Source organism: Caldanaerobacter subterraneus subsp. tengcongensis MB4 (genome assembly GCF_000007085.1).
Classification (GTDB): Bacteria; Bacillota; Thermoanaerobacteria; order Thermoanaerobacterales; family Thermoanaerobacteraceae; genus Thermoanaerobacter; species Thermoanaerobacter subterraneus.
In genome coordinates this window covers 375,857-433,527 of the sequence record NC_003869.1, presented here as the reverse complement: position 1 = coordinate 433,527, position 57,671 = coordinate 375,857, and the positions used below count along the sequence as shown (strand labels likewise).

Here is a 57,671-nt window from a genome sequence, read left to right as displayed (position 1 = left end):
GTGAAGTTATTAAAATTAAAGAAATAGTCCATGATTTAATATTCTTTTTCAATTTTGAGTCCCCCTTTACATTTAACTATTATTACTTTAATTTCTATTTATTTCTATCACATTTCATTTTCATTAAGTATCAAATTTTATTCATCTATTGACAATATATCTTTACTTCGGCATTTTCTAAAAGTAAATATTCTTCTCCATCCCTCCACTTAATTATGAGTTTTATAGGCTTTTTAATGGCTTCCAAAATTTTTTCCCTATCTTTCACATCAATTTGATTTATATTTGGCAACCAGGTAAACCGACTAATTTCTGTCATATAATCCATCTTCTCATTATTTTTCACATTTAAATCTATCTTCTGCTGATTTAGAGTACCGAAATATAATATCCCGGACATTATGTAAGGCTGCAATCCTTCGTCAACAAATGCTTGTGCTTTAAAGTCTTTTATAACTTTATCACTAATATTTTCTATTATGATTCTATACTGTAAAGAAGTATATTTATTAGACTCTTGAGCTTCTTTTGCATTTTTAGCCCATTCAGAAGTTTCATTGCCAGAAAATTGATATTTCTTTCCTACCTCAATTAGAGTATAAATTTTAAAATTCTTACTTTGTGTAGAATAATTCAAATCAGGAGCTTTATTAGTATTGTATAAAAATACATTCCTTCTATTGTAATTATAATAATCATAACCCACAAAAGCCACTAATATCACAGCAATCAATAGTACATAAAATATTATTCGTTTGATGTTTATACTATCACCTTCCTCCCTCATCTTTTATTTACGGAGAACGTTTTATAAACATTTTCACCTCCCACTTTTTTATTTCCCCCTCCCTCTATTATCTTTTATTTTCTCTTAATATCTTAGTTTTTCTTTAATTTTCTCATCACAACAAGAGCATCTCATGGCTTATATTACCATTTCTTACTTATCTAACCATTAAATGGGTAAGCTTAATAAACCTCATATCCTATTTCCATATTATGGCGGGATAGCTCCACTTATCTCATGGGGTTTACCCTCCCATGTCTCACTGGATCTTAGTCCTTAATTCCTTCGTTCTACCTGCCATGAGGTGGATGTCATTTCTGCTCCATTGCAGGGTCTTTGCCCGTATGGTGATTATTTTTATGACAATTCCCGCTCTTGTTGTCAATATCCCATCTCTTGATTGGTTGTTTTTGTCTTATTCCTTCTTTTACCTTTTATGTCACATCGTTCACACTTTCGCTTTTCATAAAAATCAATTTCTTCTTAAGGGTCAGCTCTTTAGATGTGACTAAGTTAAAGCTGAAGAGAAGATGATTAACCCTTAATTGATTTGATAGTATGTTGGCACTTTTTATGCAGCTTCCTGTAAGCCTGGCCTCTTTATGTCCTTCATCATCTTGATTGGGTCATATTTTACTCCTTTCTTTAATATGACATAAAATATCCTTATCAGTTTGTTGCACAATACTATTAGTGATTGCTTCTTTTTTAGCGGGTTTTGCGCTCTGGTGGTGTAATATTTGTGTAGTTCACGAAATTCTTCGTTTTTTGCGACCAAGGCCATTACTGCATTAAATAGCACACTCCTCAATCGCTTCCTCCCTCTTTTACTTATTGTCGTTTCTCCTTTATGCTTACCAGAGCTATTTTCTATTAGGTTTAATCCCCCTAGTTTTTGTATCTGTTTTGGATGTTCATATTTTTCAATATCTCCTACTTCTGCAATAAAACCTGCTACTGTGTTTACTCCTATCCCTTTGATTTCTAGTAGTTCTTTAACCCCTGGTATCTCAACTATTAATTCTTCCATCTTCTTCTCTATTTCTTCAATTTGTTTTTTTAAAAATTCGTATTGTTCAATGAGAGTCTTTATCTCGTATTCCGCCATCTTTATGCCCTGCTTCTTCCCTATGCTCTCCTTAGCAGTTTCTATCAGCTTTATAGCCCTTTTTTCTCCTACCCCTCTTTGTACTTCTTTCTTCCATATCGATATTATTTCTTCAGCACTCTTTTTTGCTATCTTCTCAGGCGTTGGAAATTCTCTTAATGTGATAAGTGCTGCTTTCCCTTCCCAGTCTGAAAATACGGTGTTAAACTCTGGAAAGTATATGTCCAACCATCTTGTTATTTGATTTTTTGTCATCCCTATTTGTTTGTTCAACCTGTCTTTTATGCCCATCGCTACCCTTAATTCTGCATATACTCCTTCAGGTATTATCGGCTCTACATATCTCCCGTCTTTTACTAGCATTGCTATTGTTTTTGGGTCTTTCTTATCGCTTTTTGTGGGAGAATTGTCATCTAATTCTTTGCTCATCTTTACATGAAATGGATTAACCAATACTACCTTTATGTTATTGTCTTTAAGGTATTGGGCAAAACACAGCCAATATTGCCCTGTCGGTTCTATCCCTACTATTAGTTTGTTTTTCTTATGTCTCTCCATCAAGTCTTTTGCCCAGTTAAGAAATTTTGTCATACCTTCTCTATTGTTTTCAAATCTCAGGTATTTCCCATATTCTACTCCTCTGTAGTCAAATGCTCTGGCATAATGGCTTTCTTTTGCTATGTCTACTCCCGCAATTAATGTGTCTCCCGTTACTTGCAAAATCTTTTCATTTTGTTTATACTTCATTTTAGGTACCTCCTGTTTATTTTGATAATTCGAGGTAAGTTCTTAAACTTACACTCTGTATTTTATCAGGAGGTACTTATTTTTTCAAAGTCCATTCTCCCTTATTTTTTATTCATTACAGGAATGCTCTATCTATATAAAAGCTAAAATTTCTAAAAAATATTCCATGATCTAAAATTTTATTTTCATTTTATCTCAAATTTTTTTACTGCCTTTATTATAATCTCTACTATGTCCTGCCTTAATTCTTCTTCTATTTCTTCATCTACACCTTTTACACTATCCATTATCAAGGGCTCAAAGCGCTTTATTATTTCCTCTATAGCTTCTTTATCCCCCTGTTTTGCTTTCAAAATAACTGCAAAAAGCCTTTCACATTCTTCCATAGTTTCAAACTTCCTTTATGAATTCTTCCAATTTTCTAAGAGCCCTTTTCTTCATTTTACTTATACAGGACTGCGTTTTGTTGAACATTGCTGCAATTTCTTTTTGAGGTATTCCTTCTATAATGTTTAGCAGTAGTATTTTAAATTCCTCTGGTTCAAGTAATTCTTTATATTTTGAAAGCATACATTTATCTATTACCTTATCCTCAAATGAGATATAACTGTATGTTATGCTATCAATTACCTCTTCTTTACTCTCGCTTTCTTCATTATTTCTTGGTGTATCCAATATTAAAAGTTCCCTATATTTTACTTCTTGATATTTCTTTTTAAGCTTTACAGATTATAACTTAACAAATTTAGCTACATACCCAATAAAAGCTAATTCCACCTCATTTTCTTTCATCTCTTTACCCTCCTTGCATCTCCCTTTTTCCCATTATACCTCTTTAAATGTTAAAATTTATTAAAAAATCCTTAAATTTTGGTTACAAAATGGTTACAATTTAAAACATAAAAGACGGTTCACTTCATATGAAAAAACAGATGAAGTAAACCGTCCCCAGTGTTTGTTTCACTTACATTTGCTAATTTATAAAAGTTTTTACACCCTAAATAATGCCCATTCCTGTTTAAACATTAGTGCTGCTATATATATACTAATAGCCACGTATATCATTGATGAAAATACAAATATACCTATGTGTGTCATATTAATAATTCCATAAAGCAATTCTTTAAATATTGAAATAGTCCCAAATACAGGTATTGCAAAATAAGATATAGGTATTTCATTTGGCATTTTATACATAACCAAATATGCCGGAATTATTGCGATAAACATTAAAGGTGAAATATATGTCTGCCCTTCTTTAAAAGATTTTGCATATGCACTTAAAGCAAGCTCCAGTGCAGCAAAAATTGACGCTGTAAAAAAGGCAGCTATGAACATGACAATTATTGCTATTGTACTCATTTTAAAATCGGCATTTAAAGATGCCATGTTTCTATTCAAAGAAAAAGATGCAAAAAGTCCCAAAAGTGAAGCAACAGCACTGAGAAGCGCCATGGCTGTTACAGCTAAGTATTTGCCTGCCATTATAGAAAGCCTTGATGCAGAAGTCGTAAGTAAAGGTTCTAACGTACCTCTTTCTTTCTCACCTGCTGCCAAATCAACAGCTGCTCCCATACCTCCTGTTGCTGTCCATAAAGTCAAAAGCATTGGTACAATGAATGCTAAAAAAGAACCTGCCATTTTACTTTGTGAAGCTATGTTTTCAGTTTTTACCTCAATTGGATCTAATATTTTAGGATCTATCCCTTTTGCTATAAGTCTTTCTTTTACAATATTATTCGCATATTCTTTTATAAGACTTCTTATCATATTCTCTGCATTTGAAGATTTCATATTTGCCATATCTACCTGAATTATTAAATCAGCGTTCTTGCCCTCTTCTATATTTTTACCAAAGTCAGAGGGTATAATAAGAATTGCCCTTATATCGCCTTTTTCAAGACTTTCTTTGGGATTTTGCAAATCCGTTATTATACTTATTCCCGTCGATTTTAAATAATTTACAAATTTTTGATTATTTCCTTCATCTATAATTGCTATTTTTGTATCGCTTATTTTTTGTTCTGATATGCTTTCTGCTCCACCTATAACTATGTACATCATTATAGGAATAAACAAGGCAGGAAGTAAAATTGTGACAATCCATGTCTTTTTATCTCTAAAAATGTCCTTTAATTCTTTTTTCAAAACTATGTATACATGCTTAAACTTCAATTTTCTCACCTACCAATTCCATAAATAATTCTTCAAGATTGTCTGTTTTGTATTTCTCTTTTAAACCTTCTATAGTCCCTTCCTCTATAAGTTTCCCTTTATGTATTATACCTATCTTGTCACAAAGTTTTTCTACTTCTGACATGCTGTGGCTTGAGAAAATGATTGTCTTTCCTTCTTCTTTACAAAACCTTATAAAGTCGTGCACTTCTCTTACTGAACCTACATCCAGGCCTGACGTTGGCTCATCAAAAAGCATCACCTTAGGGTCATGTATTATTGACCTTAAAATTGCTACTTTTTGCTTCATTCCTTTTGAAAGCTTCGCTGCTAGTCTATCAATAAATTCCATCATGTCAAATTTACGAGCTAATATATCAATTTTTTTATTAGCCTCTTTTTTATCCATATCATGAAGCTCTGCAAAATAAAGTATATTTTCCCTTGCAGTAAGCCTGTCATATAAACCGCTTTCTCCTCCAAAAAGTATCCCAACTTCTTTTCTTATCTCTTCTGGTTCTTTTATTAAGTCTCTTCCATTTATAATGGCTGTCCCATTCGTAGGCTTTAACATTGTAGCAAGCATTCTTAAAGTTGTGGTTTTACCAGCACCATTTTCACCCAAAAGCCCATATATTTCTCCTTCTTCTACTCTAAAACTTAAATTGTCTACTGCTCTTATGTTTTTAAACACTTTAGTAAGTCCATCTACTTCTACCAAAACCAATCCCTCACCTTCAATTTTTATCATTTTCTAGGTCTAGTACCAATTTAGATAATGCTTCTTGAATCGCTTGACTGACTTCTTCAAGAAAATCTTTTGAAATTTTCTCTGATTTAATTTCCGGTTCTGGAATAGGTTCAAACCAAGTAAGAAAGAGTTTTTCCATAAATTCTTTAGCAAAATTCTCCGTCACAATGCGGTCATCAAAATCTGAAACTGATAGAAGTTTTCTTCCATCCCTAAAAAGTATAAAATCCCAAAGCCTTATTCTTCTGGTTTCTATAATTTGTAAGAATAATTTTCTTGCCTCTTTTGTCATCTCCCCTTTTACAGCAATAGCTCCCTTCATACCACTCCATGGCTCCACAGAAATTTTAGGTAGCCCAAGAAATTCTTCTCTTCCTTCAGAAAGTGTCATTGTCGGATCATCAGGAAATCGAACTTCAAAATGAGATGCTGAAAGTACACCATATTTAAGCATAATTTCCCATATATCAGTATCTCTTCTCTTTCCTATGTAATAATATTCTCTTTTTTTTGACATAGCTCTCACTCCCATCAAATCCTTAAAGTAGTACTTTTACACGCACCATTTGGACCTATAAGCCCTACAACTTCACCTGGATACATATTGAAAGAAATTTCATCAACTGCTTTTACCTTGCCATAATACTTTTTTAGATTTTTTACAGAAAGTATACTATCCATTTTCATCCTCCGTTTATGTAAAATTTATACAAATTATAGTCCCTCAAACTACAATAAAAAAACAACCGATGGAATACAATACTATAAATTCTACAAAATTCCCTAAAATCCTTCTTCTATTTCCAATCTACAGTAAAATTTAACTTACACTTAACATAATTATACCTTATTACCCTTTTATATTTCTAACACTTAAAGCGTAATCAAAATCATAAAAATATTGCAGCAGGTAGTGGAGTAATTTCTTTTCATCTCCCATAGGTTAATTATGTACCAATTGACAATTCTGTTATAGAATGATAAAACAGAGGTCTGAGTTTTATTTTTGATTATTTCCTGTGTATTTATAAAGTAAGTACGAATCTATAATAAAAACTAAAGCAAAAATAATGCAAAATGTAGCTTTAAAAATCTCATAACTTACGTTGAATATCAGCATTATTAACATGAATGATAAGAAAAAACTAGTCACAACAAAACTGATCGAATGAGCTTCTGCCATTTTGTTTTGAAGTTGTTTATCCTGTAAAATGTTAATATATCGACTAGTAAAAAAGTTAGAGAAAAAAGCAAAAAATGCAAAATACATATAAGATTTAAAAAATCCTAAAAAGCCAATAAAACCAAGAAAACCTAACAACCAATAGAATTTTTTCATACAATTCCTCCTAACATTGCATAATTATAACCTTATGTTAAAATTATACCAAATTACTAATGTTTTTCGCAATAAGAAAGGTGGAAGGATAATATAAATTTGAAAGAATTAAAAGAAAAGTTGATAAAAGAAAATATACTGCAAATACATTGGGACATACTATGACAATTTTCTTGCTGGTTCTGTTTTTTGGCTAAACCAAAATGAAAAGGGAAATAGAAAACAATAGAAACTTTTAAATCAGAAGAAGATGTTTGTGACTTTTTCTATAAGTATGTAAAAGAGAGGTTTGAAAAAGCAAAAACATATCGACTATCAAAATGATAAGGAAGAGTGAGGATATAATATTAAAATTCTGCCAGAAAGTTACGCCTGTGATATCCTACTTTGTTTTCTACATTTCCTTTCTCATGCCCGGCATTTGGATTGCAAAATGTAACTTCAAAACCGTAATGCTATTTTCCGGTCAACTTTAAATTTCCTTGCTATTTCACTGATATTTAACCCTTTAAAAAAGAACGAATTTTTGATATCATCTATTTGGGTCATTGTGAGCATCCTCCAATCCTCCCTTGTAGTTAAGTTTCCCTAACTACAAGGATAATGGTTTTTATAGATGCCTGCAATGACCCTTTGCAAATCTGAGGATCTTTGAGTTGCAAAAGTGGGGATTTTTCTTTGCAACTTCGTCCATTTTTATTTTACAATAAACAACTTAGTCATCTCTAAAACTTTCTTTAATACTGTGTCATATTTCACCATATTTAAAATATTATTTTCATCAATATTTTTTCTGTCCCTAAGATAGTTTACGAAATCATCATAAGATTCTTCTACATAAATATCAGGCTGTGTGCCTACTTCTTCATTTGCCGTACCATCAGGGTTTAATGCCATGTTATTAGGATATCTCACCATAAGCCCGCTATTGGGAAGTATGAGATGGTCTGGATTGAAACCAAGTCCACCTGAGGTAGGCGTGCCAACGACAGTTGCCCACTTAGTAGCTTTAGCAAATGAAGCAAAGCTTTCTGCGGCAGAATAAACCCCTGCATCAGTGAGCAAATATATCTTGCCTTTAAATCCCACGTAATTTTTTGGAGTCACTGTATATGAAATTTCAGCGAAATATCCAAAATCATCTTTCACCTCAGGAGGATAGTTTTTACCTTTGGGCAATTTATCAAGCGTTTTTGTATACTTAATATCATAATTTTTTACCACCGTATACGCTTTATAAGGAATTTTTTTATCTATTAGAGGCTGTACTACATTTTCCACCCAGTACGCTAAGTTGCCTCCGCCATTTCCTCTTATGTCAATTATTAAATAAGGGTAGTTTTTAATTTCTTTAAAAAAGCTATATATTTCTTTTCCATCTTTCTCAATATCTTTCTGTGATATTTTCATCGCTGGTATCTTTAAATATGCTACCTTGTCTTTTACCAATATACTTTTTACCAATGGCATTTTATCAAGTGCACTCTGATTTATGACTAGTTCAACGGGTTTTAAAGTTTTTTCTATTGCCTCCCCTTTAGGGCTTAAAAAAGTAAGTTTTATTGTATCTCCTAAGGTATCAGCAAATACGTAAAGTTTATACTTTACTATTTTATTTCTTTTGAAATCATAGTTTAAAAAGGTTTTATCCATCAAAGATTTTACGTATTCATCAGATGTTAGTTCATTCACTTTTAAAAGAATTGAACCTTCAGGTATACCATATCCCTCTAATGATTCATTCTTATTATATGGTATAGCAACGTACTTTCCTTCGATATATGAAAAAGCTATTGGCAAAATATACGTTGTTTCTTTAATATTTTGCTTCCAGTATTCATAATCTTTTATAATTATAGGATTTTGAAAAGGATCTAATTCTTTCATTTTTCCATCGGTAATAGGCATATCAAGAGCTTTCTTAAACATTTCAAAAAGCTCTGGGCTTACTAAACGAGCATGAGCAACTTGTAAAAGCGTTACCATTCTTTTTATCTCATTGTAAAATTCAATATTATTTTTTGTTTCTCTAATTCTCTTTTCAAACTCTTCTTTACGAGACAGCCAGTCAAACCCCGTTTTTCTTTTCCCTACCTCAAAGAATGGATAATTTTTCTGTAATGTATTATATAGATATTCAAAATCTTCCAATTTTTGCTCAGTAGTCAATCCTTTGGCTAAATCGATATCTTTTAAGTTTTTGTAATATTTATTGTATACCTCTGAGTATGAATATGATGGATTGTAAAATATCATATAGCTGAGAAAAAAAGCAGCTCCTATGACCATTATTACTGCTAATACAATTTTTATAATTCTTTTTTTAGACATAAACACTGCCTCCTATATATTTTTAACCCAATTTTAATAGTGGAATCTTAAATATCAATATGAAGAAAAGGAAAGATAGTACCAATATTAAATCAGAAATAAATCCGTCAACGGAAGCGTTAATAAACTGCAAATTTTCACTGGCGTATTTCCTAAGAGGATAATACACAACACCTGCAAAAACAGGAAAAGATAAAATCGCAAGCAGTATTCCATACACAAAATTATATTCCATCTTCAAAGTATTAAACCCTACTGCCAGAAGACACACTAACCCTCCCTCGGCGATGAGAAAATAGATCGTTTTTAACGTTCTTTTTATGTCTCTCTTATTTTCACTTTCTATCACTTCATTCTCTTTCTTGTTAACATTTAAATTTTCCATAATATACCTCCTTCCTTTTATACTAAATTTTTCCTACTACCATTATAATATCCAAATTTATACTCTGTCTACTATATTTTAGTATAGTCTTTTTTACATTTCCAGTTAAGGTCTACATAAATAAGCAAAAAAATTATACTAAAGTATAGTCTCAAATTTTAATCCAAATCTACCAATCCCAACTTAATTGCTTTTATTACTGCCCCTTTGATATTCTTTACCCCAAGTTTCTCTACTATTTTTCTTTTGTGATATTTCACAGTCACAACCCCTATTCCAAGAGCTTCTGCTATGTCTAATTCTCTATATCCTTTTGCCTCTAATGCCAGCATTTTTATCTGGCTGTCATTTAATTTTATCTTTATCTCATTTAGCTCTTTTTCTTTTACTATCTTTTCATACTCAGTTGCTATTTTCTCAGCTAGCAGTTTTATTACCATTGATACTTCATCCGCAATTTTTTTATCAATGGTTGATATATCCACATAGCCTACTATTTCCCATTTTCTACCATTATAGGTGAAGCAATACAGTGCCATTTTTTGAATATGTCACAGTAGTGCTCCTTAGGTCTTACATACACTACCCTCTTTAATCGCATTGCCATTGAAATCGCATTTGTACCACAGCTTTCTTCTCTAAAGGATACTCCCTGTTCAAAGCCTGAATCTTTTATACACTTTTTCTCTTTTGTGCTGCATTTTACGTCCAATAAATATCCTTCAAAATCACTAAGCAAAAATAGATATTCACCTTTTACCCAATCCTCTTCTACACTCATATGAAAAGCTTCTATGAGTTCTTTATTTTTATGTATTTTCTTTTGCAAATCTTCTTGATTTAATATCACCAATGGCAGAGTTATTGAAGGGTCAATACCAATTTCCCTACACCGCTCATATGAAGAAATTAGTTCCTCCTGTGGGCATAAAAAATTCATTTTTTATACCCCCAAAAAGATTGAACTGTTTTTTAATATTATACAATATTTAGAGCAAAATTTGTGAAATTTGGAACGAAAGTGTCATTTTGGGGAACGAAAATGCATTTTTCGCCTAATATTTTACAATTAGAAATAAAAAATGAGGAGAATAACCTCCTCCATAGTGTAAAATTATCGTAGGATTTTTTGAGTGAAAAAAACAAGAGACAACCCCTGTGATAAAATAGATTGTGGAAAACCAAAAAACACGAAAGGGGTGTCTCTTGTGAAAAAACATATCTTTGAGGATATTATACTACAAAATGCTCTAAATTTCACTGAGGAAGTAGTAGAAATTTTTGGTGATTTGTTAAACAAAGGAATGAATATTACAGAGCTTGTAGCAAGGATAAAGGAACTCACGGACAAACTAGGTAGAGGGGCAATAGAAGCAATTATTGAAGAGTTAGATAGGATAATAAAAGAAGACAAGAGAAGGAAAGAAAAATGGGTAGTAGAGAGGAAAGATAAAAAGAGATTAACGACAGTCCTTGGGGATATTGAATATGAGAGGACATATTACAAATCTAAAGAGGATGGGAGATATACATATTTGGTGGATGATGCATTAGAGATAGGACGGCACGATAGGATAGAAAAGGGAGTAAAGATAAAGTTAGTAGAAAACGCAATAGAAGAATCATATGAGAGAAGTAGTAAAAAAGCATGTCCAGAGGAGTTAAGTAAACAGACGGTATTAAATGCAATAAGGGAAATAGGGGAAGTAGAAGTAAAGAGAGAAATAAAAGAAAAGAAAGAAGTAAGGGGTTTATACATAGAGGCAGACGAGGACCATGTACCTTTACAGGACGGGAGAGATGAAACTCCACGATTAGTATACATACATGAAGGTAGAGAAGAGAAAAACGGAAGGAACGTACTGAAGAATGTCTATTACAAAGCATATGTAGGAGAGAAACCTGAAGACATATGGATAGATGTAGCAAATTACATAGAAGACAATTACAAAGAAGAGAAGATAGAGAAGATATACATAGCAGGAGATGGGGCACCGTGGATAAAAGAGGGATTAAAATGGATATTAAAATCAAGGTTTGTACTAGACAGATATCATTTAAACAAATACGTATTAAAAGCTACATCAAAAGAGCCAAAGTATAGGGATAAGATATGGAGAGCAATAAATGAAGGGGATAAAGAAGGAGTAAAGAAGGTATTTGATGAGTTAATAAAGGCAGCAGAGGAAGAGAGAGAGAAAGAGAAGATAAAAGAAGCAAAGAAATACATACTAAACAATTGGGAAGGGATAAAGATATACAGTGAAGACGAAGATGTAATAGGGTGCAGTGCAGAAGGACATATAAGCCATGTATTTTCAGCAAGACTAAGCAGGAATCCATTAGGGTGGAGCAGAGAAGGATTAAAACTAATGGCGAAATTAAGGGTATTTAGCAAGAATGGAGGAGACTTAAGAGAAGTAGAATGGGGCAAGAAAAAGAATATAAATGCAGGAAGTTACAAATTAACGAAGAAGCAAATAAAAGAAGCGGTAAGGAGAGTTAAAACGTCTACAAATGAAAAGATAAACAATATTACAGTTTTGAATATAGGGAAAGTAACGCCAATATATAGGGTTTTAAGAGCATTAAAATATGCACAAGTTATATAAAAAAGCATGATAAGTTGAAGGCTGAAATTAACTAAGTTTCAGGGGTTGTCTTAAAAAAATCCTACAGTATCTTGACACTATCAACCTCCTCTCAGACTGTTGACAAAATATCGGGAACCCGTTATTATGAGAAGGGTTCCTTGTTTTTTTAACGGTACAAAGCAAAAGAGGAGAGGAGAAGAAAGATGTTATCAAAGAAAGAGGATGCAAGACATCAAATAGAATTTGTAAGCATAGATCAATTAGTACCACAAGACCACCTTTTAAGAAAGATAGAAAAAGTCATAGACTTTAGCTTCATATACGATTTAGTAAAAGACAAATATTCCGAGGGTCACGGCAGACCAAGCATAGACCCAGTAGTACTCATAAAAATACTTTTCATTCAATATCTTTTTGGCATACCATCGATGAGGAGGACAATAGCAGAAATAAAAACAAATGTAGCGTATAGATGGTTTTTAGGGTATGGGCTGACAGAAGAAATACCTCATTTTTCAACATTTAGTCAGAACTACATAAGAAGATTCAAAGGGACAGACATATTTGAGAAAATATTTACGAAGATTTTAGAAGAAGCAATAAAACATGGGCTAGTAAATGCAGAGGAAGTATTCATAGATTCAACCCATGTAAAAGCAAGTGCCAACAAGAAGAAATACACCAAAGAAATAGTAGAACAAGAAGCCAGGACTTATCAAGAAAAACTAGAAGAAGAAATAAACAAAGATAGAGAAGCTCATGGCAAAAAGCCATTAAAGAAAATCAAGAAGATAAAGACGAAAGAAGTGAAAGTAAGCAAAACAGACCCAGATAGCGGAATGTTAAACAAAAACGGAAAAGAAAAAATCTTTGCATATTCTTTTCATACAGCCTGCGATAAAAATGGATTTGTATTAGGAGTAAAAGTTGAAGCAGCAAATGTACACGACAGTGTGATGTTTCAAGAAGTATTAGAAGAAGTTGAAAAGAGGGTAAGAAAACCGAAAGCAATAGCAGTAGATGCAGGCTATAAAAATCCGTACATATTAAAGACAATATTTGATAGACAAATAATACCAGCAGTACCATACACAAGGCCAAAAACAAAAGATGGTTTCATGAAAAAACATGAATTTGTTTATGATGAATACTATGACTGTTACATATGCCCGCAGAATGAAATATTAACATATGTTACAACCAACAGAGAAGGATATAGAGAATACAAATCAAACCCAGAAAAATGTAAAAACTGTCCTCTAAGAGAAAAGTGTACCCAAAGTAAAGACTACACAAAGAGGATATTCAGGCACATATGGGAAGGATATGTAGAAGAAGCAGAACACCTAAGGCATACACCTTACTGTAAAGAAGTATATGAGAGAAGGAAAGAGACAATAGAGAGAGTATTTGCAGATTTAAAGGAGAAGCATGGTTTGCGATGGACGACGTTAAGAGGGAAGGAAAAATTGTCCATGCAAGCGATGCTTGTTTTTGCTGCCATGAATTTAAAGAAAATGGCCTTATGGTTATGGAGGAAGGGCAAAGGGCCCTTTGACATTTCAAAACTTTATCCATTATTTGGAGTTTTAAAGAAAATTTTATCCAGATATATACAGCCCCTGCTTTCGGTACTAAGAAAACAGGGGCTAAAATTTTGCTTTGTCAACAAACTGTGAGGAGAATAACCTCCTCTTTTCCTGGTACTTAATAAATTTACCTAATCATGATAATATTACTTTTTCAGAATTACTTGTGCTATAATCTTAATATAATTTTGATTTGATACGGAACTCGGTTTTCCTGCAAAGGTAGAATAAAAAAAGTGGAGGGTTAAAGATGTTTCCAATCAGGGATAATATACCAAGCAGAAGACCACCCGTTATTACGCTCTCGCTCATAATAATAAATTCGCTCATATTTTTCACTCTTTCAAGTGCTTCATACAGCACTTTTGCCGAGTTTGTTTACAAATACGGGCTTATACCGGCAAAAATTACAAAACTGATTATATCCGGTGTACCGCTTTCCGGCAGCAACTTATACCCTTTTATCACCAGTATGTTTCTTCACGGTAACACATTTCACCTAATTAGCAACATGTGGATACTCTGGCTGTTCGGAGATAATGTTGAAGATAGGATGGGCCATATAAGATTCCTCATTTTCTACCTCCTTAGTGGGGTAATCGCAGGTGTATTTCACCTGGTTTTTAATCCCATCTCACCAGTGCCGGTGGTAGGGGCTTCTGGAGCTATTGCAGGCATTATGGGTGCATATTTCGTATTATTCCCGTCGGCAAGGATAATTACGCTGGTACCAAGCTTTTTCCTGGTTCCAGTCTTCCTTCCGATACCAGCCGTGGTCTACCTCTTCCTATGGTTCCTGACACAGCTCTATTCCGGCATGGTCTATTCTGTCATTGGTGGTACAACGGTTGGTGGAATAGCCTGGTGGGCGCATATAGGAGGATTTATCAGTGGTGTGTTGTTAAATAGGTTCTTCCTTAGAGATAGGTATTAATTAACTCGTGCTCACAATGGCGATTTCTCCACAGTCCCAAGGAAGCTAATATGTACCCAATAATCCATTTTTTCTGGCATATCTACTACTCATGCCAAAAACTACCGAACCAACTACAAACCACAGCATACTCACAAGTATAAGCATCAGCCACTCATTGTAAGAAATAGCAATATTACTTACTGATTTTCTCGCTATATCATTTCCCACTGTAAGAGGTATAATGCAACTAATTGCGCTAGAAGGAGATGTTTTACTCAATGTGTCTGTTACAAAAAGAAGTAGGATTTGTATAAGTAGTGTTAATTGATTAATTCTTTTTGCTATTAGGGAAAGTCCTCCCAAAATAAGACCCATGCCATACATTCCAACTAAGGTCATTAAAAGGGATAGTATAACTTTTTCATTTACTGTAATACTCACTCCCATAATCAGGTTTGAAAATGCAATTATTACAGCAGCTACGATACTGCTTAATAGAAGGCTGCTAATTATATTTCCTGCTATAAGAAAAGGGTAGGGAATTACTGCCATAAATTTCTGTTCCAATGTACCTTTAACTGCTTCTATACTAATTTCATTGCTTACTCCACTTATAGCTGCTATCGAATAGCTCCAAAAAATATACCCCAAAAGGAGGAGCGTTTTAGAATTTCCAGGATTGTTATAATATTCTCCTAACATACTACCCGTATCCATGAAAATAAGTCCAGCATAAAGAAGTGTTAATACCACAATATCACTGACCAAACCCATTTTATATGAAAAACTTTCTTTTAAACTTCTTCTTATTTCAGCTATTACAATGTTTAAATATTTGAACATATTTAAGCCTCCTTTAAATTTGCATGTATTTTATATTTATTTTCTATGTCTTCTGCTGTAATATTGATATTTGCGAATTCATCAACGATGTTTCCATTGTTTATTATTATAAATCTGTCAACTGTTTTTCTTAAAAAGTCAGTATCATGAGAAGCAATCAATACTGTTATCTTCATCTCCTCTCTCAAGGTCTTAATAGCACTGGTAAGTAAAATACGCGATTCTATATCTAATCCATTAGAAGGTTCATCCAAAATTAAAAGCTCCGGTTCGTGAAGTAAAGAAGCAGTTATTGCTACTCTTTGTTTTTGCCCCATTGAAAGAGTGTTTACTTTTCGTGTTAATAATTCTTTTGTTTTTAGAATGTCTGCATATTTTTCTATATTTTTCTTTATTTCTCTCCCTGTTTTTCCTTTTATACTTCCAAAATAATAATAATTATCAAGAACCGAAATAGCCCAGTATAAATTTCTGTTACCTTCGAGTACTACGCCTATTTTCTCCATTATTTTTAATCGAGTTTTATCCTCCATTTTGATATTGGATATAATAACCTCACCTGAATCAGGAATTGTTAACCCACATGTTATTTTAAGTAAAGTGGTTTTACCCGCTCCATTCGGACCAAGAAGTCCTACTATTTCCCCTTTATTTATATCCATAGATACATTGTTTAAAGCTATAATCTTGCTTTTATTGTATTTTTTGTACAAATTTTTGACAGTAAGCAAATCTATCATCCCTCCCTCTCATTATTAAGCACGAGAAAAAGCTCTGTGGGAAAAGTTTTTGTGCTTTCAACTGTATTTAAAATCTGTCCGTAAAGTAATGGCAATATTAAAGCAAATATACGGAAAAAACAGCAAAAAAGTTTATTAGAAGAGTTTTATTTATTGAGCGAAACACCCACTTTATATTAGCCATACTGCATCTTCCTCTTTCATATATATTGTCCTGTCAGCAATTCTCAATAAACTCTTGTCATGAGTAACCAAAATGCAGGTTTTGCTTTTTAGCAGTTCTTTCAGTGTATCAAATATTTCCTCCTTTCTTTCCTGGTCTACTCCCACTAACGGCTCATCCAGCAGAAGGATTTCCGGGTCAAACAAAATCATCCTTGCAATTGACAATCTCGACCGTTCTCCTCCTGAAATAAGCTTTCTTGTCTGTCCTATTTTAGTATCAAAGCCCTCCGGCAGCTCTTTAAACCAGTCCAATAGTCCTGCTTTTTTCAAGGCTTCCACCAGTTCTTCCTCGGAAGCATCAGGCTTTGCAACCCGAAGTGATTCTGCATTTGAAGGGATTTATTGTAAATTAGATAGCATATCTAAACAGCTATTATATTTTTTCTTGCCTCTTCCCCTATTGTCTAAAGTACTCAAAGGCACAGCTCTTTTTCTAATCCTATTGCCCTTTTAAAAGGTATACTGGAAATTAAAGCTGTAATTAAAGATAAGAAAAGTGCAGCATAAAGACCCTTTTTGTCACTTAAGATTCCAAAGGAGTAAGTACATAGAATTGTAGAAACACTAATAAACAAACTATATATTGAAATAATCGTTGCACGCTCTGAAGAAGGTATTAACTTATTAAAATAAGACATAAAAATCGGAGTGTGTGCAGAATATACTGCTGTATAAATAATATAAGGTATAAATGAATACTTGGGAATCGCATACATCATAAATATAAACAATGCAGATGTAATACTGACAATCATTAGTGTGCGAGCTGCCCCTCCGAATCTTTCAGCTATCCTGTCAGCATAACGGGGCACAAAAATACTAAGTACCATCGTTAATGCTAAAATAATACCAAACAATTCTACAGGTATGCCTGCCCTTTCGAAATAGGGCTGCCACAACATTGACATGATTCCTGACGAAAAAAAGAAGAAAAAAGACCCGACTGTAATAGATAATAAAATCCTGTGTTTAAATAGATACACAGTTCCTTTAGCAATTTTATTAAAATACTCTCTGTAACTGTATTCGTCCGTTTTTTTCTGTAATTTAGCTTCTTTGCCCGCTAAAAATACGTAAATAAAAACCAAAAAAATCCCTATACCTTCTATTAGCCAGATTTCTCTAAAGATATTATAACGTACTAAAACGCTGCCTCCTAAAAATCCTATCGTACTACCTAAATAGTTAAAACTTGTAAGACGTCCCCAGTATTTTGTCAGGTCCATTTCTTTTTGACCCAAAAGAAACGAATCAGCAAACCAAGATTCAAAGGCTCCAGAGTTAAGAGTTGCTCCAACTCCTGATAAGAAATATAAAAATAATAAAACTGTAAAAGAGGTGTTGAAATATATCCCAATAGAAGTTAAACTGCCAATCAATAAAGATAAAAGAACAGAAAATTTACGGCTATATGTATCAGCAAGAGCACCGGTAGGTATTTCGAATAATATGACCGCTATGTGGTTTATTATTATGAGGAGTGAAATTTGTGAAAAATCTAAATTAATTTTATTAAAATATATTACCCAAAATGGTGCCATTAAAGATGTAAAAAAACTTGAAAACAATGTTACTGTCAAGAAAAATCGTTCATTCCTTTTTAAATTTTGCATTTATTTAAATCCTCCTCTGAAGGAATAAATTTACCAAGTGTAATGTGAAAATCAAAAGCTCTATTTAAACCATTTCTAACACTTATGTCTTTAAAAGTACGCAGAGAAGCAAACAAAGAGGACGGTTCTTCCTTTTTGAATAATTTAAAATTGAGACAAAATGAACCGTCTCCTTTGTCTGCTCTGAAATAAATCCGTTAACAGAAGAGTTATGTCACAGTAGTGCTCCTTAGGTCTTACATACACTACCCTCTTTAATCGCATTGCCATTGAAATTGCATTTGTACCACAGCTTTCTTCTCTAAAGGATACCCCCGGTTCAAAGCCTGAATTTTTTATACACTTTTTCTCTTTTGTGCTGCATTTTACATCCAATAAATCTCCTTCAATGTCAGTAAGCAAAAATAGATATTCACCTTTTACCCAATCCTCTTCTACACTCATATGAAAAGCTTCTATGAGTTCTTTATTTTTATGTATTTTCTTTTGCAAATCTCCTGAATTCAGTACCACTAATGGCACAGTTATTGAAGGCTCAATACCTATTTTACTACATCGCTTATATGAAGAAATTAGTTCCTACTGTGAACATAAAAAATTCACTTTTTATACCTCCCCTGAAATTTAAAGGGCTTTTTAAATATTATAAAATATTTAAAATAAAACTTGTGAATTTTAGAGCGAAAGTGTCATTTTTGGAAGCGAAAATGTATTTTTCGCCTAATATTTACCATTCTTATCACCTAATAAAAAATGGACAGATTTTTTTCTGTCCTTATAGATAAATTTTACAAAATTAATATTTGGATTATATTTCTAAATTATTTAAATAAAACCATCTCTTCAGGGTTAACAGGATGTATAGAAGTTATATATGCCCAAAGCCCAAACCAACCATCATAATAAATATCTGAGGAATTAATATAGTTACTATAATCTAGACTAAGAGACATTTGGCTCCCGCAATATTTGCATTGGCATGGTATTCCCCACCATGTACCAACTGTCCTATTGGAAGAATCCTTTAGCGTTATAGAAGTATTTCGGCCTGAACGGTAAAAATGATGCTTGCCATCAGGTGAACCACCTGGACAGTAAACTACATACAAAGGTTCAATTTGACTCTTAATTTTACTTGTATCTTTTAGAGGAATTATGTTGTCATTACCTACATTAGCAAATACAATACCAGATGACAAAACAATTAAAACAGCTACTGAAAAAAACATAAGTATCTTTTTCATAGGAAATCCACTTCTTCCTTAATTACATAATTCGCATTTTTAATTTTCTAATGGGTCAAATTTTGTTATATATTGAACTAATTTGTTGTTGAATTTATTATATTCCATTTTTTCAAATGGGATATTATTTGAATACAAAGCCTGGTCAATGTATTGTATTTTCCAATCATTATTTTCTTTTACAAAAGCATATTTTCTAGTAATAACTATACCAGTAATATTTTCTTTGTTTTTCGGCATGTACGGCTGAATAATGTTTGCTTTCGTAAACACATACTTGTATTTTCCATCACTGTATATTTTTGAAATTTCTACTTCAACTTTATCTTCTTTATTCTCCTTTATGTATTTCTCCCTTATATTTTTTAACTGTTCATCAGTAAAATTTCTTATGTCTATTTCCGCATATTTTCTCTCATAGTGTTTATTTTCATCAAATGCATTAACAAATAAGTCTTTCAGTCCTTTTAAATATTCCTCATACGTCAAAAAGTAGTTTGAAAATTTGTGATCTAAGATTTCAACTTTTTTGACTGTATTAATTATATAGTCATCGGTTTTTGTATCAGTACTTTCCGTATTACAAGCTGTAAACAACAAAGTACTCAAAACAAATATCATTAAAATTATACTTATTTTTTTCAATAACCATCACCTTACTCTATTATATTCTATTTTCTCTTAATATCTTGGTTTTTTAAATTTCTAATCTCAACAAGAGCATCTCCTCCTTCTTTTCCTAAATTTCCATACTTTATTCTATTTTCATTATACAATATAATGAATGCCACGTCTACTATATTTTAGTATAGTCTTTATTACATTACCAGTTAATGTTTACATAAATAAGCAAAACTTTAAAGCTAATGCCGGTTTGCAGTTTGGATTTTTTTACATGTTCTCATTTATGAATTTTAAAACGACTTTTTTAATATTAGACAATTTTTTAATAAAATTTATGAAATTTGGAACGAAAGTGTCATTTTGGAGAACAAAAATGCATTTTTCGTCTAATATTTTCCAATTAGAAAGTTATAGATTTAGATTTTTCCCTGGCGTGTTATAATAAAAATACACAGTAATCTTTGAAAGCGGGATATGCGGGAGTGATAAATATGGAAAATATTGAGATTATCCCAGTTACTGAAAAATCAATTTTAAGCAATTTCAAAAAATATTTAATCAAAATCTATTTTGAAGCCTACTCCTCTTTCCCACAATATGCATACACCCACCCTAGAGAAGTAAAAGGATATCTTCAGTGGCTTTTTAACCACAGCCAGGGGGGATTCTTTGTAGCTTTGGAAGATACCATGCCTATAGGTTTTATATCTACTGACCCCTCATGGGAAGACCACTGGTTGGGGGAAAAAGTAGGAGAAATTCATGAAATAGTGGTAAGCCCCTCCTCCCAGAAAAAAGGAATAGGAACTCTACTCCTAAAAAAGGGAATAGAGTTCCTACAGGAAAAAGGCCATCACACAATAGGGCTTTGGGTGGGAATAGAAAACTCTAAAGCTCAAGATTTCTACAAGAAGCATGGCTTTACACCAGGTCCTCAGGCGGGTAAGTGGCTTAGAATGTATTTAAAACTCAAGTAATCGGTAGAAAAATTTTTCAAGAAATTCTTTTCCTTTTTCCAGTTCTTGAATATCTATATATTCAAAAGGAGTATGAGCCAAAGCTAAATCTCCTGGCCCCCATATCACGGGTTTTATACCTTTTGCCCAGAAATTGTGGGCGTCAGTCCAGCTCTCCATCACTTTAAATATTGGTTCTTCATTGTACACTTCTTTATAAAGTTTTTGCAAAAGTTGGCCAAAATCTGTGTCCTCATCCGTCTCCCACGAAGGAGCCCATTCTTCAACCAATTTGCAATGAACTTCTACATCTTTATCATTTTCTAAAAGAGAATTTACTTCTTTTTCAACATCAGAAATAGGCACTTTAGGAGGTATGCGTATATCAAAGTTGAGGCGCGTCTCATGCGGTACAGAATATTCTTCACTTCCTCCTGATATAAAAAGGGGAGTAATTTGAATGGGAATATCTGGATTGTAGAGGTTGTTGAGCTTTGAAAGGGTTTCTTCCATTTTTATAATAAATCTTGAAGTCCATGTAATAGAATTTTTCCCCCTTTCAGGAATACTCCCATGGCTGGGAACTCCTTTTATTATCAATTCATATTCCAACGCACCACAGGAAGAAAAAGCTAATTTACTTTGTGTAGGTTCAATCACCAAAGCGTATTGTATAGTAGATGGCAAAGAACTAGCCAAATGACGTGAACCTTTACCGCCTTTTTCTTCATCAGCCACAAATGCTATCCAAACACCAGCTCTCTCCCATGGGAATTCCCTCCCAAGCCTTTTTAAAACTTCTAATAAAATAGCCACTCCTCCGAGCACATCTGAGGTCCCTCTTCCGTATATTCGCCCATTTTCTTCTCCCTCTTTTGTTTGATAGCCCTCTATAACAGAGGGAACTACATCGTAATGAACTTCTACTATTAGCTTAGGAGAAGAACTTAAAGGAAGAAGAATATTATACATATCCTCCTCTATCATTTCCAATTTCCAGTCCAATCCTATAGATTGAAGGGCTGAAATAATGGGAATAAGTGCACCTCGCTGAGGGTCAGTAGAGGCTTTTTTAATAAGGGCTTTAAGCAGTTCTTTCGCCTCAATCATGAGCTCTCACCTCTTTTACACGGGATAACACACTCTGCCCATATGGTAGCAAATTGATATGTTTAGGTCAAGCACTGAAAGTTTGAACAATGAATATTGCAAAAACCCCTTATATTCTATATAATAGAATCAAGCTGTGATAAAAAATCGCAATAAAGCATTTTAAAAATTTTATTGTTACATTTTAAACAAAGGGGAGAAGAAAATGGCACAAAAAATTGAGATGAAGGTTCCTATTGTGGAAATGGACGGAGATGAAATGACAAGAATTATATGGAAATTGATAAAAGAAATGCTTATAAAGCCCTATGTAGATTTAAAGACAGAGTACTATGATTTGGGCATTAAAAACAGAGATGAAACAGAAGACCAGGTCACAGTTGATGCAGCATACGCAATAAAAAAATACGGAGTCGGGGTAAAATGCGCAACAATCACCCCAAATGCTGAAAGAGTAAAAGAATACAATTTGAAAAATATGTGGAAAAGCCCTAACGCTACTATACGATCCATACTCGATGGGACAGTATTTCGCACACCTATTCTGGTTGAAGGAATAAAGCCGCTTGTAAGGACATGGAAAAAACCTATTACAATTGCAAGGCATGCTTATGGGGATATTTATAAAGGGGTAGAATACAGAATCCCTGAAAAAGGTAAGGCTGAGCTTGTCTTTACTTCTGAAAAAGGAGAAGAGATAAGGTATGCAATACACGAGTTTGAAACTCCTGGTGTCATATTAGGTATGCACAACACTGATGAGTCAATAAAAAGTTTTGCGAGAGCATGTTTTAATTATGCTTTAGATACGAAGCAGGATTTGTGGTTTGCGACTAAAGACACCATTTCAAAAATATACGACCACAGATTTAAAGACATATTCCAGGAAATATATGAAAATGAATATAAAGAAAAATTTGAAGAAGCAGGTATTGAATATTTTTACACCCTTATTGACGATGCCGTAGCTCGAATTGTAAGGTCTGAAGGCGGAATGATTTGGGCATGCAAAAATTATGACGGCGATGTAATGTCAGATATGGTAGCAACAGCATTTGGCAGCCTTGCCATGATGACTTCTGTACTGGTATCTCCTGATGGTAAATACGAATTTGAAGCGGCTCATGGGACAGTTACAAGGCATTATTATAAATACCTTAAAGGTGAAGAAACTTCTACTAATCCTATTGCTACAATTTTCGCGTGGACAGGTGCTTTGAAAAAGAGAGGAGAACTTGACGGAATAAAAGACCTTGTTGATTTTGCAGATAAGCTTGAAAAAGCCTCACTTAAAACGGTTGAAAAAGGAATAATGACAAAAGACTTAGCCGCTTTATCTGAATTGCCAAATAAAACTGTTGTAAACACGGAAACTTTCCTCATTGAAATTAAAAAAACTTTAGAAGAGATGCTGTAATGAAAAGGGACGGTCCTCAGATAAAAGGAACCGTCCCCTTTGTTTGATTTTTAGTCCAGCAGTTTATAATAATCAATATTCACAAACACTGTCACAAGAAAAGCGAAAACCGTAACCCATGTGACATCGCTATTGTTCATTCTGCTGGACATTTTTATTCCTATCCACACAATCACAAACTGCCATATCATAAATGGGTCAATACTTCTTAAAAAGCCATAGGTTGTAGTCCCTTTTAAGGAAGGAAATAAAAGCGCTGGAGACATATCAACCAAGAGCTCCCCTGTAAAAAAGGAAGCAATGAAGCATATCAGAAAATATATTAAGACCGGCGTATAGGCATAACCTGTAATTGAAAATAATTCCGACACATCAGCCCTTCCTCTAAATACCCATTTTATAATAGCATATACTGCAAGGACGACAAAAAGCCATGAAAGCAGGTTATTTATCAGGGTAGAAGTGATTACAGATTTTGGAGCTAACTTCATCGCCAATTCTATTTCCTGAGGAGTAAAACCAGCATCTGGCTGGGATAATCTCATTTTCAAAAGTTCCCTTATATGTTTTACATAAACGGGATAACGCAAAAGATAAAGAAATACTATTCCTCCAATTTTTACTACGGCAGGATAAACTAATTTAGGCTGATACATTAAATTTTTTATTGTCACTGAAGGCTTAAATAAAATCCCGTAAATTCTCTCGAAGAAATTCAAGTTTTTTATGTCTTCCTCTGTCTCAATTTTAAAAAAAGCCAACTGAGCTTCCTCCTTTAATCTAAAATGTTTAAACAGTTAAGATAGTCAAATAAGTACATAGATTAAATTCTACATTTTTATAAAAAATCCTTCAAAAAAATTTTTGTCAATCAAACAAAAGACTATATAAAATTTTTCAGTTATGTTAAAATGTTATTAAAGGGGGAACAAAAAGTGTTTACCATGAGGAAAATTTTGTTAACCACAATTTTGTTAGTTTTTATTATCCTGCCACCTTCTTCTTTACAAGCTACGTCAACCCAAAATCCTGTATATGTACTTACTGTAGACGGACCGATTGTACCGGTAGTAGCAGACTACATTGAAAGTGGTTTTAAAGCTGCAGAAAGAGATGGAGCAAGTTGCATAGTAATTGAACTCTCTACACCAGGAGGCCTTTACACTACTACTCAGAAAATTGTAACACAAATATTAAACTCCCCTATCCCTGTAGTTGTATACGTATCTCCTGCAGGCGCGTGGGCAGGTTCGGCTGGAACTTTTATAACCCTTTCAGCAAACATTGCAGCAATGGCTCCGGGAAGTAGAATTGGCGCTGCACACCCTGTGTCAATTGAAGATGACTCTGCTATGTCAGAAATTCAAAGGCAAAAAATAACGCATGATGCTGCTGCGTGGATAAGGAGCATCGCAGAAAATAGAGGGAGAGACCCCAAAAATGCGGAAATGGCAGTCGTAGAGAGTAGGTCCTTCACTGACACTGAAGCCTTAAATGCAAACCTCATAGACTTAAGGGCTAACAACCTAAATGACCTTTTGAAAAAAATAAACGGGAAAACAGTAAAAAACTTTGACGGAACGACAATCACCTTAAAAACTGATGGACCTATTAGGTACTACCCAATGACATCGGTTCAAAAATTCTTATTTGCAATAAGCGATCCAAATATCGCCTATCTATTGATGAGTGCCGGAATTCTGGGAATTATCCTGGAGCTTTACCATCCTGGCGCCATATTCCCGGGAGTTGCCGGCGGCATAAGTCTCCTTCTGGGCCTTTATACCTTAGGAACCTTAGATGCTCAGCTTAGCGGAATGCTTCTTGTGATACTGGGGCTTGTGCTTTTAGCCTCTGAAGCTTTTGTAGTAAGCCACGGGATTCTCGCAGTTGGGGGAATAATATCTTTTGTTCTAGGCTCTCTAATGCTTTTTAGCGGAAACCAGATGGGATTGACAATTAACAAGGGAGTAGTATTTGCAACAGCCTTCTTCATGGCAGCCTTTGTGTCCTTTCTACTGGCAGCAGTTATAAGGGCACAAAAGAGAAAAGTAGTAACGGGAATAGAGGGAATGATAGGCGAGTTTGGGACTGCTGTGACAGACATAGCCCCAAAGGGAACTGTATTGGTAGAAGGAGAAAGGTGGCAGGCAGTCTCAAAAGAGCCTATTAAAAAGGGAGAGAAAGTTGTAATTATAGGAGTGGAAGGTCTTACTCTAAAAGTACAAAAAGTAAAAGAGGGAGGTAATGAAAGTGATTGAAAGTCTAGCTTTTCTTTTTACTCTGGCAATCATACTGATAAGTCTAATTTCTGCATCCATTAGAATAGTGCAGGAGTATGAAAGAGGTGTAATTTTCCGTTTAGGACGCTACGTGGGAGTCAGAGGACCTGGAATATTCTTCTTAATTCCAATAATTGAAAGAATGCAAAAGGTCGACTTGAGAGTCGTTACAATGGAAGTTCCTACTCAAGAAGCAATTACTAAGGATAACGTGACAATAAAAGTCAACGCCGTAGTATATTTCAGAGTGGTAGATCCTGCAAATGCAGTTATAAAGGTTTTAGACCATATAAGGGCAACATCCCAATTGGCACAGACCACCTTAAGAAGCGTACTGGGACAGTCTGATTTAGATGAGCTTTTGTCTCACAGAGATGAGATAAATAAAAGGTTAAGAGAAATAATTGACGAAGGAACAGAGCCATGGGGAGTCAAAGTCAATTTAGTTGAAATAAGAGATGTAGAATTGCCTCAGAGCATGCAAAGGGCCATGGCAGCACAGGCAGAAGCAGAAAGAGAACGCCGAGCAAAAATAATAAGTGCTGACGGTGAATATCAAGCTGCAGCAAAACTTGCGGATGCTGCCAGAATAATTTCTTCTGAACCTGCTGCTCTCCAGCTAAGATACCTTCAAACCTTAAGAGAAATAGCTAACGACAGGTCAAATATTGTCATATTCCCATTTTCACTGGACGTATTGCAGCAATTCTTCCCGCAAGCACAGAAGAAGGAAAAAGATGAGTAAATTTTAAAAAAAGAACTGTCCCTTTAAATATTAGGGACAGTTCTTTCTTTTATTAGTCTCTCTAACTCCTCTACATTTCTTGGCATCTTATTTCCTTTTATAATACCTTTCTCCTTTAATACCTCATATACTTCTAAAATTAAGGGTTTTTTCAATTTGCCATTATCTATTTTATTGATAAAAACTTCTTCGGGAACTCCTTCTCTAATTATTCTTCCATCTTTCATCACATAAATATAATCTGCCCAAGAATATGCAAAATCTACATCGTGTGTAAAAACTATAATAGTTTTTCCTTCTTCTTTTAATCTGTCAAGCAATTTAACAAGCTCATCAATATGAGTGACAATTCAAATCTGCTTTAGCACATGAGTCTTTCACACCGAACGAATAGGTTATAAAATTGAAAAATATATAAAAGCTATAAGCTCAACAAACTCATTAACTGCTCCCAAAGTGTCTCCCGTCATTCCACCTATTTTTTTAGAAATATATTTTGAAATAAGGCAAGTAAATGAAAGAGAAATCACGTATAAAAGCGCCAAGTCTTTTAAAGGCATCACAAAATAACCTGCTATTGTAGAAATCAGTAAAGCTATGACAAATTCCCTTAAGCCAGCCCTTTCAAGTAATAATCCTCCAAGCCCTTTTCCGCCTCTTGCAGACTTGCTTATTGCAATTGAAAACACCACAGATAATCTGGCAATGACAGGTGAAACTAAAAGTGCAGAAAACAACAGGCTTTGTCTTATATCACTTAAAAATAAGATTTTCAAGATCACCATGAAAACCAAAGCTAAAACTCCATTTGTTCCAAGCCTTGAATCCTTCATTATTTCAATGATTTTTTCTCTGTCCTTGTTGCTAAAAAGTCCATCAAAAGTGTCTGCCAGCCCATCTATATGCATTCCTCTTGTAAGGATGTAAGAAAAAGCAACAAGGAATGTCATAACAATTTCCCGGGAAAACAAATCTTTTAGAAGAAGGTAAGCGATGTATAAAATACCACCTATCAAAAGGCCTACTACAGGAAAATAAGAAGCTATTTTATAAATCTTATCCTCTTTAACATCGATATTTATTGGTATGGGAATACCTGTCATAAATTGTATTGAAAGTATTAAAGCCTTAAGTTCTTCCATACAATTACCCCTTTATCTTAACAGGAATGCCTGATATCATAAGGTACACCTCTTTTGATGCTTCTGCTACTTTTTTATTCATTCTGCCTGCTATATCTCTAAAAATCCTCCCAAGTTTATACTCAGGAACCAGCCCCATTCCTACCTCATTTGTGACAATTATTATTTCTACGCCACTTGATACAATCAATATTTTATCTACCTCTTGACTTATCCTATCTTCTATTTCATCAATTTGCTCTAAAGTAGAATTTTCCCATGTCAAATCTACTTCCATTAGGAGATTGCTTATCATAACAGTGAGGCAGTCAATCAATACAACCTTCTTTTTTCTTTTTAAAATTTCCTTATCAAGGTCTTTATAAGCTTCTACTGTCTCCCATGAAGAGGGTCTTCTTTCCCTGTGTCTTTTTATCCTTTCTTTCATTTCCTCATCTACTGGAAGAGATGTTGCTATATATAAAACTTCATCTTTCCCCCTTTCATAAGCCAATTTTTCTGCAAATTCACTTTTTCCTGACCTGGCACCGCCTGTTACCATTATCAATCCCATTACACTACGACCCTCTCTTTATCTGGCATGACACCTTCTTCGTACAATCCTCTTAAAGCCTCTATAAGGCACATATTGTCCTCCCTTCTTTTTACAGCCACTCTGAAAAATCTCTTGTCAAGATACCTGAAATTAGAGGCATCTCTTATAAGAATCCCCTTTTTCAATAGCTTCTCTTTTACTTCGTCTACAGTACCTGCCTTTAATTTGAGGAGAATAAAGTTTACTTTTGTATCAAAAGCTACTAAATAATCTATTGTCCTTAGTGAAAAGAGCATGTGCTCTATTTCAGCATTTACGTACTCTCTGGTTTTTTCTATATATTCTCTGTCTTTAAAAAGCCATCTTCCAACAGCTTCGGCAAAGGCATTTACTGTCCACGGTTCTTTGTATTCCTCTAACTTTTGTATTAAAGAAGGGCTGCCAATTCCATATCCCAACCTTATTCCCGGCATTCCAAAAAATTTTGTGACGGCCCTTACAACAAAAAGTTTGTCGTGCTTTTTAACAAGAGGAAGCGCCTCATATTTTTTGTAGTCCTTCATAAATTCTATAAAAGCTTCATCTATCAAAACCGGTATATTCATAAGTTCCGCCTTTTTAAGCAATATACCTATCTCTTCCCTTATAATGCCCTGTCCTGTAGGATTATTGGGATTGCCTAAAATCAAGCCATCTGCCTCCTCTATTTTTGAAATCACTTTTGCAAAATTTACCCTAAACCCTTCTTCCTCCTCCAACTTAAGGTATACAGGTTCTCCCCCGTTTAGCTTTACAGCCCTTTCATACTCCAGAAAAGAAGGGGAGGGAATAAGAGGTTTTTTCAGCTTAAAAGCTCTGGCAAAGAGATGTATAAGCTCTGCTGCACCATTTCCGACAATTATATTTTCTCTATCGCAGCCGACATACTCTGCTATAGCTTCTTTGAGCCTTCTATACTTTATATCCGGATACCTGGATAAATCTACTTCTTTTATGGCTTCCCAAATCCACTCAGGAGGTCCGAGAGGATTTATATTTGAACTAAAATCTATCAGATTTCCTTGATAATCATAGATATTTCCGCCGTGCTCATAGGGCTTCATTTTCTCACCTTCTTTCACTCTATGATGCCTACATGCGTAAAAGGCTTGTCTGTTATAGCCTTTATAAAGTCTGTATCTTCTTCTCTGTAAACTACAAGGCAGCAGGTGGCGGGTCCTGCCGATTTAAAAAGGTCAATATTAAGCCCATCGTCTTCCTTGATTCTGAATCCATAAAGGTCCTCTAAAACTCCAAGTTCATAGGCTATTCCTTTAGAACCAACAGGTATGGCTTCCACTACTTCTTTTGTCTGAGAAATTTTTATATAGTCCTTTAGAGTCATTACATCTTCTGCGCCTAGAACTTCACTTCCAACCCTTGGATATCCTATAAGAACTACATGCATTCCTTTTCTCGCTTTTTTTATTTTTAAATCCTCTTTCCTTGCCCTCCCAACAGCTGTAATTCCTATTCCCGTCATGGAGGTAGGAAAGTTCTCTTCTGTACTGCCTGTCAAAACTACCTCCAAGCCATTTTCCTCAAGCTCTTTCTTTATGCCTTTTAAAATTTTCTCGCCTGTCGGGTACATTTCAACAGAAAGCGTATCAGAAACTACAAGAGGTGTTGCACCCACAGATAGCAATTCCGAGAGAGCAACTTTTAGTGTAGTCCTCCCCACAATTTCTTCATCAACTTTCAAGATGTCATTTTCCTTACTCCCTATAGCTCCAACGCTATCACAGGATACGACAAAAGCCACATCTTTCTCATAGATTATCACCAAATCCCTGTATCTCTCTATCACTTCTCATTGCTCCTTCTTTGAAAGTATTTTATATATTAAAGCCGCAAGGGATATGTTTATAAAGGAGGCAATTGTCAGCGGAAATACCCATGTTATAAAAAATCCCCATCCAAACATTGGAACAAAGAGCAGCGTAGCTAGTGGACCGTTCAGGAGGGTTGTGAGAACTATAGCTACATAAACATTAAATTTCTTGTAAAAGACACGGAAGAGATAAGCGTATACAGCCATCTGCAATGCTATGTAGAGGTGATTTAAAACTCCCAGAGGGAACCCGGATGTAACCGCAGTTAAAAGATGTCCCAAAGCTATAACAATAGCTCCGTACAAGCTTCCCAGATACAAAGCCGCAAAATATCCAGGCATTGAATCAAAGGCGACCGTGTTAAAGATTTTAATCAAAGCCCCTACAGCTGACAGAGCTATTAACATGGCAACTAAAGTGAGAGTCTTCACATTCCCTAAAGATACCTCTTTTTCTTTCATTCAAATCTCCCCTCTCAAATTAATTTTTTAAAGAAATTTTCGAGTAGATAAAATACGATTAACCCTATAAAAGAGGTCATATACATTATTTTTACGCTGTCTTTTATGTGTTTTAAAGATAAATCAACTTTTTTGTCTCCTAACCTGGGCTTTATAACAGGCTTTCCAAAATAGTAATTTATCCCTCCCAGCTCTACACCCAGCGCTCCAGCCAAAGCAGCTTCCCCATGGGCGCTATTGGGACTTTCGTGCTTTAACCTATCCCTCATAAAAATCCTGAAACTGTTTTTGTAGTCATAACCCAGTAAAAAGGAAGAGACTACTATTAAAACCCCTGTTATTCTCGCAGGTATGAAGTTCAAAATATCATCTAATTTAGCAGAAGCAAAGCCTAGGTCTTTGTACTTTTCATTTTTATATCCCACCATAGAATCCAGGGTACTTGCAGCTTTATAAAGCATTGCAAGAGGGGCTCCTCCTAAAAATGCGTAAAACATCGGAGCTATTATTCCGTCTGAGATATTTTCTGAAACTGTCTCCAAAACTCCTCTTATTATGTCTTTTTCCTCTAATTTTTCAGTATCCCTGCTCACTATGAGAGAAAGTTTTTTCCGAGCAGTTTCTAAATCTTTCTCTTCTAAAGGTTTAAAAACTCTGTAAGCCGCTTTTGCCAGGTCTTTTGTCGCAAGAGTCGTATAGATAAATACTACTTCGAGCAAGTATTGGAAGTAACGATTTATAATTCCCGCTAAATAAAGGGCAAAGTAAGTGGTAAAATATACTGTAGCAATTGTCAAAAAACACATGACAAATCCTGCAATTTTTAAAGCTCTTTCACCTTTTGCGTATTTTCTTATTATTCTTTCTTCTTTTGATATAAGAGATCCTATCAGCCTTACAGGATGAGGATAACCCTCAGGGTCTCCTAAAATCAAATCGAGAATATATGCCAGAAAAACTTTCATTTGTCTCTATACCTCTCCATTATCTGGTATATCCTTTCCATGTCAAGGGAGTTTCTCACAATATTTGCAAGCCTGTCATATTCTTTTTCTCTAAATTCTCTGTAATTGATGACCTCCTCTAAAGGAGTAAGCCCTTTTTCTTTCCTTACAATGTTTATAAATTCCTTCGTAAAAAGGCTGTTTTCAAAAATGCCGTGAATATACGTCCCGAATACTCTACCATCTTCACTAACCGCTCCATCCAGTACTTTTACTTTTTCTTTATTCCTTTCCACGACAATAGAAAAGTGCTTCCCTTTTCCCAAAATGTAGCTTTCTCCCATGTGTATCTCGTATCCTGTCACAAAAAGTCCTTTCAAAGATGAAAGAGTATCCGGCAGTTCTTCTCCCAAGAACGCTTTAGTCTCTGAGGTGGTTTTTTCACGCTCAATCACTGTCTCTATACTAAGAAGTCCCAACCCTTCCATTTCCTCTGTATCGCTCTCTATGTGATAGGGGTCTTTTATTACTTTTCCAAGCATCTGAAATCCACCACATATTCCGACTATGAATTTCCCTTTTTCTCTTAAGTTTAAAATTTCTTTATCTAAGCCGTAGTCTTTTAAAACTTTTAAATCCCCTATCGTGTTTTTGGTTCCCGGTATTATCAAAACATCGCAATCTCCTATTCTTTCTCCTTTGTTCACATACTTTATCTTTACACCTGGAACTTTTGTAAGAGGGTCAAAATCAGTAAAATTGGATATGTGAGGAAGGTTTATTATAGCTACATCCACTTCTCCCTGGGCACATTTTGTATAAAATCTGTCAGTAGCCCCGTCTTCTTCATCAATGTGCACATCCATATAGGGTATAACTCCTAGCACTTCTTTTTGTATTATATTTTCAAGCATTTTAAGCCCCGGCTTTAATATTTCTATATCTCCCCTGAATTTGTTTATTATAACTCCTTCTACGCGATTTCTTTCTTTTTCATCGAGAAGAAGCATTGTGCCGGCAATTGAAGCAAACACTCCTCCTCTATCTATGTCGCCAACAAGTAGCACTGGCGCATTTACCAGCTCTGCCAAGCCCATGTTGACAATATCCTTCTCTTTTAAGTTTATCTCTGCAGGACTTCCTGCTCCTTCTATGACCACCACGTCATTTCTTTTGGCAAGAAAATCAAAGTCCTCTTTTATGAGTTCCAAAAGCTTGGGTCTGAACTTAAAGTATTCTTCTGCACTCATGTTTTCATAGACTCTTCCTCTTAAGACAACCTGGCTTTTCTTGTCAGAGCTAGGCTTTAGAAGTATTGGATTCATGTGATAGGAAGGCTTTATTCCTGCCGCTTCTGCCTGAACAGCCTGAGCTCTCCCTATTTCCAGCCCTTCTTCTGTAATATAGGAGTTCAAAGCCATATTTTGAGATTTGAAAGGCGCAACTTTAAGTCCATCCTGTTTGAATATCCTGCACAAAGCTGTGACAATAAGGCTTTTACCCACTGAAGAGGCCGTACCCTGTATCATAAGTTTCAACGCCATACTATTTCCTCCCAAAAGATGAACACCTGTCTAAAAATCTCTTCACTCCTTCTTTGTATGTGTATAAGTTTATGTGAACAAAACTTGCGAGACAGTTTTTATGCACAAATCCACATTCCCACTTCTCTTCCTTGCCCGGTCTATTCACAATATAAGAGGCATTTTGTGAAAAACCTTCTATGCGAGAATAGTGAAACTCATGTCCCTTTATCCTTTCACCTTTTTTGAAGAGCACATTATCCATGGTAATTTCAGCTTCCACATATCCAAACCTCTGCAATTTTTTTGTCATCACTACTTCAAAGTCGTAAACTCCCACCATGCTGTATCTATTCCCCTCTAAATCCCTTATGCCTTTTGAAAGATACATAAGTCCCCCGCATTCAGCGTAAACAGGCATGCCTTTTTCAACAGCTTCTTTTATTTCTCTCAACATACTCTCATTTTCACTGAGCCTTTTCGCAAAAACCTCTGGAAACCCACCCCCAATGTAAAGTCCCTCAGTTCCTTCTGGAAGTCTTTCATCATCAAGAGGGCTGAAAGGAATAAGATGTGCCCCCATTTCCTCTAAGGTTTCAAGACTTTCTTTGTAGTAAAAGTTAAAAGCCTCGTCATAAGCATAAGCTATTTTTACCTTTTTCTCTTTCAGGACTCTATCTTCCTTTTCAATAAAATCAGGCGGCTTAACTGTCAAATTCATCAATTTTTCCACATCAATGCAATTTTCAATATAGCCATATAATTTTTCCAATTTTTTATCTAAATTTTCTGTCTCATATACAGGTAAAAGTCCTAAATGCCTTTCAGGAAGCTCAAGTTCCACATCTTTAGGAAGATAACCAAAAACTTCAATATTCAAATCCCTCTCTATAACCTCTTTTAAGAGGGTGTAGTGCCTTTCACTTCCAACTTTATTCAGAATAACTCCTCTTATGTCTACATCTTTGTCGTAATAGATATATCCCATTATTAAAGCCGAGACACTAGCTGCCATAGAAGAAGCATCCACCACGAGCACAACAGGCACATTTACAAGCTTTGCTATGTGGGCACTGCTTCCTCTTGATGTCGTATCTATCCCGTCGTAAAGCCCCATGACCCCTTCTATTATTGAAACATCCGCACGTGATGCATTTTTATAAAACAAATTTTTGAGATTCTCCTCTCCCAGCATAAAAAGGTCGAGATTCACTGAAAAATTCCTTGTCACATACCTGTGGTAGGCAGTATCTATATAGTCAGGTCCAACTTTGAAAGGCCTAACATTATACTTCTTTGAAAGAACGCCCATGATCCCAAGACTTAAAGTAGTCTTGCCTGCCCCCGAATGGGTTCCAGCTATCATGAAAACTCTACACAACTTTCAGCTTCTCCTTTCCATTTAAAGAAGGTATGATGTAAGGGGTTCTGGTAATCGGGTCTTCAAATATCTGAACATCTATTGAAAATGCCAGTTTTATATTTTCAAAGGTAAGCACCTTTTTAGGCTCCCCTTTTGCCATTATAGTACCTTCCCTCATTATGACGATTTCGTCACAAAACTGAGATGCCAAATTAACATCATGCAGTACGGATATTACAAGTATGCCGTTTAAGCTCAATTCTTTTGCAATTGACAAAACTTCTATCTGGTACTTTATGTCAAGATGGGAGACCGGTTCATCCATGAGCAAAATCTTCGGCCTCTGCGCTAAAGCCCTTGCTATATACACTCTCTGCCTTTCTCCTCCGGAAAGCTCCCTCACTGGCTTATCTTTGAACTGCCACGTGTTTGTCATTTCCATTGCTTCTCTCACAATTTCTTTGTCTTCTTTTCCTTCTGACTGAAATCTTCTAAGGTAGGGAATCCTCCCCATCATCACTATGTCATAACATGTAAACTCAAAATCGTATATTATATCCTGTGGCACATATCCTATAAGCTTTGCCCTTTCCTTCACACTTAAGCTTCGTATGTTTTTCCCAAATATTAGCACACTCCCCTTGTCAGGCTTAAGATATCCTGAAATATTTCTTAAAAGAGTGGTCTTTCCACTCCCATTCGCTCCTATTATCCCTATCATTTCACTTTTGTCCACTTTTAAATTTATCCCTTTCAATACCCGCTTCTGCCCATAAGAGAAATAGAGGTCTTTCACTTCTAAAATAGACATAATATCACATTCCTTCATTTTTTTGCTTGCTCCTTACAAGGAGATACAGGAAAAAGGGCCCTCCAAAAGTCGCCGTAATTATCCCTATTGGCATCTCTACAGGCTTTAAAATCACTCTCGCCAAAAGGTCTGCAAAGGTGAGAAAAGAAGCGCCAAAAAGAGCACTAAAGGGAACCAGAACTCTGTTGTCAGGTCCTACAATAAACCTTGAAATATGTGGAACTATAAGCCCTACAAAGCCTATAATTCCTCCAACAGAGACACAAGAAGCTGTCACCAATGACCCCAAGATAAGTATAATTTTCTTGACAAGCTCCGCATTTACACCTAAATGCTCTGCAGATTCTTCCCCTGTTAAAATGACATTTACATCCCTTGAAAATGCGTACATAACAAAAGAACCTATGAGTATTAAAGGCGAAGAGTAGATAACCTGTGGCCAGCTCACAAGGCCAAAACCCCCCATAGTCCAGAAAACAATCCGTGAAAACTGGTCATGGTTTAAAAGCATGAGCAAAGAGATTATGGCAGACATAAAAGCGCTTATGGCAATTCCAGCCAGAAGCATTGTGGTCATTGAAAGCCTGGAACCCGTCCTTGACACAGTGTACACAAAAAATATTGTCAAAAGGGCTGTTATGAAAGCCATAGAGCTTAAGCCAAATATGCCTAAACCCATTATTATGGCAATTGTAGCTCCAAAAGCTGCACCTGAAGATATACCCAAAACATAAGGGTCTGCCATGGGATTTCTCAAAAGCCCCTGGAAAAAAGCTCCCACAACAGATAGTCCCATGCCCACAAGAGCTGATTCTATAACTCTTGGAAGCCTTAATGTAAGTATAATGCGCCTGTTGACTTCATCCCCTTTCCCCAAAAGCACATTTAGTATTTCCTGCAGGGGGATGTGCACCGCCCCTGCAGAAATTGAAAGAGCCATTATCAAAAGAAGGAGTAAAAATGCTGATGTAAAGTAAAAACCTCTCTTAGCCTTCACTTTATTTAAATGCCTCCGGATGTAAGAATTTTGCTACTTCTTCAAGCCCTAATACAATCCTATTTGTTCCTCTTACAATTATGTCGTCATTGGACACCACAAATACCTTGTCATTTTTCACGGCATTTGTGTCCTTGTATCCAGCCATATTTTTAAGGTCCTTCACATCTCCAGCATGAGGTGATGTTATTATGACATCAGGGTTTTTCTTCACCAGCTCTTCAATGCTGTACTGAGCCCATCCGTTCACATCGGATGCCACATTTTCTCCACCTGCGAGGTTTATAATCTCGTCTATGAAAGTGCCTTTTCCTGCAGTCCAGTTGCCATCAAGAGAGACCAGGTAAAATACTTTTACTTTTGGAAGGTCTTTTACCTTATCGCTTATCTCTTTTATTTTATTCTTCATATCGTTTATGACTTTTTCTGCCTTCTTCTCATTTCCTGTTATTTTACCAAGAAGTTCTATTGATTGATATATCTGGTCAAAGTTTTGTGCATCTAAAACCACAACTGGTATACCCATCTTCTCCAAAGATTCCATCTGTTCTTTCCCTGATAATCTGGAAGCAAATATTATGTCAGGCTTTTGAGCCGTTATCGCCTCTATGTTGGGTCCTTTAAAACCTCCCACTTTGGGTATGTCCTTCACTTCTGGAGGATAATTGTCAAAATCAGTAACTCCAACTACTTTGCTCCCTGCCCCTATTGCAAACAGAAGCTCTGTGACTGAAGGCACCAAAGATACAATTCTCTCTGGTTGCTTTTCAATCGTCACTTCTCTGCCAAGAAAGTCTGTAATTTTCAGCGGAAACTGTGTCTTTACCTCTTCGGCTGGTTTCGCTGTTTCCTGGGGCTTTGTAGCATTTTGAGTAGAACAAGCAGCAAGTGAAAATACTAAAGCAAATATTACAAGAAACGCAACTATCCCTTTGAATCTTTTCATAAGTACCCTCCTATCTAAAAATTTTGTCTTATCTATCAAAAAAGGCCTACCCCTTGCGGAGGTAGACCTTTTTCACTTAAAAACACACAAAGGCCGTTCAACCTTCCCTCCGAAGGCGAACTTTTAAAAACCTTATGGCAGGTCTCCTGGCTCGGGACTCATCCTCCACCCTGCCTTCCCATCCGGCACTCAACTGAACGCAATTTCTCTCCCTCTTTTCTCCTTACTAACGCGCTCAGTTGAGTGCCGGACAGTGGCTTACTAGGGCTTCGTCCTCCCTCACAGTAGCGGGGGCTGCGCGGGATTCTCACCCGTCTTCCCTTTTAACCCATCACGGGACCATAAGGCTTTTTATATTCAGTTTTAATTTCATTTTAACTCTTACTTTTGAGTAAGTCAATTAATCTCAAATCTCTATACCCACCCTCGCCGGAACACCTTTCTTGTAATAATGTTTTATCTCCTTCATCTCTGTCACAAGGTCAGCCTTTTCTATGATTTCTTGAGGAGCACTCCTTCCTGTCAAAATTAGTTCCACACTCTTTGGCTTTTCCTCTATCAACCTCAACACATCTTCCACACTTAAAAGTCCTGAGTGTATGGCTGCCATCGCCTCATCTACAATCACAATGTCATACTCTCCACTTTTTAATATTCTAAGAAGCTCTTCATACTCTTCTCTAACCTTGCTCTTCAGTTCTTGCAGTTCTTCTTCTGTCATATCCCATGTAAATTTCTTAGACTCTGCAAATCTTTTTATCTCAAAATTAGGCTTTAGAAGTTCTGCCGATTTCAACTCCCCTGTAGCCATCCCTTTTAAAAATTGAAACATTATAACTTTCATGCCCCTTCCAACTGCCCTGAAAGCAAGTCCCAAAGCTGCAGTAGTCTTCCCCTTGCCGTCCCCAGTGTATACCTGCACATAGCCTTTTTTCATAGAAAAAACTCCTTTCAAAAATTTTATATAAAAAAGGCCTTCCCTTCAGAGGAAGACCTTTTTGCACAAAACTTCAAAAAGGTTCAACCTTCCCTCCGAAGGCGAACTTCTAAAACCTTATGGCAGGTCTCCTGGCTCGGGACTCATCCTCCACCCTGCCTTCCCACCCGGCACTCAACTGAACGCAATTTCTCTCCCTCTTTTCTCCTTACTAACGCGCTCAGTTGAGTGCCGGACAGTGGCTTACTAGGGCTTCGTCCTCCCTCACAGTAGCGGGGGCTGCGCGGGATTCTCACCCGTCTTCCCTTTTAACCCATCATGGGACCATAAGGCTTTAATATTCAATTTTACACTTTTATTTTAAACCTTTTCAGCTTTTTAGTCAACCCTTAACTTTCATCACCTTTCCAATTTCTTTTATAAATTCCTCCACTTCTTCCCTTTTAGGATAGTATTTCCCATACCTTACCTTTTCATAAAGTCGACTTACCCTTTCCATTGGTTCCCTTACATTTTCAAAAGAAGCCGTAACTTTCTCGTATACGTCCTTTACAGAATAATTCCCTCTTTCTAAGGCTTTCTTTTGATAAAGAGATATCAAAAGTTTTTTGTAATAAAACCTAACCTTTTCCCTGTTATCCCTATAAAACTTTATTTTTTCCGCCGCCTTCAAAATCCTGTTTCTGGCCTCTCTAAATTTTTTAACAAAGGGCGCATCCTTAAGATTTATATCAATCTCTTTCTCTTCTACAAAATCTCTTTCCCGTTTCTCTACTTCAATTTTGCTTATAACCCTTATTATGAGGATAATGAGTAAAACTATTACAGTTAAAGCAATCAGAAAAGCCGCCATGTGCAGTAAATTAGAAAGCCAGGTATAATCCTGAGGCGTTTCCTCCTGTAAAAAGTTCTCTGGATTTTTGCCTTCTTTATAAAAGCTTTCCATAGCCTTTTTAAAAAATTCCCTATCAAAAGGAATCAGGCTAAAAATTTTGGAAAGTATCCAGAACATCCCATAAGCAAGGTAGGTGGATAATAAGACAAATATTTTTCCAATTACAGTGTATATTTCGTAAATAACATGGGCCACAGAAGGCAGAGAAAATGTAAAAGTGGCCAGCAATATCAGCCCAAAACCTATCCACTCAAATAGAGAAATTCTCCCTTCACTGTCGTGATATTTCAAAGCCTTTACCTCAAGGAGGAGAAAAATGCTCAAAAGTATATACAAAATCGTGTATTTTTGTATCATGGCAATTTCCTGTGGGGGGAGGTAATAGGCAAATAAATTTAAGAAAAAGAGCCACATTAAATTCCTGTAAAAAATTTTTATATTCATTACGTCTTCTACCATTGTACTTTTAATCTTCGCCCCTCTATACCACAAAAACAAAAATACAATAAAGTCTGCCACAAGCTGATAGTAATTTTCACTCACTTTTACGCTCAGTAAAAGACTTGAAAAAATACCCACAGCCAAATTAAAGGTCCTATAAAGTTTTATATCCCAATACTCTAATGCATTCACAATTCCCGAAACAAAAGAGAAGACAAAAAAGGCTAAAAAAGGCACCGCCTTTTCCTGAACGATAAGGCCGTTTAGCAGAGTAAAAACTAAAAAGACAAGAAAACCTTCTAAAATTGTCGCAAATATTTTAACAAACTTTTCCCTATCCCACCACTTCAATTTCTTTCCCCTCTTCACTATAGTAAAAGAGCTTTACATTATGAGGAACATTCTCAATTCCTTTTGAACTCATGTATACAAGCATTACATCCTTATCCCCAAAAAACCTCTCTACGAGAGACAACATCCCTTCATCCACAAAAGGCGTTACAACCAAAAGGTCTGTTCCCCATGAAAGAGTTTTAGAAAGATAACTTGCCATATCCTCTACGCTGTATTTTTTTAAAAAAGATAGGCCTGCAAAAATTTCTAAAAGCCTTGCAATCTGGCCCTCCCCTGCCGAAGGCTCCACAAATGTGTAGTCCCCTTCTGCAAGACATATTGCATTCGTAGAAAATCCCACAGGAATCCCTTCTTTTATTAAATTAACGGATAAAGTCGCCGCCACTTCTATCGCTCTCTCAAATTTTTCTATTTCTTCTACCCTGAACACATACCTGTGAAAATCCACGTTAAAAAAGAGCACTATTTTCTTATCAGCTGTATAGTCATACTTGTTAACCTTAAGTTTCTGAGTCTTTGCAGTGACTTTCCAGTTTATACTCTTAAAGCTGTCTGAAGTCGTGTAATCTCTCACTCCACTTATTATGACAGGATCTTCTATTATCCACCTTCTCACAAATAAATCCCCGTAAAGAGAATTAGCGATAAGCCTAAAACTTTTTAAATCAATTAGCCTGGGATAAACGATAAGTCTTGCAGGAGCTGGAAGCTCTACTTCGTACTCTTCTGCCCCGAATAAATCTGTTGAAAAAGCCTTTATACCATCAAAAAGGTTGTATATGCCTCTTTTTGTAGCCACCACCTCAAACTTACGCGTCACTTTTTGAAAAGGAAGCATTGAAAGAACGGTATTGTGAAGGTATTTGACCTTATCCTGTTTTTCCACCAGTTTAGATTTTTTCATGCTGAGCTCTACGGGTATTTTCTGTTGCAACTTGAGATAGGTAATGGGGAAAAATTTCTTATTGTGTATGGTAAGTTTTAATGCAGTTTTTTCGCCTGGAAAAACTGCCTTTCTCTCAAATTCCCTCTCAATTATCAAATTTTTAAATATGTTTTTTTTGTAAAGATTTGACTGCAAAGCCACCAAGGCAACTATGACGAGTATAAACCACAAGGCATTCATATTAAAAACCACCTGTAAATTATTTTTCTAAAGGAACAGGTACTTCCTCTAGAATTCTACCTATAACCTCTTCTGCCTTTATATCTCTTAGCTTCCCTGAACCTTTTAAAATAATCCTGTGAGCTAGAACAAAAGGCGCTATATACCTTACATCGTCTGGTGTCACAAAATCACGGCCTTTTACGTAAGCGTAAGCTTGACTGGTCTTATAAAGAAACAGAGTAGCTCTGGGACTTGCCCCTAGTTCTATTTCCTCCATATTGCGCGTTTTTTCTACAATATCCAATATATACTCCGACACGTCTTTATCCACATACACCTCTTTGTACTCTTCCTGCATTTTCAGCACATCCTCTTTTGTGCATACAGGCTTTAACTCTTCCAAAGGATTTTTCTTGTCAAAAACCTCGATTATCCTTTTCTCCTCTTCTCTCTTTGGATAACCCATTTTTACCTTCATCAAAAACCTGTCTATCTGAGCTTCAGGAAGAGGAAAAGTACCATAGCTTTCTATAGGATTTTGAGTAGCTATAACGAAAAAAGGTCTATCGAGTTTATATGTCACGCCGTCTACTGTCACCTGTCTTTCTTCCATGCACTCTAAAAGGCTGGACTGAGTCCTGGGGGTTGCCCTGTTTATCTCATCAGCCAGCAAAATATTTGTAAAGATAGGACCTTTTTTAAACTCAAAATCGCCTATCTTCTGGTTAAAAACATTTATTCCTGTCAAATCCCCTGGCAAAAGGTCGGGAGTAAACTGCACCCTTTTAAAATCGCAGTCTATTGACCTTGCCAAAGCCTTAGCTAAACTAGTCTTCCCTACTCCCGGTACGTCTTCTAAAAGAACATGACCTGAAGCTATCAAGGCTGTCAGCATGAGGTCTATTACCTCACTCTTCCCTATTATGACTTTTTCTATATTCTTTCTTATTCTCTCTATCACTTCTGACTGTTCCAATTCCATCACCTTTTCAAAAAATTTTTCGCCTCTCTTTATTATAGAAAACATTTACTGAAATTTCAATAAGAATCTGGATATTGACATACCTTTTAAATCGTAATATAATCTTAATTAAGAAAATTTTCTTATTTAATAAAAGGTTGTGATTAAAGTGCAGAAAGAGGAAGCTTTAAAAAAATTAAAAGCACATAATTACAAGCTTACGCCTCAGAGAGAATTAATACTTGACATAATGCTTTCCAACCAGGGCTATTTGTCTGTAAAAGATGTGTACGAAAAAGTAAGAGAAGTCTTCCCTCAGGTGAGCATTGACACTGTGTACAGGACTTTAAGCCTTTTAAAGAACTTGAATATTTTAAATGAGGCGATAATTGGAAATAATATTATGTACGTGGCAAAAAAACACCTGCACAATCACACAATGAGGTGTTTAAAATGCGGCAGAGTATTTGAAATGGAAATATGCCCTCTTGAGCTTTTGATAGACCAGATAAAGGATTTTGAAGTCGTAGACCACAAAATAGAAATTGTAGGATACTGTAAAGAATGCAGGTCAAATCCAAACTGAGAAATGGAGGCTTTCAAATATGAAAAAACTAGTAATGGCTTTAGTCTTAGCTTCAATGATTTTTACACTGGTTTCTTGCAGCACCACTGCTAATTCATCTAAGCCTTTGGTATACGCTTCTTTTTATCCAATTTATGACCTTACCTTAAAAATAGCAGGAGATAAACTAGAAGTAAAAACCATAATTCCTCCGGGAGTTGAACCTCACGATTGGGAACCCTCAACAAAAGATGTCGCTGAGATGACAAAGGCAAAAGCTATTTTGTATTTAGGCTTAGGAATGGACTCATGGATAGAAAAGGTCAAACCTAATGCACCAAATGTAGTCTTTTATGAAGTATCCAAAGGAGTCACTCCTATAATGGAAGGGAATCAGCCAAATCCTCATATATGGCTTTCTCCAAAAGAAGCTTCAATAATGGCAAAAAATATAAATGATGCCTTAAAACAGACTTTCCCAGAGTACAAAGATTATTTTGAGCAAAATTATCAAAGCCTAAAAAATACCTTGGAAGAGTTAGACAAGAAATACACTGATGCTCTGTCAAACACAAAGCACAAGACGTTTATAGTCTACCATAGCGCCTTTGAATACCTCGCAAGAGATTACAATTTAAAAGAAGAAGCATTAGTAGGGGCAAATGAGGAAGCAGAAGTAAGCCCTGCTAGAATGGCTGAAATTATAAACATAATAAGGGAAAAACAGATAAAATACATTTTTACAGAGCCCCTGACTTCTCCTAAACCTATCCAAACTATAGCCAAAGAAACTGGAGCCAGGGTTTTATCCCTTAATCCTATTGAAGGGCTTACGAAAGAAGAAGCAAAGCAACATAAAGACTACATAGCTTTGATGAAAGAAAATCTAGAAAATTTAAAAAAGGCGCTAAATGAATAAAATGATAAGGGAGGCCACAAAAAGTATGAAGAAATTTTTAGCAATTTTAATCGCTTTTACACTAATACTTAGCCTTGCCTCCTGCACAGCAAAGCCAAGTGAAACATCCAAGCCTTTAGTGTATGCCTCCTTCTATCCAATTTATGACCTGACATCTAAAATAGCAGGAGACAAACTAACCGTAAAGAACATAATACCTTTTAATGAAAGCCCTCACGGTTGGGAACCCAGCGCTAAAGAAATGACAGAAATAGCAAAAGCAAAAGCGGTAATATATTTGGGAATGACGATGGAAGACCCGTGGATCAATAAAGTAAAAGAAGCAGCGCCAAATACTGAATTTTTTGAAGTGTCCAAGGGGATTGAGCCTATAAAAAAGGGAAACGCCATAAACCCGCATCCATGGCTTTCTCCTAAAGAAGCATTGATAATCATAAAAAATATAAAAGCGCTCTGGTAGATATCGATCCTTCTAATAAAGATTATTTTGAAAAAAATTATCAAAACCTAAAATCAGAAATTGAAAATCTTGATAAACAATACAGGGAAGAACTTTCAAAGACAAGATTAAAAACCATCGTCCTCTTCCACAGCGCTTTTGCATATGTAGCAAGAGACTATGGATTAAAGCAGGAGCCCTTGGTTGGGATGAGCGATGAGGCAGAGCCAAGTCCTGCGAGGATAAGTGAATTAGTTGACTTAATTAAAAAAGAGGGCATAAAATATGTATTTGTGGAAGGAATGGCACCTGCAAAACCAATGGAAACCATAGCTAAGGAAAGTGGAGCACAGATAATGAGAATAAGTACAATAGGCACTTTAAGCAAGGAGGATATGGAGAGAAATGCGGATTTTATCTCTCTCATGAAGGAAAATCTAGAAAAACTAAAAAAAGGATTGGAGTAGATGAAAAATGAGTTATATCGAGGTTAAAAATGTAAATTTTGCTTACGATGGAAGGCAGGTCCTTCGCAACGTCTCTTTAAAAATTGAAAAAGGCGAGTTTGTAGGGATTATTGGTCCTAACGGCTCAGGGAAAAGTACCCTAGTAAAAGTAATGGTAGGCAATCTCGTGCCTTCCACTGGGGAAGTCCTGTATGAAGGTGTAAACCTCCAGAACATAAAGGACCGCTCCTTTATAAGCTACCTTCCCCAGCGTTCTTTTTCCTTTAACTCTTCTTTTCCGGCAAGCGTAGAGGAAGTTGTGTCTATGGGCCTTTACGCCAGGAAAGGGTTATTTAAAAGGCTTTCAAAGGAAGACTGGGAAAAAGTGTATGAAGCCTTAAAAATAGTGGACATGTTTGAATTTAGAAGCCGCTTAATTGGGAGACTTTCAGGAGGACAGCTTCAGAGGGTTTTCATAGCAAGGTCCATAGTATCTGAGCCGCAGATACTTTTTCTAGACGAACCCACAACAGGAATTGACGCTAAATCAGAAAAGGCTCTTTACGAGCTTTTGGAAAAGCTCAACAAAGAAAGAGGAATAACAATTGTCATGGTGACTCACGACATCATGGCTATAACAAACAAGGCCCACAGAATCATATGTATGACTGACGGCAAAATAAACGAAAAATGCGAAGCTATCGATATAGAAAAGCACGACTTTACTTCTTTCCTCTACGAATATCCTGTGAAGAAAGTAAAGCATCAGCATAATAATAATGGGAGTGTAGAACATGTTTGACATTTTTTCTTACGAATTTATGAGGAGAGCTTTTATAGCAGGGGCTATAATAGCAGTGATAGCCCCTTTAGTGGGAAATTTCTTGGTACTAAGAAGGCTTTCCCAAATGGGGCATGCTCTGTCTCATGTGGCTTTAGCGGGAGTAGCAGCTGGAATTTTGGCCGGCATTGACCCTACTGTAGGCTCAATTGCCATAGTCCTTCTAGCCGCCTTTGGAATAGAAGGACTGAGAAAAACCTATTTTCAGTATTCTGAGCTTTCAATTGCTATAATTGTATCTGCAGGAATGGCAGTTGCGATAATACTCTTAAATTTTGCAAGAGGCGGAGCAGTCAATGTAATGAACTACCTCTTTGGTAGCATTGTATCTGTAACATATACAGATGTTGTGTTAATTTCCACCTTAGGCCTTTTAGTCATTCTCACTATAGCGCTTTTTTACAAGGAACTTTTGTACATCACTTTTGACGAAGAAGCTGCCACAATATCAGGATTACCTGTGTCAGCTATAAACTTTCTCTTCACAATTTTAGTAGCTCTAACAGTAGCACTAGCAATGAGAATTGTAGGAGCGCTTTTGGTGTCGAGCTTAATGGTCACACCCTCTGCCGCCAGTTTAAAAATCGCTCAAAGCTTTAAACAAGCCATAATCTACTCGATTATCTTCTCCTTTATATCAGTGTTCGCTGGAATTATACTCTCTTTTTACTTCGATTTATCACCAGGTGGAACAATAATACTCATTTCCCTCGCTATAATGGGAATAACATCGTTAAAAAAATAAAAGGTGGAGCATAGCGCTCCACTTTAATAATTTTCTAAAAGTTCAATCATGACTTTCAATGCTCTCAAAGTATCTATATAAGCGTATCTTCCCCCTTCAAAATCCCCTTTTTGAATTACTTTCATGCCTTTTCTATAAAGTTCTTCTACTTTTCTGTCCATGTCTTTTACAACGAAAGCTATGTGATGAATTCCCTCCCCATTTTTATCGAGAAACTCTCTCCAAGTGCTCGGATTCTCATCAGGCTCTATCAATTCCAGTTGTAATGGCCCCAGCTCAAAAAATGCAAGTTTGGCTCTTGCTTTTGTAGGTCTTCCATTAAATTTGGTATGGGCTTTGCTGTAATCATCTGTCCAAAACCACTGAGGCTTTTCTACCCCAAAAAATTCTGCGTAATTTTGCAAAGATTCTTCAATATCCCTCACTACAATACCTATTTGCACTGTATTCCGCATATCTAGAATATTTTTGCTCATTTTAGTCACCTCTTCAGTTTTATAGTTTTTGATAAAGTTACTTTCCTCTTGCCTCACGAGAAATAGGTTTATAGGGAATTCCTTTTATTCTTGCTCTTACATATTCTCCTGAGAGACTCAATTGATTTACAGCCCATGCTTTACCATCACCAGGATTTAAATTAGTAGATGTTAAAAATGCTGCTGAAACTTCATTCTTATTTGCCAAAGACCAATTTATCCAGCTTATATTATTGGCATTTAAAAATTCAAGCCATTTATCTGCTTCATCTAAATATGGACCTCCATCACCACTAGCTTCACTGGTACCCCATTCACTTACAAAAATAGGTACACCTTTTTCCAATGCTTTAGCCATATTGCCAAAAACATATCCGGGCTTACCGTGTTCTTCTACTTTATGAGTACCTGTATAAAAATGTACAGAATACATTACATTGGGATCATTTATTGGTTCCTCTGCCGCTAAATCCGGGCGTTGACTCCAGTTAGGAGAACCTACAATAATTATATTTTGGTTCCCCATATCTCTCAGCATTTGAATTATCGGTTCAGCATAGTTTTTAACTTTTTTCCACCCCTCAACATCATTTGTCACTCCTGGAGGGGTTGGATTGGGCTCATTTGCTAATTCATAAATTATATGAAGGTCATTTGGATATTTAGTAGCTATTTCCTTGAAGAAATCTTTTGCGCCACTGTATATGTCCGCATTAGGGTCTCCCGGATTTAAAACATGCCAGTCAACTATTACATACATATCATTTTGAATTGCTAAATTTATTCCTTCTATAACCTTATCTTTAACACTTGGATTTGTAGCATAACCACCTTCACCAACGTACATAGCAAGTCTAATCACGTTTGATTCCCAATCTCTTGACAATCCAGAAAAAGCATTATGATTAATAATCTCTGAAAACCACTGCAATCCGTGTGTACTCATTCCTCTTAGCTGTATTGGATTGCCATACTGGTCCCCCAATATTTTTCTTCCATCTTTTTCTATAATCTTAAGCCTACCCGCTACTGAAGGTTTTTTTACTAAAGCATTCCCCATCAAATGCGGAAATTTTTCTCTCTCATAACAGCTAAAAGTTAAAGAAGTATCTTTTAAAATTAAATACATGATTATAATGATTATCACAAGCACACCAGTAAAAGCATACCATTTATTCATAGTCTCATCTCACTCCATTTAAGGGTATTTGCTTAGAAATAAAGAGGCAGAACAATTTATACCCTGCCTCATAGATGCTGTATTCATTCGATTACACCTTTTTCTATTACCCCTTTGTACCAAAATGCACTATCTTTTAATATTCTTTTTTGTGTCTCATAATCCACATAAACTATTCCAAATCTCTTTGAATATCCATGTGCCCATTCAAAATTATCTAACAAAGACCATACAAAGTATCCTTTCAAATTGCCGCCTTCTTCTATGAACCTCGCTATTGCCTTCAGATGTTCTTTTATGTATTCTATTCTTTCATAATCATGCACTCGTCCATCTTCTGTTACTTCATCTTTAAATGCTACTCCATTTTCCGTAATGTACATAGGCAGTTTCGTGTATTCTCTGTCTAACCTCTTTAAAAGGTCATACAAGGACTCTGGGCTTATCTCCCATCCCATCTCTGTCTTTTTACCTGGCCCCGGTACATTCTCTGCTTTTAACATGGAATCTTCGTTGTATTTTACAATACTCCTTGTATAATAATTGACTCCAAGAAAATCTATTGGAACACTTATGGTCTCTAAATCTCCTTCTCTTATAAAATCAAATTCTCCAATTATTTTACTATATAATTCCATCATATCCTCTGGATAATTGCCTTTAAATATTGGATCTAAAAACCACCTATTTGCAAATCCATCTGCATATTGGACTGCTAATTTGTCTTCTTCTTTTTCACTCGCCGGATATGCAGGTGTCAGATTTAACGTTATACCTATTTGCGCCCCTTTCAGATTCATGTCCCTAAATACTTTTACGGCCTCTCCGTGAGAAAGCAATATATGATGAGCTGCTATCAAGGCCTCTCTCCAATCCTTATGGCCTGGCGCATGCTCCCCTATCCCATAGCTTAATATTGATGAACACCAAGGCTCGTTATGGGTTATCCATAAAGGTATCACATCCCCTAATTCTTCAAAAAGCTTTGATGCATATTCTACATACCATTTCACACTCTCTCTATTTAGCCATCCTCCGTTCTTTTCATACGCCCATTGAGGCAAATCCCAATGATAAATTGTCGCTACCGGTATTATCTCTCTTTTCAACAGTTCATCTACCAGCCTCTTGTAAAAGTCCATTCCTTTCGGGTTGTACTTGCCTTCTTCAGGGAAAATTCTTGGCCATGCTATGGAAAATCTATAGGCTTTAACTCCTATTTCTTTCATTATCTGTACGTCTTCTTTATATCTGTGGTAATGATCACAAGCTACATCTCCTGTATGGCCTTGATATGTTTTCCCTTCTGTCTTGGAAAATGTATCCCATATAGAAGGAGTTCTTCCATCTTCATTTACTGCTCCTTCTATTTGGTATGATGACGTAGCTACTCCCCAAGTAAAATCTTTTGGAAATTTTACCAATTCTATCACTCCTATTCTTTAATGATTTTTGGTACAATTTTTATATATTTGCTATTAACTGAGTAATGTCAAAAATTTTAATCTCTTTTAACTTACCTGAATAACTTACCTCATATTTTTTATCTGGCATCATATTTAAACAATTATCTGACAACTCCATATCATCCTCCCTCTATTATCTTTTATTTTCTCTTAATATCTTAGTTTTTCTTTAATTTTCTCATCACAACAAGAGCATCTCATGGCTTATATTACCATTTCTTACTTATCTAACCATTAAATGGGTAAGCTTAATAAACCTCATATCCTATTTCCATATTATGGCGGGATAGCTCCACTTATCTCATGGGGTTTACCCTCCCATGTCTCACTGGATCTTAGTCCTTAATTCCTTCGTTCTACCTGCCATGAGGTGGATGTCATTTCTGCTCCATTGCAGGGTCTTTGCCCGTATGGTGATTATTTTTATGACAATTCCCGCTCTTGTTGTCAATATCCCATCTCTTGATTGGTTGTTTTTGTCTTATTCCTTCTTTTACCTTTTATGTCACATCGTTCACACTTTCGCTTTTCATAAAAATCAATTTCTTCTTAAGGGTCAGCTCTTTAGATGTGACTAAGTTAAAGCTGAAGAGAAGATGATTAACCCTTAATTGATTTGATAGTATGTTGGCACTTTTTATGCAGCTTCCTGTAAGCCTGGCCTCTTTATGTCCTTCATCATCTTGATTGGGTCATATTTTACTCCTTTCTTTAATATGACATAAAATATCCTTATCAGTTTGTTGCACAATACTATTAGTGATTGCTTCTTTTTTAGCGGGTTTTGCGCTCTGGTGGTGTAATATTTGTGTAGTTCACGAAATTCTTCGTTTTTTGCGACCAAGGCCATTACTGCATTAAATAGCACACTCCTCAATCGCTTCCTCCCTCTTTTACTTATTGTCGTTTCTCCTTTATGCTTACCAGAGCTATTTTCTATTAGGTTTAATCCCCCTAGTTTTTGTATCTGTTTTGGATGTTCATATTTTTCAATATCTCCTACTTCTGCAATAAAACCTGCTACTGTGTTTACTCCTATCCCTTTGATTTCTAGTAGTTCTTTAACCCCTGGTATCTCAACTATTAATTCTTCCATCTTCTTCTCTATTTCTTCAATTTGTTTTTTTAAAAATTCGTATTGTTCAATGAGAGTCTTTATCTCGTATTCCGCCATCTTTATGCCCTGCTTCTTCCCTATGCTCTCCTTAGCAGTTTCTATCAGCTTTATAGCCCTTTTTTCTCCTACCCCTCTTTGTACTTCTTTCTTCCATATCGATATTATTTCTTCAGCACTCTTTTTTGCTATCTTCTCAGGCGTTGGAAATTCTCTTAATGTGATAAGTGCTGCTTTCCCTTCCCAGTCTGAAAATACGGTGTTAAACTCTGGAAAGTATATGTCCAACCATCTTGTTATTTGATTTTTTGTCATCCCTATTTGTTTGTTCAACCTGTCTTTTATGCCCATCGCTACCCTTAATTCTGCATATACTCCTTCAGGTATTATCGGCTCTACATATCTCCCGTCTTTTACTAGCATTGCTATTGTTTTTGGGTCTTTCTTATCGCTTTTTGTGGGAGAATTGTCATCTAATTCTTTGCTCATCTTTACATGAAATGGATTAACCAATACTACCTTTATGTTATTGTCTTTAAGGTATTGGGCAAAACACAGCCAATATTGCCCTGTCGGTTCTATCCCTACTATTAGTTTGTTTTTCTTATGTCTCTCCATCAAGTCTTTTGCCCAGTTAAGAAATTTTGTCATACCTTCTCTATTGTTTTCAAATCTCAGGTATTTCCCATATTCTACTCCTCTGTAGTCAAATGCTCTGGCATAATGGCTTTCTTTTGCTATGTCTACTCCCGCAATTAATGTGTCTCCCGTTACTTGCAAAATCTTTTCATTTTGTTTATACTTCATTTTAGGTACCTCCTGTTTATTTTGATAATTCGAGGTAAGTTCTTAAACTTACACTCTGTATTTTATCAGGAGGTACTTATTTTTTCAAAGTCCATTCTCCCTTATTTTTTATTCATTACAGGAATGCTCCGTTTCTATAAATACTCCAAAAGCAGGAACATCTGTTCTTAAAATTATTTTATTCTCCCTTACTTCATAATCGATTTTTGGCTTTGCTAAATCCAGATCTCTGAATTTGCCAAATACTTTATAATTCTCATAAACCGTATCATCAGTGATTATTTCTACATACACAACGCTATTCAATAACTCCCCGTTCTTCTCCACCGGCAGCGTACACCCTGGGATCGCTATAGGCATTTCTTTTACTCTATATCCAATATTCAAATCTTCAAAACTGTAATGGGCTATTTTTGTAACATCATTTGCTATTAATCTAGCTTTTAGCTTTTTTTCTGCAAGTTCTTCGCCATTTAATTTGAAAACTTTTACAACAACTTCTACTTCTTTCTCGTATGGCAAATCACTTATTCCATAAACTGTTACACCATTAACTTCCTCTTCTACATAAGGTAGAATTTCTGCATAAAATCTTTTGGAATAATAGTACAAAGCCTTTTTTCTCTTGTAATAATCGACTGCAGACCAGCTGGCTACAGGCCAGCAATCATCAAACTGCCAGTAAAGAGCACCTGCTGTTTTAAATTTTCTTAACCTCCAGTGTTCCACTCCTGTCTTTATAGCCTCTGCTTGATTAAACTGGGTCAAATAGACAAAGCTCTTAAGGTCTTTGGGAAATCCCAACCGGCCTACCATAAACCTTACCAGTCTTTCCATTCCCTCGACCATTTTGTTGTGAGAAATCATGACTGGGCTCAATATTTTCCTCTCTTCTGGCGCCGTATAAGATAAAACCGTCCTCCAATCAGGCATCGCCTGAAAACCAAATTCACTTATGAACCTGCCCCTGTCTTTTCTATATTCTTCATAGTCCACCCATCCGCTCCATACATTCCACTGATGCCTATCCCCTTCTGCTTCGCTATTCGGGTCTTCTCCTCCATAAGGGCTCGATACCCAATAAGGCCTTGATGGGTCCAGCTTTGCGCATACTTTAGGCAGTATCTCCTTGTAAATGTAATTGCCCAGGTATTTTGGATCCCCCTTATTCCACCAGGAATGAAATCCCCAATTATTCTCGTTATTCCCGCACCAAAGCACAATAGAGGGATGATTTCTAAGGCTTAATATCACTTTCTCAGCCTCTTCTTCTGCTAATTTCTGGAACCATTCAAACTGGTCGGGATACTCTGCGCAGGCGTACATGAAGTCCTGCCACACCATTATTCCCATCTCATCGCAGGCTTCGTAAAATGCCTCGTCTTCGTATATCCCTCCTCCCCATATTCTCAGCATGTTCATATTTGCTTCTTTTGCAAGCCTTATATATTCGTAATAATCTTTTCTGCTAAGCCTTGGCAATAAATTATCAGCTGGTATCCAGTTGGCTCCCTTTGCAAAGACTCTTACACCGTTTATTTCAAAAATGAAGCTTTCCCCTTCTTCATCTTTTTCCCTTATCAATCTAATCGTTCTTATCCCACTTCTAAAACTTTTTTCATCTAATATTTCTAAAGCCTTATTTTTATTTCATAAAGATGCTGGTCCCCTAAACCATTGGGATACCATAATTTAGGATTGTCTACTTTTATCCTCAGGTCTATTCTGTCCTTTTCAACTTTAGTTCTTGTTTTGATAATAGATATATCTTTTTCAATAAGCTCTACTTCCGCCTCAAAATCACCACGTACATATCTTTCAATATCTGCGCTTATTACAACATAAGCCTTATCATCTTCAATTTTTTCCGTATAAAAGTATGGATTCTTAATTTCTGCGTGTTTTACTAATCTTATATATACACCTCTCCAAAGACCCACCTGTACAATTCTTGGTCCCCAGTCCCATCCAAATGAATACTGGGCTTTCCTCACATAAGGCCTTCCACTGTCTCCCGACCATTCTAGTTTGACAGGACTTACCTTTTCCATCAACTTTACAGTTTTTGTTATAGATTTGAAGTAAACCTCTAAAATATTTATCCCTTCTCTTATTACGCCCTTTATGTCAAATTCATAAGGTATGAACATGTTTTGCGTTTTACCGAGATACACGCCGTTTAAGTATACATCTGCAAAAGTATCCACTCCTTCAAACACCAACTTCACTGCGTCATATTCATTTAAATGCTCTGTGCTTAATGTAAATTCTTTTTTGTAAACCCATTCTTTGTCTTCTAACTTGTGAAACTCTATTTCATTCATTCTATAATAAGGGTCTTGCAATTTTCCTAACTTTATCAAATCCAGCTGAACACACCCTGGAACTTGCCCTTCATACCATACATCCGTTCCAATCTCCTTAAAATGCCACTTCCCATTCAGTGAAATTCTCTTCTCCATAAAAATCACCTTTTTTACATTTTTACACAAGCTACATAATGGTCTTCTTCCACTAACTTAAGCTTCGGCCTTACGCAATTTAAATCTGCCAACGGACATCTATCTATATACTTGCATAACCCTTCTTTCCAGGCTGCACGAGACTTATCAAAATCCTCAACGCTTATCCTGTCTTCTTCCCATTTTCTATCTAATTGCGGTATAGAATCTAAAAGCATTCTAGTATAAGGATGCATTGGATTGGAAAACACTTTTTCTATAGACCCTGATTCTACAACAGAGCCCTTGTACAAAACTACTATCTTATCGCTTATATAATAAGCCTGTGAAAGGTCGTGGGTAATAAAGAGTATAGAAGCGCCTATCTCCTTCAAGCTCAGCAAAGCCTCCAATACATCTACTCGGGTTGAAGCATCCAACATACTTGTAATTTCATCGGCAATCAGTACATCGACATCCATGAGCAAGGCCCTTGCTATTAACAACCTCTGGAGCTGTCCTCCGCTTAATTGGTGAATGTATTTATTTAAAACATCTCCTACATTAAGCCCCACCTTTTTTAATACCTCTTCTACTCTCCCTTCCCATTCAGAGGAAGAAACTTCTTTTTTAAATGACTGCTTTATTAGCTTAAAAATTCTGTCTACTTTGAATATGGGGTTAAAGGAAGAGTAGGGGTCTTGAAAAATGCCCTGTACTTTTGAATAAAACTCTTTATTGTTCTTTATTTTATAGATGTCCTTATCGTTTAGAAGGATTTGACCGCCACTGGGTTTTAATAGCTTTAACATCATCTTGCCAATTGTAGATTTACCACTTCCACTCTCTCCTACCAAAGCTAAAATTTCGCTTTTTTTATTTCAAAATCTACTCCATCTACTGCCACTATTGTGTTTTTAGAAAATATCCCTCCTGAAGTAAATACCTTTGTGAGATTTTCTACCCTAATCATCTTCCCTTCACCTTCCAACAAGCAACGTATCTCCCTGGTTCAACTTCCACAAGTGGCGGTTCATTTAAACACTCGTCACTGGCAAAAGGACACCTATCTTTAAATCTGCAACCTTCCGGTGGGTTTATAAGATTAGGGGGATGACCAGGAATTCCCTCTAACTTTTGATGTGTATGTCTAATCCCCGCATTTGGCAAAGATTTAATTAAAGCCTTTGTATACGGATGGAGAGGATTTTTCATTATCTCTTCCGTAGGACCAATCTCCACTACTTTACCTGCGTACATTATAGCTATCCTGTCCGCTATTTGATACAAAACCGCTATGTCGTGAGTAATAAAAACTATAGAATTTACAATCTTTTCATCCCTAAATTCTTTAAACATGAGAGAAACTGCTTTCTGTGAAGAAACATCCAGCGCAGAAGTGACTTCATCTGCTATCAAAAGGTCTGGATTTAACAAAGTAGATATTACTAAAACTAACCTTTGCTTCATTCCACCTGATAGCTCAAAAGGGTACATATTAAGTATATCTTTAGATAATTTAACCATTCTAAGCCTTTCATGTAGCCTTCCTTCTATCTCCTCGTATTTTACCCTATGCTGACCAACCAAATCCTTTATTATTCCCCCTATTTTACGAGTTGGATTTAAAGCATCCATAGCATACTGGGGTATAAGAGAAATTTTTTTATAGCGATATTTTCTCATCTCAACAGTATTGTCAATCGGTAATCTCTCGCCATTTAGTCTAACCTCACCAGAGACGTATTTCATTGGTGGCTTTAAAAGGATCAAGGAATTCCCCAGGGTCGACTTGCCACATCCTGATTCGCCAGCTATCCCCAGTATTTCTCTGTCATTTATCGTAAAAGTCACGTCGTCTAATGCTTTAGCGTCTCCGCGCAAAGTTTTATAATATATTTTCAAACCCTTTATCTCTACCAAATTGGTCACTCCTCCCTAAGCCTTGGATTGAATATCTCATCAAGGCCTATATTGAGAAAGTACAGCGAACTTACTATCATCGTTATTGCCAACCCCGGAGGAATAAACCACCACCATATTCCCAATTGAATTGCATTCCACAGCACGGAGTACTGGAGCATCAATCCAAGAGAAATCCCTCTTGTAGGTCCCAAACCTATAAAATCCAATCCCACTGCTGCAAGTATCGCACCTGCAAATTGGAGAATAAATACCATCACTACATAGGACATCATATTTGGTGCTATTTCTTCTAAAACTATTTTTAAAGGTGGTAAAGCCGTTATCTTCGCCAGATTCACGAATTCCCTTGACTTCAAAGAAAGAGTTTGAGCTCGCACAGCCCTTGCAGTCCAAGGCCAAGCCGTCAAACCTATTATCACACTTTGAATTCCTATCCCTCTGTAAGGGAGATAAGCAGCAATTATTATAAGAAGAGCTAAAGTTGGAATCACTATCAAGATATTTGTAAGCATCATCAAAATCTCATCTATCCAGCCGCCTCTATACCCTGCTATAAAACCGATTAAAAGCCCTATTATAGTAGCTAATCCTCCTCCAAACAGCCCAATAAAAAATGTGGACCTTAACCCATATACAAACTGAGTAAAAACATCTTGACCAAAGGTGGTCGTCCCCAGCCAGTTATCTTTATTAGGAAGCAAATTGCTCATACTCACATATTCAAGAGGATCTTTATAGTGAGAAAGGTAGGGACCAATTGTAGCCAATATCAAGAAAAAAAGCAGTATACTAAGGCCTATTTTAAATTTCGTATTTTTAAATGCAAAATACATAAACTCTTTCATACATTTTCTCCTCCAAGTCCTAGTCTGATCCTTGGATCAACTATCATATAAAGTATGTCTACCAGAAAGTTAGCAAGTAATACCCCAATGATTATGAATAAAAACACTCCTTGGACCAAAAAATAATCCTGGTTTAATATTCCTTGCAACAATATATATCCCATTCCTGGATAAGCAAAAACTACCTCTGTCGCTATGGAACCTGCGACAATTGTACCCAATTGAAGAGCCAAACCAGTAATCTGTGGAAGTATAGCATTTTTAAAAGCGTATCGCCTTATAAGCCCTTCGGATGCACCTAGAGCTTCTAAATACCTTGAATAATTCGCTTCAAGCTCATATATTATCAAGTTTCTCATGCCTATTGCCCAACCGCCAATTTGCACAATAAATAAAGACAAGAAAGGTAATATCCAGTGCTTTAAGAAGTCTGCTACAAACTGCCACGACCAATTAGGTCTCATGCTAAAACTGTAAGCACCTGCAATTGGAAAAATCCCTAATAGGACGCCAAAAGCCCACGCTAAAAGTATTCCAAGCCACATATATGGAATTGAAGTGATAATATAAAATACAGGTAACATACTGGAATCAAGGCTCCTGTGCCTTGCTGCTGCAGCCCCTATATAGTTCCCCACTATCCAGCTCAAAAGAATAGAGGGCAGCAAAACTACAAGTGTATAAGGTATGGCCTGAGCGATAACTGATAAAACAGGTTTAGGATATAGATATATGCTTATACCCAAATCACCTTTAAATATAGCCATCCAGAAATTCAGATACTGCTTCCACAAAGGCAAATCCAATCCAAAAGCTTTAATCAAATATCCATACATTACTTTTGCCGACTCTGGTAACCCCGAAAATCTTGATACTAATACAAGAATGGGGTCCCCAGGCATAAACCTGGGGATCAGCCAGTCGATTGTCACTGCAAAAAAGAAAGTCAAAATGTAGATGTACAATTTCTTAATCAAATACCGTAACATCTATATACCCCCATTTATTATTGCGAAGCTTTCGGTTTTATTTTCATCATCATCATTGTACCGCCTGTCTGCCATCTGCCTCCCCAAGTTACTGGGTAAGCATATGGGTCATGTTCTGTTGGCCAATTTTCCCATGCTGCATTTGATGCCTGGAACCAGAGACCATTGTACCAAAGCGGTATGGCCGGTATGTTCTTTAAGAATACTTCTTCCAATTTTGAAGCAGCCTTTTTAGCTTCATCTGTTCCAGGTTTTGCTTCATTTAAAGCTGCCACCATATCCTGCAACCCTTCTACATCAAAGCGCCCAAAGTTACCATTGTATTGAGCATCTCCTGTTATAGGATTGAAGAGCCAGTTGTAAAGCGTCCATGGTGTTGAGGTTACTTGGCTTCCGAAGTTGTTGAAAGATAAATCAAATGTCCCTTTAGTTAAATCTTCCCAATATTTGCTATAATCAGGGAATTTTGCTTCTGCATCAATTCCTACAGCCTTTAACTGGTCTGCAACAATCTTAGCTGCTTCCATCCAGTCAGTCCAACCATACGGAACGCTAATTTCTAATTTAAACTTCTTGCCATCTGGAGTTGTCCTCACTCCATCGTTACCCAATTTAAATCCTGCAGCATCCAAAATCGCTTTTGCTTTATTAGGATCATAGCT

General features: G+C 36.0%; 54 protein-coding genes, 6 pseudogenes and 2 riboswitches (1 of these 62 cut by a window edge). Of the genes and pseudogenes, 12 read left to right on the top strand and 48 right to left on the bottom strand.

Annotated elements, in window-relative coordinates:
* Window positions 1-145: 145 nt before the first annotated feature.
* The 12 genes and pseudogenes from TTE_RS01985 to TTE_RS14125 form a co-directional block, all read right to left on the bottom strand.
* Window positions 146-715 (bottom strand): hypothetical protein, encoded by a 570-nt coding sequence (locus TTE_RS01985; protein WP_193328916.1) that lies wholly within the window; start codon window positions 713-715, stop codon window positions 146-148.
* Between the two features lie 643 nt (window positions 716-1,358).
* Window positions 1,359-2,642, bottom strand: coding sequence for an IS110 family transposase (locus tag TTE_RS01980; RefSeq protein ID WP_011024548.1), 1,284 nt, complete (start codon window positions 2,640-2,642; stop codon window positions 1,359-1,361).
* Between the two features lie 185 nt (window positions 2,643-2,827).
* The gene (locus tag TTE_RS01975) at window positions 2,828-3,028 is read right to left on the bottom strand and encodes a helix-turn-helix domain-containing protein (RefSeq protein WP_011024854.1); all 201 of its coding nucleotides are present in this window, start codon (window positions 3,026-3,028) and stop codon (window positions 2,828-2,830) included.
* Between the two features lie 4 nt (window positions 3,029-3,032).
* Window positions 3,033-3,317, bottom strand: coding sequence for a sigma factor-like helix-turn-helix DNA-binding protein (locus TTE_RS01970; RefSeq protein WP_011024853.1), 285 nt, complete (start codon window positions 3,315-3,317; stop codon window positions 3,033-3,035).
* Between the two features lie 315 nt (window positions 3,318-3,632).
* Window positions 3,633-4,826: an ABC transporter permease gene (locus TTE_RS01965; RefSeq protein WP_031314328.1), complete on the bottom strand. Its 1,194-nt coding sequence runs from the start codon at window positions 4,824-4,826 to the stop codon at window positions 3,633-3,635.
* Complete coding sequence (locus tag TTE_RS01960; RefSeq protein ID WP_041587270.1) at window positions 4,807-5,538, bottom strand: ABC transporter ATP-binding protein; 732 nt, start codon at window positions 5,536-5,538, stop codon at window positions 4,807-4,809. Before TTE_RS01960 ends, TTE_RS01965 begins: the two co-directional genes overlap by 20 nt.
* Window positions 5,539-5,554: 16 nt before the next feature.
* Complete coding sequence (locus TTE_RS01955) at window positions 5,555-6,085, bottom strand: hypothetical protein (protein WP_011024850.1); 531 nt, start codon at window positions 6,083-6,085, stop codon at window positions 5,555-5,557.
* Window positions 6,086-6,105: 20 nt separating this feature from the next.
* Window positions 6,106-6,249 (bottom strand): annotated as a pseudogene (locus TTE_RS13405) (ATP-binding cassette domain-containing protein); the annotation flags it as partial.
* A gap of 319 nt (window positions 6,250-6,568) precedes the next feature.
* Window positions 6,569-6,838 carry a hypothetical protein gene (locus tag TTE_RS01950; RefSeq protein WP_235619558.1) on the bottom strand — a complete coding sequence of 90 codons (270 nt, stop codon included), beginning with the start codon at window positions 6,836-6,838 and terminating at the stop codon, window positions 6,569-6,571.
* 765 nt (window positions 6,839-7,603) lie between these two features.
* Complete coding sequence (locus tag TTE_RS13280; protein WP_011024847.1) at window positions 7,604-9,238, bottom strand: S41 family peptidase; 1,635 nt, start codon at window positions 9,236-9,238, stop codon at window positions 7,604-7,606.
* A 22-nt stretch (window positions 9,239-9,260) separates the two neighbouring features.
* A complete protein-coding gene (locus TTE_RS01940; RefSeq protein ID WP_011024846.1) occupies window positions 9,261-9,623 on the bottom strand; it encodes a hypothetical protein in 363 nt (120 codons plus the stop codon).
* A gap of 158 nt (window positions 9,624-9,781) precedes the next feature.
* A pseudogene (locus TTE_RS14125) lies at window positions 9,782-10,563 on the bottom strand (LuxR C-terminal-related transcriptional regulator).
* 268 nt (window positions 10,564-10,831) lie between these two features.
* Here TTE_RS14125 and TTE_RS01925 point away from each other — a divergent pair.
* From TTE_RS01925 to TTE_RS01915, 3 genes are all read left to right on the top strand, one after another.
* On the top strand, window positions 10,832-12,235 hold the full coding sequence (locus TTE_RS01925; protein WP_011024760.1) for an ISLre2 family transposase: 1,404 nt from the start codon (window positions 10,832-10,834) through the stop codon (window positions 12,233-12,235).
* Between the two features lie 185 nt (window positions 12,236-12,420).
* Entirely contained in the window at window positions 12,421-13,896 is a 1,476-nt protein-coding gene (locus tag TTE_RS01920) for an IS1182-like element ISTte1 family transposase (RefSeq protein ID WP_011024842.1), read from the top strand.
* Window positions 13,897-14,056: 160 nt separating this feature from the next.
* Window positions 14,057-14,740 (top strand): rhomboid family intramembrane serine protease, encoded by a 684-nt coding sequence (locus TTE_RS01915; protein WP_011024841.1) that lies wholly within the window; start codon window positions 14,057-14,059, stop codon window positions 14,738-14,740.
* Window positions 14,741-14,785: 45 nt separating this feature from the next.
* Here the strand turns inward: TTE_RS01915 and TTE_RS01910 are convergent, their stop codons facing one another.
* The 7 genes and pseudogenes from TTE_RS01910 to TTE_RS01875 form a co-directional block, all read right to left on the bottom strand.
* The gene (locus TTE_RS01910; protein ID WP_011024840.1) at window positions 14,786-15,565 is read right to left on the bottom strand and encodes an ABC transporter permease; all 780 of its coding nucleotides are present in this window, start codon (window positions 15,563-15,565) and stop codon (window positions 14,786-14,788) included.
* A 2-nt stretch (window positions 15,566-15,567) separates the two neighbouring features.
* A complete protein-coding gene (locus TTE_RS01905; RefSeq protein ID WP_031314081.1) occupies window positions 15,568-16,296 on the bottom strand; it encodes an ABC transporter ATP-binding protein in 729 nt (242 codons plus the stop codon).
* A gap of 180 nt (window positions 16,297-16,476) precedes the next feature.
* Entirely contained in the window at window positions 16,477-16,809 is a 333-nt protein-coding gene (locus tag TTE_RS01900) for an ATP-binding cassette domain-containing protein (RefSeq protein WP_011024838.1), read from the bottom strand.
* A gap of 134 nt (window positions 16,810-16,943) precedes the next feature.
* On the bottom strand, window positions 16,944-18,143 hold the full coding sequence (locus TTE_RS01895; protein ID WP_011024837.1) for an MFS transporter: 1,200 nt from the start codon (window positions 18,141-18,143) through the stop codon (window positions 16,944-16,946).
* A gap of 210 nt (window positions 18,144-18,353) precedes the next feature.
* A pseudogene (locus tag TTE_RS01890) lies at window positions 18,354-18,716 on the bottom strand (LuxR family transcriptional regulator); the annotation flags it as partial.
* 248 nt (window positions 18,717-18,964) lie between these two features.
* A complete protein-coding gene (locus tag TTE_RS01880) occupies window positions 18,965-19,387 on the bottom strand; it encodes a hypothetical protein (protein WP_011024835.1) in 423 nt (140 codons plus the stop codon).
* Window positions 19,388-19,426: 39 nt separating this feature from the next.
* Entirely contained in the window at window positions 19,427-20,032 is a 606-nt protein-coding gene (locus TTE_RS01875) for a hypothetical protein (protein WP_011024834.1), read from the bottom strand.
* A gap of 470 nt (window positions 20,033-20,502) precedes the next feature.
* Here TTE_RS01875 and TTE_RS01870 point away from each other — a divergent pair, with 470 nt between their 5' ends.
* Window positions 20,503-20,988: a GNAT family N-acetyltransferase gene (locus TTE_RS01870; protein ID WP_011024833.1), complete on the top strand. Its 486-nt coding sequence runs from the start codon at window positions 20,503-20,505 to the stop codon at window positions 20,986-20,988.
* Here the strand turns inward: TTE_RS01870 and TTE_RS01865 are convergent.
* Complete coding sequence (locus tag TTE_RS01865) at window positions 20,974-22,077, bottom strand: M20/M25/M40 family metallo-hydrolase (RefSeq protein WP_011024832.1); 1,104 nt, start codon at window positions 22,075-22,077, stop codon at window positions 20,974-20,976. The genes TTE_RS01870 and TTE_RS01865 overlap by 15 nt on opposite strands.
* A gap of 205 nt (window positions 22,078-22,282) precedes the next feature.
* Between TTE_RS01865 and TTE_RS01860 the strand changes: the two genes are divergently transcribed.
* Window positions 22,283-23,494, top strand: a complete 1,212-nt coding sequence (locus tag TTE_RS01860) for an NADP-dependent isocitrate dehydrogenase (protein ID WP_011024831.1) — start codon at window positions 22,283-22,285, stop codon at window positions 23,492-23,494.
* A gap of 50 nt (window positions 23,495-23,544) precedes the next feature.
* Here the strand turns inward: TTE_RS01860 and TTE_RS01855 are convergent, their stop codons facing one another.
* Entirely contained in the window at window positions 23,545-24,255 is a 711-nt protein-coding gene (locus TTE_RS01855; RefSeq protein ID WP_011024830.1) for a Yip1 family protein, read from the bottom strand.
* Window positions 24,256-24,429: 174 nt separating this feature from the next.
* Between TTE_RS01855 and TTE_RS01850 the strand changes: the two genes are divergently transcribed.
* Entirely contained in the window at window positions 24,430-25,755 is a 1,326-nt protein-coding gene (locus tag TTE_RS01850; protein WP_011024829.1) for an NfeD family protein, read from the top strand.
* Entirely contained in the window at window positions 25,742-26,521 is a 780-nt protein-coding gene (locus tag TTE_RS01845) for a slipin family protein (protein ID WP_011024828.1), read from the top strand. The genes TTE_RS01850 and TTE_RS01845 overlap by 14 nt, the downstream gene beginning before the upstream one ends.
* Window positions 26,522-26,544: 23 nt before the next feature.
* Here TTE_RS01845 and TTE_RS01840 read toward each other — a convergent pair whose 3' ends face one another.
* The 16 genes from TTE_RS01840 to TTE_RS01765 all read right to left on the bottom strand — a co-directional run bounded on the left by TTE_RS01840 (window position 26,545) and on the right by TTE_RS01765 (window position 41,831).
* The gene (locus TTE_RS01840; RefSeq protein ID WP_011024827.1) at window positions 26,545-26,841 is read right to left on the bottom strand and encodes a cobalt transport ATP-binding protein; all 297 of its coding nucleotides are present in this window, start codon (window positions 26,839-26,841) and stop codon (window positions 26,545-26,547) included.
* 75 nt (window positions 26,842-26,916) lie between these two features.
* Window positions 26,917-27,663, bottom strand: coding sequence for an adenosylcobinamide-GDP ribazoletransferase (gene cobS, locus TTE_RS01835; RefSeq protein ID WP_011024826.1), 747 nt, complete (start codon window positions 27,661-27,663; stop codon window positions 26,917-26,919).
* A gap of 4 nt (window positions 27,664-27,667) precedes the next feature.
* Window positions 27,668-28,216: a bifunctional adenosylcobinamide kinase/adenosylcobinamide-phosphate guanylyltransferase gene (gene cobU / locus TTE_RS01830; protein WP_011024825.1), complete on the bottom strand. Its 549-nt coding sequence runs from the start codon at window positions 28,214-28,216 to the stop codon at window positions 27,668-27,670.
* A complete protein-coding gene (cobD, locus tag TTE_RS01825; protein ID WP_041587098.1) occupies window positions 28,216-29,301 on the bottom strand; it encodes a threonine-phosphate decarboxylase CobD in 1,086 nt (361 codons plus the stop codon). Before cobD ends, cobU begins: the two co-directional genes overlap by 1 nt.
* Before the next feature lie 14 nt (window positions 29,302-29,315).
* On the bottom strand, window positions 29,316-30,044 hold the full coding sequence (locus TTE_RS01820) for an AIR synthase related protein (protein ID WP_011024823.1): 729 nt from the start codon (window positions 30,042-30,044) through the stop codon (window positions 29,316-29,318).
* 3 nt (window positions 30,045-30,047) lie between these two features.
* Window positions 30,048-30,530, bottom strand: coding sequence for an ECF transporter S component (locus tag TTE_RS01815; protein WP_011024822.1), 483 nt, complete (start codon window positions 30,528-30,530; stop codon window positions 30,048-30,050).
* A gap of 14 nt (window positions 30,531-30,544) precedes the next feature.
* Window positions 30,545-31,495 carry an adenosylcobinamide-phosphate synthase CbiB gene (gene cbiB, locus TTE_RS01810; RefSeq protein WP_011024821.1) on the bottom strand — a complete coding sequence of 317 codons (951 nt, stop codon included), beginning with the start codon at window positions 31,493-31,495 and terminating at the stop codon, window positions 30,545-30,547.
* Window positions 31,492-33,018, bottom strand: coding sequence for a cobyric acid synthase (locus tag TTE_RS01805; protein WP_011024820.1), 1,527 nt, complete (start codon window positions 33,016-33,018; stop codon window positions 31,492-31,494). Before TTE_RS01805 ends, cbiB begins: the two co-directional genes overlap by 4 nt.
* Window position 33,019: 1 nt before the next feature.
* Window positions 33,020-34,378 (bottom strand): cobyrinate a,c-diamide synthase, encoded by a 1,359-nt coding sequence (locus TTE_RS01800; RefSeq protein WP_011024819.1) that lies wholly within the window; start codon window positions 34,376-34,378, stop codon window positions 33,020-33,022.
* On the bottom strand, window positions 34,371-35,171 hold the full coding sequence (locus TTE_RS01795) for an ABC transporter ATP-binding protein (protein ID WP_041587267.1): 801 nt from the start codon (window positions 35,169-35,171) through the stop codon (window positions 34,371-34,373). Before TTE_RS01795 ends, TTE_RS01800 begins: the two co-directional genes overlap by 8 nt.
* Window positions 35,172-35,175: 4 nt before the next feature.
* Window positions 35,176-36,168, bottom strand: a complete 993-nt coding sequence (locus TTE_RS01790) for a FecCD family ABC transporter permease (RefSeq protein ID WP_011024818.1) — start codon at window positions 36,166-36,168, stop codon at window positions 35,176-35,178.
* A 1-nt stretch (window position 36,169) separates the two neighbouring features.
* Entirely contained in the window at window positions 36,170-37,114 is a 945-nt protein-coding gene (locus tag TTE_RS01785) for an ABC transporter substrate-binding protein (RefSeq protein ID WP_041587097.1), read from the bottom strand.
* Between the two features lie 118 nt (window positions 37,115-37,232).
* Window positions 37,233-37,473, bottom strand: a riboswitch (cobalamin riboswitch).
* 47 nt (window positions 37,474-37,520) lie between these two features.
* Window positions 37,521-38,051 (bottom strand): cob(I)yrinic acid a,c-diamide adenosyltransferase, encoded by a 531-nt coding sequence (gene cobO / locus TTE_RS01780; RefSeq protein WP_011024816.1) that lies wholly within the window; start codon window positions 38,049-38,051, stop codon window positions 37,521-37,523.
* 103 nt (window positions 38,052-38,154) lie between these two features.
* Window positions 38,155-38,395, bottom strand: a riboswitch (cobalamin riboswitch).
* Window positions 38,396-38,433: 38 nt separating this feature from the next.
* Window positions 38,434-39,738 carry a hypothetical protein gene (locus TTE_RS01775; protein WP_041587096.1) on the bottom strand — a complete coding sequence of 435 codons (1,305 nt, stop codon included), beginning with the start codon at window positions 39,736-39,738 and terminating at the stop codon, window positions 38,434-38,436.
* Window positions 39,722-40,867 carry a DUF58 domain-containing protein gene (locus TTE_RS01770; RefSeq protein WP_011024814.1) on the bottom strand — a complete coding sequence of 382 codons (1,146 nt, stop codon included), beginning with the start codon at window positions 40,865-40,867 and terminating at the stop codon, window positions 39,722-39,724. Before TTE_RS01770 ends, TTE_RS01775 begins: the two co-directional genes overlap by 17 nt.
* 19 nt (window positions 40,868-40,886) lie before the next feature.
* Complete coding sequence (locus tag TTE_RS01765) at window positions 40,887-41,831, bottom strand: AAA family ATPase (protein ID WP_011024813.1); 945 nt, start codon at window positions 41,829-41,831, stop codon at window positions 40,887-40,889.
* A gap of 148 nt (window positions 41,832-41,979) precedes the next feature.
* Between TTE_RS01765 and TTE_RS01760 the strand changes: the two genes are divergently transcribed.
* The 5 genes and pseudogenes from TTE_RS01760 (at window position 41,980) to TTE_RS01735 (ending at window position 45,765) form a co-directional block, all read left to right on the top strand.
* Window positions 41,980-42,396 carry a Fur family transcriptional regulator gene (locus TTE_RS01760; RefSeq protein ID WP_011024812.1) on the top strand — a complete coding sequence of 139 codons (417 nt, stop codon included), beginning with the start codon at window positions 41,980-41,982 and terminating at the stop codon, window positions 42,394-42,396.
* Window positions 42,397-42,415: 19 nt separating this feature from the next.
* A complete protein-coding gene (locus tag TTE_RS01755) occupies window positions 42,416-43,294 on the top strand; it encodes a metal ABC transporter substrate-binding protein (protein WP_011024811.1) in 879 nt (292 codons plus the stop codon).
* Between the two features lie 25 nt (window positions 43,295-43,319).
* Window positions 43,320-44,200 (top strand): annotated as a pseudogene (locus TTE_RS13400) (metal ABC transporter solute-binding protein, Zn/Mn family).
* 7 nt (window positions 44,201-44,207) lie between these two features.
* Window positions 44,208-44,981, top strand: a complete 774-nt coding sequence (locus tag TTE_RS01740; RefSeq protein WP_009610064.1) for a metal ABC transporter ATP-binding protein — start codon at window positions 44,208-44,210, stop codon at window positions 44,979-44,981.
* Window positions 44,974-45,765 (top strand): metal ABC transporter permease, encoded by a 792-nt coding sequence (locus TTE_RS01735; RefSeq protein ID WP_011024810.1) that lies wholly within the window; start codon window positions 44,974-44,976, stop codon window positions 45,763-45,765. The genes TTE_RS01740 and TTE_RS01735 overlap by 8 nt, the downstream gene beginning before the upstream one ends.
* A gap of 23 nt (window positions 45,766-45,788) precedes the next feature.
* Here TTE_RS01735 and TTE_RS01730 read toward each other — a convergent pair whose 3' ends face one another.
* From TTE_RS01730 to TTE_RS01685, 11 genes and pseudogenes are all read right to left on the bottom strand, one after another.
* A complete protein-coding gene (locus TTE_RS01730; RefSeq protein ID WP_011024809.1) occupies window positions 45,789-46,241 on the bottom strand; it encodes a VOC family protein in 453 nt (150 codons plus the stop codon).
* Between the two features lie 40 nt (window positions 46,242-46,281).
* Window positions 46,282-47,370 (bottom strand): annotated as a pseudogene (locus TTE_RS01725) (cellulase family glycosylhydrolase); the annotation flags it as partial.
* Between the two features lie 134 nt (window positions 47,371-47,504).
* A complete protein-coding gene (locus tag TTE_RS01720; protein ID WP_041587093.1) occupies window positions 47,505-48,845 on the bottom strand; it encodes a GH1 family beta-glucosidase in 1,341 nt (446 codons plus the stop codon).
* A gap of 679 nt (window positions 48,846-49,524) precedes the next feature.
* Window positions 49,525-50,808 (bottom strand): IS110 family transposase, encoded by a 1,284-nt coding sequence (locus TTE_RS01715; RefSeq protein WP_011024548.1) that lies wholly within the window; start codon window positions 50,806-50,808, stop codon window positions 49,525-49,527.
* 108 nt (window positions 50,809-50,916) lie between these two features.
* The gene (locus tag TTE_RS14120) at window positions 50,917-52,392 is read right to left on the bottom strand and encodes a glycoside hydrolase family 2 TIM barrel-domain containing protein (RefSeq protein WP_226990152.1); all 1,476 of its coding nucleotides are present in this window, start codon (window positions 52,390-52,392) and stop codon (window positions 50,917-50,919) included.
* 47 nt (window positions 52,393-52,439) lie between these two features.
* Window positions 52,440-53,270 carry a glycosyl hydrolase 2 galactose-binding domain-containing protein gene (locus tag TTE_RS14115; protein ID WP_226990151.1) on the bottom strand — a complete coding sequence of 277 codons (831 nt, stop codon included), beginning with the start codon at window positions 53,268-53,270 and terminating at the stop codon, window positions 52,440-52,442.
* A gap of 14 nt (window positions 53,271-53,284) precedes the next feature.
* Window positions 53,285-54,222: pseudogene (locus TTE_RS01705) on the bottom strand (ABC transporter ATP-binding protein).
* Window positions 54,219-55,181: an ABC transporter ATP-binding protein gene (locus tag TTE_RS01700; protein ID WP_011024805.1), complete on the bottom strand. Its 963-nt coding sequence runs from the start codon at window positions 55,179-55,181 to the stop codon at window positions 54,219-54,221. Before TTE_RS01700 ends, TTE_RS01705 begins: the two are co-directional and overlap by 4 nt.
* The gene (locus TTE_RS01695) at window positions 55,178-56,020 is read right to left on the bottom strand and encodes an ABC transporter permease (RefSeq protein ID WP_011024804.1); all 843 of its coding nucleotides are present in this window, start codon (window positions 56,018-56,020) and stop codon (window positions 55,178-55,180) included. Before TTE_RS01695 ends, TTE_RS01700 begins: the two co-directional genes overlap by 4 nt.
* Complete coding sequence (locus TTE_RS01690) at window positions 56,017-57,009, bottom strand: ABC transporter permease (RefSeq protein WP_011024803.1); 993 nt, start codon at window positions 57,007-57,009, stop codon at window positions 56,017-56,019. Before TTE_RS01690 ends, TTE_RS01695 begins: the two co-directional genes overlap by 4 nt.
* 17 nt (window positions 57,010-57,026) lie before the next feature.
* On the bottom strand, window positions 57,027-57,671 hold the 3' portion of the coding sequence (locus tag TTE_RS01685) for an ABC transporter substrate-binding protein (protein ID WP_011024802.1). 1,107 nt of this gene lie beyond the right edge of the window; the window shows 645 of its 1,752 coding nt (coding positions 1,108-1,752); its start codon lies off the right edge, out of view — the gene reads right to left on this strand; the stop codon is at window positions 57,027-57,029.

Excerpts from the sequence above, each read along its gene's own strand:
- TTE_RS14115 (WP_226990151.1), bottom strand. The coding sequence starts at position 53,270 with ATGGAGAAGAGAATTTCACTGAATGGGAAGTGGCATTTTAAGGAGATT.
- TTE_RS01740 (WP_009610064.1), top strand. The coding sequence starts at position 44,208 with ATGAGTTATATCGAGGTTAAAAATGTAAATTTTGCTTACGATGGAAGG.
- TTE_RS01845 (WP_011024828.1), top strand. The coding sequence starts at position 25,742 with ATGAAAGTGATTGAAAGTCTAGCTTTTCTTTTTACTCTGGCAATCATA.
- TTE_RS01755 (WP_011024811.1), top strand. The coding sequence starts at position 42,416 with ATGAAAAAACTAGTAATGGCTTTAGTCTTAGCTTCAATGATTTTTACA.
- TTE_RS01910 (WP_011024840.1), bottom strand. The coding sequence starts at position 15,565 with ATGTTCAAATATTTAAACATTGTAATAGCTGAAATAAGAAGAAGTTTA.
- TTE_RS01955 (WP_011024850.1), bottom strand. The coding sequence starts at position 6,085 with ATGTCAAAAAAAAGAGAATATTATTACATAGGAAAGAGAAGAGATACT.
- TTE_RS01915 (WP_011024841.1), top strand. The coding sequence starts at position 14,057 with ATGTTTCCAATCAGGGATAATATACCAAGCAGAAGACCACCCGTTATT.
- TTE_RS01940 (WP_011024846.1), bottom strand. The coding sequence starts at position 9,623 with ATGGAAAATTTAAATGTTAACAAGAAAGAGAATGAAGTGATAGAAAGT.
- TTE_RS01880 (WP_011024835.1), bottom strand. The coding sequence starts at position 19,387 with ATGAAAAAGATACTTATGTTTTTTTCAGTAGCTGTTTTAATTGTTTTG.
- cobU (WP_011024825.1), bottom strand. The coding sequence starts at position 28,216 with ATGGGATTGATAATGGTAACAGGCGGTGCCAGGTCAGGAAAAAGTGAA.
- TTE_RS01770 (WP_011024814.1), bottom strand. The coding sequence starts at position 40,867 with ATGAATGCCTTGTGGTTTATACTCGTCATAGTTGCCTTGGTGGCTTTG.
- TTE_RS01920 (WP_011024842.1), top strand. The coding sequence starts at position 12,421 with ATGTTATCAAAGAAAGAGGATGCAAGACATCAAATAGAATTTGTAAGC.
- TTE_RS01870 (WP_011024833.1), top strand. The coding sequence starts at position 20,503 with ATGGAAAATATTGAGATTATCCCAGTTACTGAAAAATCAATTTTAAGC.
- TTE_RS01860 (WP_011024831.1), top strand. The coding sequence starts at position 22,283 with ATGGCACAAAAAATTGAGATGAAGGTTCCTATTGTGGAAATGGACGGA.
- TTE_RS01805 (WP_011024820.1), bottom strand. The coding sequence starts at position 33,018 with ATGGCGTTGAAACTTATGATACAGGGTACGGCCTCTTCAGTGGGTAAA.
- cobD (WP_041587098.1), bottom strand. The coding sequence starts at position 29,301 with ATGAAGCCCTATGAGCACGGCGGAAATATCTATGATTATCAAGGAAAT.
- TTE_RS01980 (WP_011024548.1), bottom strand. The coding sequence starts at position 2,642 with ATGAAGTATAAACAAAATGAAAAGATTTTGCAAGTAACGGGAGACACA.
- TTE_RS01715 (WP_011024548.1), bottom strand. The coding sequence starts at position 50,808 with ATGAAGTATAAACAAAATGAAAAGATTTTGCAAGTAACGGGAGACACA.
- TTE_RS01690 (WP_011024803.1), bottom strand. The coding sequence starts at position 57,009 with ATGTTACGGTATTTGATTAAGAAATTGTACATCTACATTTTGACTTTC.
- TTE_RS01815 (WP_011024822.1), bottom strand. The coding sequence starts at position 30,530 with ATGAAAGAAAAAGAGGTATCTTTAGGGAATGTGAAGACTCTCACTTTA.
- TTE_RS01765 (WP_011024813.1), bottom strand. The coding sequence starts at position 41,831 with ATGGAATTGGAACAGTCAGAAGTGATAGAGAGAATAAGAAAGAATATA.
- TTE_RS01865 (WP_011024832.1), bottom strand. The coding sequence starts at position 22,077 with ATGATTGAGGCGAAAGAACTGCTTAAAGCCCTTATTAAAAAAGCCTCT.
- cobO (WP_011024816.1), bottom strand. The coding sequence starts at position 38,051 with ATGAAAAAAGGCTATGTGCAGGTATACACTGGGGACGGCAAGGGGAAG.
- cbiB (WP_011024821.1), bottom strand. The coding sequence starts at position 31,495 with ATGAAAGTTTTTCTGGCATATATTCTCGATTTGATTTTAGGAGACCCT.
- TTE_RS01730 (WP_011024809.1), bottom strand. The coding sequence starts at position 46,241 with ATGAGCAAAAATATTCTAGATATGCGGAATACAGTGCAAATAGGTATT.
- TTE_RS01950 (WP_235619558.1), bottom strand. The coding sequence starts at position 6,838 with ATGTATTTTGCATTTTTTGCTTTTTTCTCTAACTTTTTTACTAGTCGA.
- TTE_RS01735 (WP_011024810.1), top strand. The coding sequence starts at position 44,974 with ATGTTTGACATTTTTTCTTACGAATTTATGAGGAGAGCTTTTATAGCA.
- TTE_RS01975 (WP_011024854.1), bottom strand. The coding sequence starts at position 3,028 with ATGGAAGAATGTGAAAGGCTTTTTGCAGTTATTTTGAAAGCAAAACAG.
- TTE_RS01695 (WP_011024804.1), bottom strand. The coding sequence starts at position 56,020 with ATGAAAGAGTTTATGTATTTTGCATTTAAAAATACGAAATTTAAAATA.
- TTE_RS13280 (WP_011024847.1), bottom strand. The coding sequence starts at position 9,238 with ATGTCTAAAAAAAGAATTATAAAAATTGTATTAGCAGTAATAATGGTC.
- TTE_RS01785 (WP_041587097.1), bottom strand. The coding sequence starts at position 37,114 with ATGAAAAGATTCAAAGGGATAGTTGCGTTTCTTGTAATATTTGCTTTA.
- TTE_RS01795 (WP_041587267.1), bottom strand. The coding sequence starts at position 35,171 with ATGTCTATTTTAGAAGTGAAAGACCTCTATTTCTCTTATGGGCAGAAG.
- cobS (WP_011024826.1), bottom strand. The coding sequence starts at position 27,663 with ATGGAAGAACTTAAGGCTTTAATACTTTCAATACAATTTATGACAGGT.
- TTE_RS01895 (WP_011024837.1), bottom strand. The coding sequence starts at position 18,143 with ATGCAAAATTTAAAAAGGAATGAACGATTTTTCTTGACAGTAACATTG.